Origin of the sequence: Plantibacter sp. CFBP 8798, assembly GCF_014841195.1 — a bacterium.
GTDB classification, from domain to species: Bacteria; Actinomycetota; Actinomycetes; order Actinomycetales; family Microbacteriaceae; genus Plantibacter; species Plantibacter auratus.
This window is the reverse complement of the sequence record NZ_JACYTS010000002.1, coordinates 686,671-743,119: the sequence shown is the minus strand read 5'-3', so window position 1 is coordinate 743,119 and position 56,449 is coordinate 686,671. Positions and strand designations below refer to the sequence as shown.

Sequence of the window (56,449 nt, the reverse complement as noted above, 5' to 3'; positions counted from 1 at the left end):
CTTCGAGCGTGTTCGCGACCTCCTGGACCGTGTCGAACACGGCTGAGCTCCCGGACGCCGGGATCTCGACCTCGTCGATCGTGACGCGCATCGTCGGCTCCCTCCCACACCAGACCGTCCTGGGTGATGCGGTCCATGGTACGACCGCCCCGGCGGGCCGGCACAGCGTGGTGTCCCTCGTCCGTCCGCGGATTCGCTACCGTAGTGCACAGCATCCGCGACGCGGGAGAGGAGGTGCGCGTGTACCTGAAGAGCCTGACGCTCAAAGGGTTCAAGTCCTTCGCGCACCCCACCACCTTCGCGTTCGAGCAGGGCGTCACCTGCGTCGTGGGTCCCAACGGTTCCGGCAAGTCGAACGTCGTCGACGCGCTCGCCTGGGTGATGGGCGAGCAGGGGGCGAAGACCCTCCGCGGCGGCAAGATGGAGGACGTCATCTTCGCCGGCACGTCGACCAGGGGCCCGCTCGGTCGAGCCGAGGTCACGCTCACCATCGACAACAGCGACGGCGCACTGCCCATCGAGTACACCGAGGTGACGATCAGCCGCACCCTGTTCCGCAACGGCGGGAGCGAGTACGCCATCAACGGCGACACGTGCCGGTTGCTCGACGTCCAGGAGCTCCTGAGCGACTCCGGGCTGGGCCGCGAGATGCACGTCATCGTCGGGCAAGGACAGCTCGACGCGGTGCTGCGGGCGACGCCCGAGGAGCGCCGCGGCTTCATCGAGGAGGCGGCCGGCATCCTGAAGCACCGCCGACGCAAGGAGAAGACGCTCCGGAAGCTCGAAGCGATGCAGACCAACCTCACGCGGTTGAGCGACCTCGCCGGCGAGATCCGCCGGCAGCTGAAGCCGCTCGGTCGTCAGGCGGAGATCGCCCGGGAGGCGCAGACGATCGCCGCGGTCGTCCGCGACGCCCGCGCTCGGATCCTCGCAGACGACGTCGTGGGCCTCCGGCGTTCCCTTGATGAGCACAACCGCTCGGAGAGCGAGCGCCACAGCGAGCGCCTCGTCCTCCAGGAGCAGTTGGAACAGGCGGAACTGCGGATCAACCGGATCGAGCAGGCGCAACTCGGCGACGCGGTCGACGACGCCCGCCGGATCACCTTCGAGCTCGAGAGTGTGCAGGAGCGGCTCCGGAACCTGTACACGCTCGCCAACCAGCGGCTCGCGCTCCTCGGATCATCGACGGACACGACGGCCGCCGAACCCCGGATCACGAAGCAGATGGTCGCCGACGCGACCGCGGAGATCGACGGACTGCGGGTGGCGGTCGCCGACGCGGAGCGCGCGTTGCAGGAGGCGCAGGCGGACACCCGCGCGAAGCGTGCCGCACTCGACGCGGTGGACGTCGAGATCGCAGCGCAGAGCGCGCTCGTGTCACGACACGACCTGGAGCTTTCCAAGCTCGCTGGAGCCGTCGACGCCGCCGGGTCCAAACTCGCCGCGGTCCGTGGCGAGGCGTTGCGCCAGCAGAACGCGATCGACGCCGCCGCCCTCCGTCTGGACGCCGCGCGGCTGGAGTACGAGGCGCTCGAGGACGACCCGACCCTGGCGGACGCCGCCGACTCCGGCCTCGACGACGCCTACGAGGCGGCCCAACGCGGCGCGGCGGAGGCCGAGGGGGAGATTGAGGGCCTGCGCGAGCAGCTCCACACCCTCGAACGTGAACGTGATTCGCTCGGCGCCAAGACCAGTGCACTCTCGCGCGCCCTCGACCTCAAGACCGGCTCGGCCGAACTCGCATCGAGCGGTCTCGACGGGATCGACGGGATCGTCGCGGACCGGGTGCAGGTCCGACCCGGCCACGAGTCGGCTGTGGCCGCAGCACTCGGCACGCTCGCGGAGGCCGCCGTCGCCGTCGACCGGCACGCTGCCCGTCGGGCGCTCGATCACGCGGCCGATCAGGATCTCGGCCGGGTCGAGATCGTCATCGCCGACGGTGCGCGAGACGTCCCGGACGCGCCCGCCGGGTTCACCTCGGCTGCCGAGCTGGTGGAGGCCCCTCCTGGCGTGCTGGGGATCCTCGCCTCGGTCCTCGTCGTCGACTCGCTCGACGACGCGATCGCGGCGTACGACCGACTCGGCTCGTCACTCAGCGCGTTCACCCTCGTGACCCGTGACGGCGCGGTCGTCACGGACAGCATCGTCCGCGGGGGGAGCGGCGGAGCGCAGAGCCGCATCGAACTGCTGGCCGAACGCGATGCGGCAGCCGATCGACACGGCGAGGTCGAGTCGCTCATCGAACGGGCGCGCTTCGCACTGGCCGAGCAGCGCACGATCCTGCAGGAGGCGAAGCAGACTGCGCAGGCTGCGCTCAGCGCCCTCCGCGAGTTCGACGCCACCCGTGCCTCACAGGCCGAGCGCGTGAACCGGGTCACGGTCCGATACGAATCCGCCCAGGCCGAACACGACCGCCTGCTCGCCGCTGCCGGGACGGCGGAGGCGGCCGTCGCCGACGCCGCTGCCGCCGTGGAGCGGGCCAAGCTGGACCACGACACCGCTCGCGCGCGTCCACGACCGCTCCTCGACGTGTCGGCACGCGACGGGCTCTCCGCCGAACTTGACGCGGCGCGCGAGGCCGAAGTGCAGCACCGCCTCCTCCTCGAGACCGCGCGCGAACGCGTGCGGGCGGAGGAGCTCGCGGTCGCGAACCTCGAGCGGCAGCGGCAGGCCGACCAGGCGGCAGCTGAGGAAGCGGCTCGGCGTGCCGTCATCCGTGCGCGCCAGGCCGCGGCCGCCACCGCGGTGACGGAGGCGCTCCCGCCCGTCCTCGACTCGGCCGACCGGTCGGTCACCGAGGCCCGCGTCGCCCTCGCGGCAGCCGAGGCGACGCGGTCCAGCCGGAACGCCGAACTCGTGCGACTGCGCGGCGAGGAGCACACGCTCCGGCAGCGGCTGCAGGTCGTCACCGAGAGCGTCCACGGCCTCGAACTCCAGATCTACGAGAAGAAGCTCCACTTGTCCGGTCTGCTCGAGCGCGCCGGGTCGGAGCTGGGACTCGTCGAGGACGTGCTCGTCGCGGAGTACGGGCCTGAGGTTCCGGTGCCCGTCGACCCTCCGACACCCCGCGCGACCGCCCGCTCGGCTGTGCGAACGGCCGACGACACCGGTCCGGAGGTCTCGCCCGAGACGACGACGCCCGACTCGGACGAGGCGCCCGAGGCACTTGCCGACGGACCCGCGACGCCGGACGCCGAGCCGGAGGAGGAACCTACCGAGGAGTCGGACGACGTACCGACGACGCCCTACGTCCGCGCCGAGCAGCAGAAGCGTCTCGCAGCAGCGGAGCGCACCTACGCCCAACTCGGGCGGGTCAACCCGCTCGCGCTCGAGGAGTTCGCGGCACTCGAACAGCGCCACCGCTTCCTGACGGAACAGCTCGCCGATCTCACCAGCACCCGGGCCGACCTGCTGTCGATCATCGAGGACATCGACGGGAAGATGGAGGTCATCTTCGCCTCGGCGTTCGCCGACACCGAAGCCGCCTTCACCGAGGTGTTCCCGATCCTGTTCCCGGGCGGCACGGGCAGCATCTCGCTCACCGACCCCGAACACATGCTCACCACGGGCATCGAGGTGTCGGTCAAGCCCGCCGGCAAGAAGATCGAACGCCTGTCGCTCCTGTCGGGCGGGGAGCGCTCGCTCGCCGCGGTCGCCCTGCTCATCGCCATCTTCAAAGCCCGACCGAGCCCGTTCTACATCATGGACGAGGTGGAGGCGGCCCTGGACGACGCCAACCTCGGGCGGCTCCTCACCATCTTCGAGGACCTCCGTCAGACGAGCCAGCTCATCGTCATCACGCACCAGAAGCGCACCATGGAGATCGCCGATGCCCTTTACGGCGTCTCGATGCGCCAGGACGGGGTGTCGGCCGTCGTCGGTCAGCGCGTGGCTGCGGAACGCGCGAGCTGATCCGGTCTCGTCCCCACGCGACGGGACCGCGTCGCCGACGGCTACGCTGAGACCATGGCTGCACGCACACCCTGGTCACTCTCCGGTGCCCTCAAAGGCATGTTCCAACGTCCGACGATCGACGAGACCACCTGGGAGGACCTCGAGGACGCGCTCATCGGCGCCGACTTCGGCCCCGACGTCACCGAGTCGATCGTCACGGGCCTGCACGCCTCCGTGGACCGCTACCGGACCACCGACCCGCGCGACCTCCAGCGCATGCTGCGCGAGGAGGTCGAGGAGCGGCTGTCGAAGTTCGACACGACGCTGAAGCTCAGCGAGCGTCCGGCGGTCGTCCTCGTCGTCGGCGTCAACGGGGTCGGCAAGACGACCACCATCGGCAAGTTCGCGAAGTTCCTCCGCAACTACGATCGCACCGTCGTCGTGGGGGCAGCGGACACCTTCCGCGCCGCTGCCGTGGAGCAGCTGGCGACCTGGGCCGAGCGGGCGGGCGCACAGATCGTCCGCCCCCAGCAGCAGGGGCAGGACCCGGCCTCCGTCGCCTTCCAGACGATCGAGTACGCCAAGCAGACCGGCACCGAGATCGTCATCATCGACACCGCTGGTCGGCTGCAGACGAAGGGCGGGCTCATGGACGAGCTGTCCAAGATCCGTCGCGTCGTCGAGAAGCAGGCGCCCATCGCCGAGGTCCTCCTCGTCCTCGACGCGACGACCGGTCAGAACGGTCTGTCGCAGGCGCAGGCGTTCATCGAGCACGCCGGGGTGACCGGGCTCGTCCTGACGAAGCTCGACGGCTCCGCGAAGGGCGGGTTCGTCCTCGCCGTGCAGGAGAAGACCGGCATCCCGATCAAGCTCGTCGGCCAGGGTGAGGGCATCGGCGACCTCACCGGCTTCACGCCGCACGTCTTCGCACAGAACCTGGTGGGCAGCTGATGGCGATCGAACACGACTACTTCGGCATCATCGCGACTGAGCCCGGTGGTGGCGTCTACTGGTCCGACAACATCGACGTCGGGGAGCAGTCCGTCTCCATCTCGTTGAGCGCCCCCGACGAGGACGACATCCCGGCCGATGCTCTCGACCTGGCGGCCGCCATGATCCTCGCCCTGGAGGGCTTCGACCTGCGCTCGCGTGAGGCGATGCTGAGCGAGGTCGACGACCGCACCTCCGAGGTGACCGAGTACATCATCCAGGCCGTCGAGGAGCTGGGGGAGTCCCTGCCGGACGTCCTGGTCGACGAGTCCGGAGACCGCGACGTCGACGTCATCCGGTCGATGACGCTGCTGAGCGTCGGGTTCGCGCCGCATCAGCACAACGGCGACGAGGCGTTCGCGATCTTCGAGTACTCGCTCGACGCGGACCAGCTCGACGGCGTGCTCATGGTCGCGTACAGCTCCGACGGCGAGGTCACCGGGGTCACGAGCGAGGACTGAGCCCGGCAGGTCGAGGCGTCGGCCTCATACCGCCTGGGCGAAGCCGAGTGAGGCGTCTGCGAGGTGCTGCAGTCCCTCGGGGACCTCGCGGCCCTTCGCGGTCATCGACTGCGCCCAGAGGCGTCCGGCGCGATAGGACGATCTGACGAGTGGTCCCGCGAGCACACCGAGGAACCCGATCTCCTCGGCCTCCTCCTTGATCTCGAGGAACTCCTGCGGCTTGACCCAGCGGTCGACCGGGAGGTGTCGAGGCGTCGGCCGGAGGTACTGGGTGACGGTGATGATGTCGGTGCCGGCCTCGTGCAGATCCTCGAGCGCCTGACTGATCTCGCTCCGGTCCTCGCCCATCCCGAGGATGAGGTTGGACTTCGTGATGAGGCCGGCGGCACGCGCCTGGGTCAGGACGTCGAGGGAGCGCTCGTAGCGGAAGGCGGGCCTGATCCGCTTGAAGATGCGTGGGACCGTCTCGACGTTGTGCGCGAACACCTCCGGTCGTGAGGCGAACACCTCGCCGAGGAGGTCGGGGTTGCCGGAGAAGTCGGTCGCGAGGATCTCGACCCCCGTCCCCGGGTTCGTCTCGTGGATGCGCCGGACGGTCTCGGCGTGCAGCCACGCTCCCTCGTCGGGGAGGTCGTCGCGCGCCACACCGGTGACGGTCGCGTAGCGCAGCCGCATCCGCTGCACCGAGTCGGCCACCCGCCGTGGCTCGTCGCGGTCGTAGTCAGCCGGCTTGCCGGTGTCGATCTGGCAGAAGTCACAGCGCCTCGTGCACTGCGACCCGCCGATGAGGAAGGTCGCCTCGCGGTCCTCCCAGCACTCGAAGATGTTCGGGCAGCCGGCTTCCTGGCAGACCGTGTGCAGGCCCTCCTCCTGCACGAGCGCCTGGAGCTGTCGGTACTCGGGTCCCATCGTCGCGCGGGTCTTGATCCAGTCGGGCTTCCGCTCGATGGGGGTCTGGGCGTTCCGGACCTCGAGCCGCAGGAGCTTCCGTCCGCCGGTGTCCGCCGCGGGAGCGGGTGCCGGAGCGCCGCAGCCGCTCATGCGGCCGCTCCGATCGTGGTCACGGACGCGGCCGTCCAGCCGGGCCGGAGTGCTTCGAAGATCTCGGAGACGCGCTCCGCGACGTCGCTGGGCGTGACCCGTCGACCGAGCTCGGCGCTGATCGTGGTGACCCCGGCATCGGCGATGCCGCACGCGACGATGTGGCCGAAGGGCTCGAGGGAGTTGTCGCAGTTGAGCGCGAAGCCGTGCAGCGTGACCCCGGCCTGCACCCGGACACCGACGGCGCCGATCTTCGCGGCAGGTCCGCCGGCGACCGGGTCGACCCAGACACCGGACCGTCCGTCGATGCGGCGGCCGATGACGCCGAGTTCCGTGATCGTCTGCAGCATGACCTCCTCGAGCAGTCGGACGTGGGCGACGACGTCGACCGGCTCCGGGAGGCGGACGATCGGGTAGCCGGTGAGCTGTCCGGGTCCGTGCCAGGTGATGCGGCCGCCGCGGTCGACCTCGACGACCGGTGTGCCGTCGTCGGGACGCTCGTGTGGGCGGGTCAGCTTGCCCGCCGTGTACACGGGCTCGTGTTCGCACAGGATGAGGTGCTCGGGCCCCTCCCCGCTGACGACCGCCTCATGGACCCGACGCTGCAGCGCCCAACCCTCGCGGTACGGGACGAACGCGGGCGCGAGCCCGGCGATGAGGAGCTGTGTCATGGCCGCCACGATAGCATTGTTGGACGGCGTCCAAATACTCATCTTCGGACCATGGCGACGTTCGACCGGCTCGCGCCGCGGTCTGCCCTAAACTGGAGGGATCATGGCAACGTTCGGCACACTCTCTGACCGCCTCGCGGATACGTTCAAGAACCTCCGCACCAAGGGCAAGCTCTCCGCGGCCGATGTCGACGGCACCGTCCGCGAGATCCGTCGCGCCCTCCTCGACGCGGACGTCGCACTCGACGTCGTCAAGGACTTCACGGGTCGCGTGCGCGAACGCGCCCTCGGCGACGAGGTGAGCAAGGCGCTGAACCCGGCGCAGCAGGTCGTCCAGATCGTCAACGACGAGCTCGTCACGATCCTCGGCGGACAGCAGCGGCGTCTCGAGTTCGCGAAGAAGCCGCCGACCGTCATCATGCTCGCCGGGCTCCAGGGTGCCGGAAAGACGACGCTCGCCGGCAAGCTCGCCAAGTGGCTCAAAAAGGACGGCCACACGCCGCTCCTCGTCGCGTCCGACCTCCAGCGCCCCAACGCCGTCAACCAGCTCCAGGTCGTCGGAGAGCAGGCGGGCGTCCCCGTCTACGCTCCCGAGCCCGGCAACGGGGTCGGCGACCCGGTCAAGGTCGCCCGCGACGGCGTCCGGTTCGCCGAGCAGAAGCTCTACGACACCGTCATCGTCGACACCGCCGGACGACTCGGCGTCGACGCCGAGCTCATGAAGCAGGCGTCGAACATCCGCAAGGCGGTCGATCCCGACGAGGTCCTCTTCGTCATCGACGCGATGATCGGTCAGGACGCGGTCGCGACGGCCAAGGCCTTCCTCGACGGCGTCGACTTCACCGGCGTGGTGCTCTCGAAGCTCGACGGCGACGCCCGCGGTGGTGCGGCACTCTCGATCGCCTCGGTCACCGGACGCCCCATCATGTTCGCGTCGACCGGTGAGGGTCTCGACGACTTCGAGCCGTTCCACCCCGACCGCATGGCGAGCCGGATCCTCGACCTCGGTGACATCCTCACCCTCATCGAGCAGGCGCAGCAGAACTTCGACGAGGAGGAGGCGCGCAAGGTCGCGGAGAAGTTCGCGACCGACTCCTTCACGCTCGACGACTTCCTCAAGCAGATGCAGCAGCTGCGCGGCATGGGTTCCATCAAGAAGATGATGGGCATGCTCCCCGGCATGGGGCAGATGAAGGAGCAGCTCCAGAACTTCGACGAGCGCGAGATCGTCCGCACCGAGGCCATCATCCAGTCGATGACCACGGCCGAGCGCACGAACCCGAAGATCCTCAACGGATCCCGGCGCCTGCGCATCGCCAAGGGTTCCGGCATGACCGTCACCGAGGTCAACGCCCTCGTCAACCGCTTCGAGCAGGCGGCCAAGATGATGAAGACCGTCGCCAAGGGTGGCGTGCCGAACATCCCCGGGATGGGTCCGGTCCCCGGTGCACGGACGAACCGACCGAAGCCGCAGGCCAAGAAGAAGGGTTCCCGCTCAGGCAACCCGGCCAAGCGCGCGGCGGAGAACGCCGGTGCCGTCGAGACGCAGGCTGCCGCTACGGGCGCTGGATTCGGCCTCGGCGGCGGTTCGTCGTCGGGATCGGCAGCCCCGACCGAGGCGGAGCTCGCCGAGCTGCAGAAGTTCCTGGGTCGCTGAGTCGAGCGGAGGTGGTATGCGCGCGCTGAGGACAGCGGCTTCGGTCGTCGCAGTCGTCCTGGCCGCGGGCATGCTCGCCGGGTGCTCCGCTCCGTCTCCGGGCGAACGCGTCCTGGGCACCTGGGGTGAGGGGACCGGCGCGGCCGACCCGCACCTGGTGTTCACCGACGACGGTCGCGTGAGTGGTTCGGACGGCTGCAACAGCCTCTCCGGCTCCTGGCGCGCCGAGGACGACGCGGTCGTCGTCTCCGACGTCGCGAGCACCCTGATGGCGTGTCCGGGCGTCGACACCTGGCTACGGGGGATCGCACAGGCGACGCTCTCGGATGACGGCGGGCGCCTGACCGTGACCGACGACGCCGGCACGCGGATCGGGACGCTCGACCGCGCTGAGTGACGCCGCCTCGTCAGGCGGAGGGCTGGACCCCGTGTCGCAGCTCCTTCGCGAGCGAGCTCACGACCGCCTGCAGGCTGCCGCCGTTCGCGTGGGCGACGGCGAGCTGTCGCTGGTAGCTCGCGCCGTGCTCGATGATCGTGGCGATGCTCGCCAGTTCGTCCGCACAGCCGAGCCGGCGAGCGACCGGCGCGAGGGTGTCGAGCAGGTCGTGCAGGTCGTCGGTCACGAGGCGCTCGTGGCCCGCGGAGTCGAGGATGATCTCGGCGTCCAGGCCGTACCGTGCCGCACGCCACTTGTTCTCGCGGACGTACCACGGCTGCAGGGTCTGCAGGCGCTCTCCGGCGTCGAGGCGGTCGGACAGGTGTTCGGTGAGGCAGTGGATGAGCGAGGCGAGGGCGCCGAACTCCGCGACGGTCGACGCTCCGTCGCACGCGCGCATCTCCACCGTGCCCCACTGCGGCGACGGTCGAACGTCCCAGCGGACCTCGGTGTGGTCCTCGATGATGCCGGTCACCGTCATGTCGTCGACGTAGGCCTCGAACTGCTCCCAGTCCGAGAGCTGGTAGGGGAGGCCCGCCGTCGGGAGCTGCTGGAACATGAGCGCGCGGTTCGACGCGTACCCGGTGTCGACCCCGCCCCAGTAGGGGCTGGACGCCGACAGCGCCTGGAGGTGGGGCAGATAGGTCAGCAGCCCGTTCATGATCGGGAGGACCTTGTCGACCGTCTCGACGCCGACGTGCGCGTGCACGCCCCAGATCATCATGTTGCGACCCCACCACTGGGTGCGGTCGATGAGCTTGTGGTAGCGGGGCTTGTCGGTGACCTGCTGGTCGTACCACTGGCCGAACGGGTGCGAACCGCTGCAGATGAGTTCGACGCCCATCGGATCCGTGATCGCCCGCACCTCGGCCAGCTGGCCTTCGAGGTCCGCGATCGCCTCGGGGACCGTGTGGTGCACACCCGAGACGAGTTCGACGGTGTTGAGCAGCAGCTCGTTGGTGATCTGCGGATGATCGGAACCGTCGCTCGGGCGGAGTTCCGACAGGACGGTGTCCGCTGCGCCGACGAGATCGCCGGTGTCGCGGTCGACGAGGGCGACCTCCCATTCGAGGCCGACGGTCGAACGCTCGGATCTGGCGAACTCGATGGGCATTGGCGTCGACCTCCCGCAGGGCGCGGCCGGATGCCGCGCGCCAGCCCATCTTCACACGGGGTGGAGGGGTCATCCGGTATCGGTGTCGCCGGATTACCCAGATCGCCCGATGTCTGGCAGAATAGAGAGTTGAGTCTGCGCGGAGTTCGACCCTCTATCCGACGCCCGCAGCAACCACAGTTTTCGCGTCGAGCGTGTGGCCCCACCTTTCGGCAGCGAGCACATCAAACATCACATCATTCAGGAGAATCGTGGCTGTCAAAATCCGTCTCAAGCGTCTCGGCAAGATCCGTGCGCCGTACTACCGCATCGTCGTCGCAGACTCGCGCACGAAGCGCGACGGTCGTGTCATCGAGGAGATCGGCAAGTACCACCCCACCGAGGAGCCCTCGTTCATCGAGGTCGACTCCGAGCGTGCGCAGTACTGGCTCAGCGTCGGCGCCCAGCCGACCGAGCAGGTCGCAGCACTCCTCAAGCTCACCGGTGACTGGGGCAAGTTCAAGGGCGACAAGGACGCCGTGAGCACCGTCCGCGTCAAGGAGCCGAAGGCCGCCTTCGTCGCCGACGAGAAGAAGAAGCCCGTCCTCAAGCCGAAGGCTGAGGCCCCCGCGGCCAAGGCTGCTCCGGCCGAGGCCGAGGCGCCCGCTGCCGACGCCGCTGAAGCAGAGCAGGCGTAGTCTTGCTCGCTCCCGCGCTCGAACATCTCGTCAAGGGGATCGTCGATCACCCGGATGACGTTCGCGTCACGGCACAGAACTCCGCCCGTGGCGAGGTCCTCGAGGTTCGTGTGAACCCCGAGGACCTCGGCCGGGTCATCGGTCGTGCCGGCCGGACGGCCAAAGCCCTGCGCACCCTCGTGGCAGCGCTGGCAGACGGTCGGCGGGTCCGGGTCGACGTGGTCGACACGGACGCCTCCGGCGCCAGCGCGTAGGTGGCGGACGAGACGGAGCCGAAGACCCAGTTGCGGGTCGGTCGGCTCACGAAAGCCCATGGCCTGAAGGGCGCCCTGAAGGTCGAGCTCTACACGGATGAGCCGGAGCACCGGTTCACCCCGGGCGCGACGTTCACGCTCCAGGTCCCCGCAGGATCGAAGTGGCGCGGCAAGACGCTCGAGCTCATCGAGCTGCGCTGGTACAACAGCCAGCCGGTCGCCTTCTTCGTCGGCATCTCCGATCGCAGTGAGGCGGAGACCCTCGTGAAGGCGATCCTCTGGGTCGAGCAGGACCCCACCGAGCTACCGGTCGACGACGACGCGTGGTACGACCACCAGCTCGTCGGGTTGGCCGTGCACCGCGACGGCGTCGCCGTCGGTACCGTCGCTCGCGTCGACCACTTCCCGGCTCAGGACCTCCTGATCGTGAAGACCGGCGACGGCGAGGTCATGGTCCCGTTCGTGAAGGCGATCGTCCCCACGGTCGACATCGCTGCCGGGATCGTCACGGTCACGCCGCCAACCGGTTTGTTCGAGGAACTCCCGGAGGCCGACGACGCCCCCGAGACGACGACGGCCGGCCCCGTCGAGTCCGAGGCCTCCGACGAGGCTCAGGACGACACCGGAGCGTCGCAGCCGGAGCAGTAGATCGCGTTCCGAGTCGGTTCTCCCGGCTCGGAACACCCACGACGGAGGCGTCGGTTGCGTGCAACCGGCGCCTCCGTCGTCGTCTCCGGCAGATCACGCCGGTACCGGCTCGCTCTGACGATCACCGTCTGCGACCCGCTCGAGGACCGCGGCGATCCGGCCGGTGCACCCACCGCAGCCGGTGCCGGCGCGGGTTGCCTTGCCAATGCAGGCGACCGTGGTACTGCCCGATTGCGCGGCATCCATGATCCTGCCGACCGTCACGCCGTTGCACGTGCAGACGGTTGTCGAGGGGGCGAACGCATCGGCGGAGGCACCACCGATCGCGTCCGGCCCGTCGAGCCGGAGGAGGACCGAGCGATCCGCCGGCAGTTCGCCGCCCCCGTCGTACAGGAGCGTCAGCTCGGCCGCAGTTCGCGGCATACCGATGCAGACGAAGGCGGTCAGGACCCCGGCGCGGGTGATCATCTTGACGTAGCGGCCGTGGTCGGGGTCCGCCCACACCGAGACGCTGCGCGGAGCGGCCGGATGCACGCTGCACCCGTCAGCGGTCGTCGACTCGACGTCCCAGGGCTCGGCCTGGACGTCGCCGACCGCGACGACGTCGACCCGCTCGGCCTTGAGTGCGACGGTGCTCGCCCGCTCGACCGGTGGTGGACCCAGCTCGAGCGGTGGTCCGCCGGCCGCGGCCTCGATCAGGAATCGAGCGGCGAGCCACTCGGCCTGCCGCCATCCTGGGCCGATGAGCCCCGGCGGGCCGCCGGGGACGATGCGCTCGCTGCGCAGCTCCGGTGTCGGCGCCAGCACGTGCGCGCAGTCGCCGATGGCGAAGATCCGTTCGTCCGACCAGCTGCTGAGGTCTTCGCCGACGAGCACGCCGGCGCCGACACGGACCCCGGCGAGGATCGCCAGATCGGCGCGTGCGCTCACCCCGCACGACAGGACGAGCAGATCGCCGGTGATCCGTTTCCCGTCAGCGGTGATCAGCGCATCGAAGTGCCTCCCGCCCGCGGGGTCGTCCCGATGACCGATCGCCTCGGCGCGGCTGTGTGCGATGACCTCCACGCCTGCTGCCCGCAGCGCCGCGGCGAGCACGGAGCCGCCGCCGCGGTCGAGGTTCCGCGGCATCGGGGTGGGGCCGTGGTGGACGACGACCACGTCGGCGCCGGCGCGCGCGGCGGAGAGCGCGAGCTCCAGTCCCAGGACACCGGCACCCAGGACGACGATCCGGCCGCCGGATCGGACGACCCCGGCGACGGTGTCGGCGTCCGCGAGGTCACGCAGGGTGCAGACGCCGCGGGGGAGGTCGTGGTCGGACATCAGCAACGACCGTCCATACTTCTCGAGCGCCGGGAGGTCCCGCTTCCGTCGATCGACGCCGTCGAGTGTCGGAACGTTCGCGCGCGCACCCGTCGCCAAGACGAGGCGGTCGTAGGGGAGCGTCTCCCCGGTGTCGAGTTCGACGGTCCGCGTCTCGCGATCGATCTGCATCGCGGTCGTGCCGCGCAGGACACGGATACCGTCCAGGGCGAGGTCCTCGGCACTGACGAGCGTCATGTCGGCGAGTCCGGTCGAGCCGACCGCGTGATCGGCGACCAGCACCCGGTTGTACGCGTCGACCGGTTCCTGCCCGACCACGGTCACGTCGATCGAGCCGTTCCGCACGCCAGGGGCGACCTCCTCGGCGAACCGCGCACCGACCGGGCCGAATCCGACCACGACGATGCGGAGTGCGCGACCTGGTCGCGGACTCATCGGAAGGCTCCGGTCGCTGTGGCTTCCGGCAGCGGTGTGCCAGCGGCCGGGCGCAGCCGCACCGCCGCGCGCTTGAAGTCCGGCATCCCCGAGATCGGATCGACCGCGTCCTGCGTCAGGAGGTTCGCCGACGCGTCGCCCGGGTAGTGGAACGGCAGGAAGACGGTGTCGTGACGGATGTCGCCGTCGACACTGGCTCGAGCCGTCAGCGTGCCCCGACGGTTCGAGACCTCGACCAGTCCGCCTTCGACGATCCCGAGTCGTGCCGCCGTCGCGGGGTGGACCTGGACGAAGACTTCGGGACGGGCGTCGTCGAGCTCGGGGACGCGGCGGGTCTGGGTGCCCGACTGGTAGTGCTCGAGGAGGCGTCCGGTCGTCAGGGTGAGTTCCTCCCCGGTCTCCGGTGACTCCGAGACCGTCGCGGGGCGGACCGGGATGATCCGGGCGAGACCGTCGTCGTGTGCGAACCGTTCCGTGAACAGCCGGGGCGTGCCGCCGCTGCCGACGGGGAACGGCCAGTACGCGGCGAGCCCGGTGTCGAGGAGGGCGTGGCTCAGTCCCGAGTAGTCGGCGAGGCCTCCGGTGGATGCGGCCGCCAACTCGTCGAACACGATCGACGGGTCCAGCTCGAATCGGCCCGGAGCATCGAGACGACGGGCGAGTTCGTGCATGATCCAGAGCTCGCTGCGGACGCCGACCGGAGCATCGAGCGCCCGCCGGCGGCGGATCACGCGCCCCTCCAGCGAGGTCATGGTGCCCTCCTCCTCCGCCCACTGCGTCGTCGGGAGGACGACGTCTGCGAGCGCGGCGGTCTCAGACAGGAAGAAGTCGCAGACGACGAGCAGCTCGAGGCGGCCGAGTCCGTCCCGGACCGTCTGCACGTTCGGAGCGGATACGACGACGTTCGAGCCGTGGACCAGGAGGGCGTGCACACCGTCTGGTTCACCGAGGCGGTTGAGGAGGGCGACGGCCGGCAGCCCGGGACCCGGGATCGACTCGACCGGTACACCCCATACTTCGGCGACGTGACGGCGGGCTTCCGGATCGGTGATCTTGCGGTACCCGGGCAGTTGGTCGCACTTCTGACCGTGTTCGCGACCGCCCTGGCCGTTGCCCTGGCCGGTGAGCGTGCCGTAGCCCGATCCCGGCCGGCCCGGTAGTCCGAGCACGAGTGCGAGGTTGATGGCGGCGGTGGCCGTGTCGGTGCCGTCGACATGCTGCTCGACGCCGCGACCGGTGAGGATGTAGGTGCCGTCCGAGGCGGCGAGCCGACGAGCCACGTCTCGGAGGACCGGCGCCGGCACGCCGGTCACGGATTGGACGCGTTCCGGCCACCACGCGCTCACGCTGCGGCGCAGGCCGTCCAGCCCGGTCGTGCGCTCGGCCAGGTAGGCCTCGTCTGCGAGCCCTTCGGCGAGGACGATGTGTGTGAGCCCCAGGAGCAGGACCAGATCCGTCCCGGGCGCGGGCTGCACGTGGAGTCCACGACCGGTCTCGGTGAGTCGCGCGGTGGCCGAGCGGCGCGGATCGACCACGATGAGGCCACCGGAGGCCTGAGCACCGACGAGATGACCGATGAACGGGGGCATCGTCTCCGCGACGTTGGATCCGAGGAGGAGGACGGTCGACGCACCGTCGAGGTCCTCCAGTGGGAACGGCAGCCCCCGGTCGATCCCGAACGCACGGTTGCCCGCTGCAGCGGCGGAGGACATGCAGAACCGGCCGTTGTAGTCGATCCGGCTCGTCCCGATCGCGATCCTGGCGAACTTGCCCAGCTGGTAGGCCTTCTCGTTCGTGAGGCCACCGCCTCCGAAGACTCCGATCGCGTCCGCCCCGCGCTCACCACGGATGCGGAGGATGGTCGATGCGACGAGGTCGAGGGCCGCATCCCAGCTCGTCTCGACCAGCTCACCGGTGGCGTCGCGCACCAAGGGGGTCGTGAGGCGATCGCCCCGCGCGAGGAGCTCGGCCGACGTCCACCCCTTCTTGCAGAGGCCGCCCCGGTTCGTCGGGAAGTCCCGCCCGGCGACGTCGACCGGGAGCCTCGGAGCGACCCCGTCCACCGCCGTCGTTCGGGTGAGGGACATCGCGCACTGCAACGCGCAGTACGGGCAGTGGGTGTCGGTCACCGGGGCGGTGGGACGAGGCATGCGTGGTCCTTCGGTCAGGAGCGGGTGGAGCGACGGCTCACAGTCGTTGGCCGGCGAGTGACGCGTTCTTGCGGAAGTAGACGAGGAAGGTGACCGCGAACAGGACGACATACGCGCCGATGAAGCCGATGAACGCGGCCGAGTAGCTACCGGTCGCGCCGTGCGAGAGCCCGAGGATCTGTGGGATGACGAAGCCGCCGTAGGCACCGATCGCGGAGATGAGCCCGAGCGCGGCGGCGGCCTTGCGCTGCGTCCCGACGTCGCCGCTGCGGTGGTGGGCGTCGCGCAGGCCGGATCGCGCCGCGAAGACGCTCGGGATCATGCGGTACGTCGAGCCGTTCCCGACACCGGCGGCGACGAACAGGAGCAGGAAGCAGCCGAGGAACAGCCAGAAGTTCGCCAGCGGCAGGGTCCACAGCACCGCGAGCGCTCCCAGGGCCATGACGGCGAACGCACTCATCGTGACGACGGCCCCACCGAAGCGGTCGGCGAGACGCCCACCGAAGGGGCGTGCCAGCGAACCGATCAGGGCTCCGAGGAACGCGAGCGAGATCGACGCGGAACCGACGGCGAAGGAGGAGAAGTCGGGGAACTGGTCCGCGATGAGCTTGGGGAACACACTCGCGAAGCCGATGAACGAGCCGAAGGTGCCGATGTACAGGAGTGCGAGGAGCCAGAGGTGCGGTTCCCGCAGCGCGGCGGCGGATCCGCGGAGGTCCGCCTTCGCTGACGACAGGTTGTCCATGTAGCGGTAGGCACCGAACATCGCGAGGAGGATGAAGGGGACCCAGATCCATCCGGCGAGACTCAGGTTGAGGGTGGCGGCGGCTCCGACGGTGACCGCGATGGGGACGACGAACTGTGCGACCGCTGCTCCGAGGTTGCCGCCCGCCGCGTTCAGCCCGAGCGCCCAGCCCTTCTCCCGCTGCGGGTAGAAGTAGGTGATGTTCGACATGGAGCTGGCGAAGTTGCCACCGCCGAACCCGGCGAGTCCGGCGACGACGAGCATGACGCCGAACGGGGTGTCCGGATTGCCCACACACAGCGCGAGCGCGATGGACGGGATGAGGAGCAGCCCCGCCGAGATGATCGTCCAGTTCCGCCCGCCGAAGCGCGGGACCATGAACGAGTACGGGAACCTGAGGGTCGCACCGACGAGGCTCGGCATCGAGATGAGCCAGAAGGTCTCGGCCGTGGAGAACGAGAACCCGGCCGTCGGGAGCATGACGACGACGATGCTCCAGAGCTGCCAGACCACGAAGCCGAGGAACTCCGCGAAGATCGACCACCGGAGGTTCCGCCCGGCGATGCCGCGGCCCTCCCGGTCCCAGAACGCGCTGTCCTCGGGGTTCCACCCGTCGATCCAACGACCGGGACGGTGGGTCAGTGCGACCGGGGTGACGGTCGGTGTCGCCGTGGTCGGTGGGGCGTCGACTGCTTCGAGGTTCGTGGTCATGGCTGCTCCGAGCGTTCGGTGAAGCGGGACGGGACGTGTGCTGTCTCCGAAGCTACCGACGCCGTGTTTCGGGGCCCCACCCGCGAGGTAACACCTGGATCACCGCCTGCTCACAGGCACTCATCACCCCGGTGAGGCGGATGACCGCCCGCGGTCCAGGAGCCGGACCAGCCGCCGTCAGACGTCGAGGCGATAGCCGCGCTTGACGATCGTGTTGATGAGTCCGGGGACGCCGAGCGTCTGGCGGAGGCGGCTCATCTGTACTTCGAGCGCGTGGTGGTCCGCGGCTGCGGGCAGCGCGTCGCCCAGCGCGGAGCGCGAGAGGACGGCTCCGTTCGCACGGACGAGGGCGCGGAGGAGCGCGAGGGAGTTCGGGGGGAGCCGGACCCGCGAGCCGGGCAGCTCCACGATGGCGCCACGGATGGCGATCGGGCCGTGCAGCGTCTCGGCTCGGAGGATCGCGTGCTGTTCGAGATGCTCGCACAGCAGCCGGATGAGTGCCCCCATGCGGAACCGCTCGGGGACGATGGGCTCGATGTCCTGGGCGAGCAGTGGCGCCGCCGTGACCGGGCCGACGGCCGCGCACAGCACGTCGCGACGGAAGGCGTCGACGACGGCGTCCTCCTGACCGAGTGCCTCCGCGGCCGTGAACAGGGCGACGACCGACGGGGCGCTCGTGAAGGTGACCGCGTCGAGCGAGCCACTGACGATCGCCTCGACGAGTCGCCGCACGCGCTCGTCGGTCGCATCGGGGTCCGTCCACCGGTAGGGGGCGACCGTGTGCACCTCCTGGTGGACGGCACGGAGCCGTTCGAGCTGGCGCTCGTCGGTGTACCCGTGGAGCTGGACGGCGACGCGGAGACCGGCCGGGTAGTCGGCGACGACCTTGTCGACGAGGGAGGCGGTGGTCTCGCGGTCGCTCATGCCCACGTCGTTCAGACCGGCTGCTCGGATGGCACCGCGTGCCTTGGGACCACGGACGAGGATGGCCGTCTCGGCGAGCGCCTCGAGGAGTTCGTCGCCGAGTCCAGCGGCGTCGGCGACCTCGAACCACCGTCGGATGCCGTACGAGGTCGTGGCGAGCAGGACGTCGGGGCGTGCGGCGATGATGTCGCGCGTGTCGTCGATGAGCGGTTCGTCGTGCTGTGCGTGTGCGATCCGCAGCGTCGGTGCGTGCACGACGGTGGCGCCGCGCCGCTCGAAGGCGTCGATGAGGTCCTGCGATCGACGGTCGCTCGTCACGCCGATCCGGAAGCCCTCGAGCTGGTCCGCCCGGAATCCCGGGACCGGGGTCGTGACGTCCGGGCCGGCGTCAGCGGCCGGCGGGGTGGTGTCGGTCACGCCGATGCCCCCAGACGTTCGGCCCGCGCCAGCAGTTCCGAGGCCTCGGCGTCACCGTCGAAGGCGAAGGCGACGACGTGGCCGATCACGATGACGGCCGGTGACCGCACGCCGGCGGCCGCGGCGACGTGGAGGATCGTCCCGAGGTCGGCCACGGTGGTGCGCTGGGTCTCGCTGTAGCCGCGCTCGATGATCGCGACGGGTGTGTCGGCGGCGAGCCCCGAGGTGAGGAGCCCGTGGGAGATGGAGGGCAGCGTGCCGACACCCATGAGGACGACGATCGTCCCACCGAGGCCGGCGAGGTGACGATGTTCCTCGTCGGAGAGCGGCGCATGACCGCTGACCACGGTGAAGAGATGACTCAGGTTCCGGTGCGTGAGGGGGATCCCGGCAGCCGCGGGCACGGCGACGGAACTCGAGACGCCCGGGATCACGCGGACGGGGACGCCCGCGCGGTGGCAGGCCAGGACTTCCTCGCTGCCGCGCCCGAAGACGTACGGGTCGCCTCCCTTGAGGCGGACGACCGCCGCGCCGTCGAGCGCGTGTTGCACCATGACGGTCTCGATACCGTCCTGTCCGATCGGGTGATGGCCGGGGCGCTTGCCGACGTCGACGAGGAGCGCGTTCGGGGCGAGCTCGGGGAGGGTGTCGTGGGGTGCGAGCCGGTCGTAGAGGACCACGTCCGCGTCTCGGAGGGCCTCGATGGCGGCGACGGTCAGCAGCGCGGGATCGCCCGGTCCGCCGCCGACGAGCGTGACCCTGCCTGGACCCGACATCTATGCCCCTTCCCTCACTGGAATGGTAGGCCCTGCGAGATAGACGGCCTCGCCGCGCTCGATCTCCTCCGTCGTCGCGGGCCGGTACTGGCCTCGCTCCGCGACCCGCGCGAGTCGCGGTTCGGCATCGCCCGGCTCGTTGACGAAGGAACGGAACCGGCGGAGGCGCTCCGGGTCGGCGAGGGTCGCCGCCCACTCGTCCTCATACCCGTCCACATGTGCGGCCATGGCCTGTTCGAGTTCGGCGGCGAGTCCGAGCGAGTCCTCGACGACGACCTCCCGCACGTGGTCGAGTCCGCCGTCGAGGTCCTCCATCCACCTGGCGGTGCGCTGCAGTCGGTCCGCCGTCCGGATGTAGTACATGAGGTAACGGTCGATGTACCGGATGAGCGTCTCGTCGTCGAGGTCTCCGGCGAGGAGCTGCGCGTGGGTCGGCTGGAACCCTCCGTTGCCGCCCACATACAGGTTCCAGCCCTGCTCGGTGGCGATGATCCCCACGTCCTTGCCACGTGCTTCAGCGCACTCGCGCGCGCACCCCGACACCCCGAACTTGAACTTGTGCGGTGCCCGGAGGCCGCGGTACCGGAGTTCGAGGTGGACCGCCATGCCCACGGAGTCCTGCACACCGAAGCGGCACCAGCTGGACCCGACGCAGCTCTTCACGTTGCGGAGCGACTTCCCGTACGCCTGTCCGGACTCGAAGCCGGCGTCGACGAGGATGCGCCAGATGTCGGGCAGCTGTTCGAGGCGGGCGCCGAACAGGTCGATCCGTTGACCGCCCGTGATCTTCGTGTAGAGCCCGTAGTCGGTGGCGACCTGTGCGATCACCGCGAGCTTCTGCGGTGTGATCTCGCCACCGGGGATCCGGGGGACCACGGAGTAGGTGCCGTCCTTCTGCATGTTCGCGAGCGCCCGGTCGTTCGTGTCCTGCAGCGTCCCCCGGCCGCCGTCGAGGATGTACCCACCCTGCTGGCTGGCCAGGATGGAACCGATCACCGGCTTGCACACGTCGCAGCCGCGTCCGGTGCCGTAGCGAGCGAGGATCTCGTCGAAGGAGGTGAGACCGAGCACCCGGATGGTCTCGAACAGCTCCTGCCGGGACAGCTCGAAGTGTTCGCAGAGTGCGCGCGAGACGGCGATGCCGGACTTGGTCAGCTCCGTCTCGAGGATCTTCTTCACGAGCGGGACGCAGGAGCCGCACTGGGTACCGGCGCGGGAGCAGGTCTTGAGCGCCCCCAACTCGGTGCACGCCTCGCCGTGCACGCCCGCGATCGCGTCGCGGACGGTCCCCGCGGTGACGGCGTTGCATGCGCAGACGAGCGCTGCGTCGGGGAGCTCGTCCCCGGCCGGTGCCTCGATCCCTGACGCCGACAGGTAGGCGGCCGGCTCACTCGACAGCTCGGCGCCGAGGAGCGGGCGCAGCGAGGCGTAGGGCGAGGCGTCGCCGACGAAGACCCCGCCCAGGAGGGTCTTGGCGTCGTCCGTCATGACGAGCTTCTGGTACAGCCCGCGTGCCGGGTCCGCGTACACGATCTCGAGACTGTGCTCGGTGCGCGCGAGCGCGTCGCCGAAACTCGCGACGTCGACACCGGACAGCTTGAGTTTCGTGGCGTCGTCGACGGTCGTGAACTCCGCCTCGCCACCGAGCAGCCGATCCGCGACGACCTCGGCCATCGCGTTCGCCGGTGCGACGAGACCGGTGCATCGACCGTCGAAGCAGGCGACCTCGCCGATGGCCCAGACACCCGGCGCAGACGTCCTGCAGTCCGTCCCGATCACGACACCGCCGCGGTCACCGAGCTCGATCCCGGCATCGCGGGCCAGCTCGTCCCTGGCGCGGATCCCGATGGCGAACACCACGATGTCGACGTCGACCTGCTGGCCGCTCGAGAACTTCACGCCCGAGACACCGCCCTGCTCGTCCACGAGGATCGACCGGGGCCTCGTCCCCAGGTGCAGACCGATGCCCTGGCCGCCGATGATGCGCCCGAGGGCTCGACCGGCTCCCTCGTCCAGCTGGGCGGACATGAGCCACGACCCGGAGTGCACGACGCTCGCCTCAGCACCGAGCCGTGCCGCACCACCGGCGGCCTCGAGCCCGAGCAACCCGCCGCCGGCGACGATCACCCGGGCGGGACGACCTCGCAGGGAGCCGATGCGCGCGATCTCCGACACCAGCAGGTCCACGTCGTCGATCGTCCGGTAGACGAGGGCGTGTTCCGAACCGTCGATCTCGGGCACCGGGGCCGAGGAGCCGGTCGCCAGGACCAGCTCGTCGTATGAGACGACCCTCCCCAGGGAGGTGTGCACCGTCCGGGCCTCGCGGTCGATCCGTTCGGCGCGTTCGCCCAGCAGGAGCGACACGTGCTGCTCGTCCCAGACGCCCGTCGGCGCGAGCGTGAGGTCGATCGCCGCATCGTCGAGACGCTTGCTCAGTGCCACACGATCGTAGGGACGGTGGAGCTCCTCACAGACGACCGTGATGTGCATGGTGCGCCCGGCGTCGCGACTGTGCAGGGCATCGACCAGACGGTGTGCGGCCGGGCCGCCGCCGACCACGACGACGCGACGCGGCAGATCTCCTGCGGTGGGATCGATCATCATGGGCCCCCTCGGCTCGTGTTCCAGCGAGCGTACTGACGCGGCGTTTCCGGACCGTTGCCCGCATGTGTCCCGAACGCGTCCAGGACCGCACACGACGCCCGGGCGGATGTGAGGTCGGTTTCACCTCACCGAAACGTCACGGGTGATCCGACGAAACACCTCGCCCGTAGCGTCGGTGCTCCGACGCACGACCAGGAGGCCGACGATGAGCATCACGATGCAGGAGCACACCGGGCGGACGGCGCTCGCCGAGTGGCGACGCGTCTGCGCCATCGACGACCTCGAACTCTCCTGGGGCGAGGTGGCGTTGCTCCGCGCCCGGCAGATCGCGGTGTTCCGCATCGGCGCAGATGAGGTCTACGCCGTCGACCATCGGGACCCGCACACCGCCGCGCCGGTGATGGCTCGCGGCATCGTCGGTTCTCGAGGGGAGCGACCGACGATCGCGTCACCGTTGCACAAGCAGGTGTACGACCTCGGCACGGGTGAGTGCTTCACCGACCCGAGCCTCTTCCTCCAGACGTTCCGCACCCGCATCGTGGGCGGGTTCGTGGAGATCGAGCTGGGGGAGGACGCATGACCTTGCTCGAGACCGCGGTGCGCCGCCCGCAGACGCGTCCGCGGACGAGTCCGGCGCTCCTGGCCGTGTCCCACGGGACGAGTTGCCCGATCGGACAGGCCTCCGTCGCCGCGCTCGTCGACGCCGTCGGACGATCGCGTGCCGACCTCCACGTCGCCGGTGGCTTCGTCGACGTCCAGCAGCCCGACGTCCCGGCCACCCTCGGTTCGATCGAGCCCGAGCGGCCCGCGGTGGTCGTGCCGTTGCTCCTGTCCGCGGGGTTCCACGTCCACGTCGACCTCGTCGAGGACCTCGAGGCGACGGATCGGCCGACGGCACTCGGACGGGCGATGGGACCGGACGACCGCCTCGTAGCGGTCCTCGCCAGGCGACTGGAGGCGCTGCACGTGACGCCCGACGATCGGATCGTGCTCGGAGCGGCCGGGTCCACCGACGCCAGGGCCGTCGCCGACTGCGTCGACATGGGACGTCGACTGGAGTCGCGACTGCGGGTGCCGGTCGAGACGGCGTTCGTCTCCGCGGCTCAGCCGTCGGTGCCCGATGCGGTGGTTGCGGCTCGAACGAGTCGACCGCGAGGGCGGGTCATCATCGCCACCTACCTGCTGGCGCCCGGCTACTTCGCGCGGCTGCTCGAGGAGGCGGGAGCGGACCTCGTGACGCCGCCGCTCCTCCACATCGGCGAGGTTCCCGATCCGGGCATCGTCGACCTCGTGGTCGACCGCTACGAGGAGGCCTCGGCCGGACTGTCGGGCTGACCGGCGCGACCGGGACGACGACCGTCGCGCGAATAGACTGCTCCTCATGCGCATCGACATCGTCACGATCTTCCCGACCTTCTTCGATGCCCTGGACCTCTCGCTGCTCGGCAAGGCGAAGCAGAGCGGGCTCATCGAACTGGACGTCCACGACCTGCGGGATTCGACGCACGACCGTCACCGCACCGTCGACGACACCCCGTACGGCGGGGGAGCCGGCATGGTCATGAAGCCGGAGCCTTGGGGTGAGGCGCTCGACGGCATCCTGGGTGACGACACCGAGGAGGAGCCGCTGGTCATCTTCCCGTCTCCTGCGGGTGAGGTGTTCACGCAGGCCATGGCCCGCGAGCTCGCGGCCGAGCCGCACCTCGTCTTCGGCTGCGGCCGGTACGAGGGCATCGACCACCGCGTCTTCGACCACACCGCCAGCCGAGCACGGGTCCGCCTGGTGAGCCTCGGCGACTACGTCCTCAACGGGGGAGAGGTGGCCGTGATGGCGATGATCGAGGCGATCGGTCGGCTCGTCCCGGGCGTTGTCGGCAACCCCGAGAGTCTCGTCGAGGAGTCGCACGAAGACGGGCTCCTCGAGTACCCGAGCTACACGAAGCCTGCCGAGTGGCGAGGACTCCCGGTGCCGCCGGTGCTGCTGAGCGGCAATCACGGTGCGATCGCCACCTGGCGTCGGCAGCAGCAGATCGAGCGGACCCGCGAGGTCCGCCCGGATCTGCTGCCCGCCGACGAGCCGGACGCCTGAGCGCGCCGGGGTCCTGTGCGTGACAGCTGTCAGGGCCGACGTCGCACGGCGGCGGCGATGCCGGCGATGACGAGGACGGCCCCGGTCGCGATGATCGCCCCGGTGATCCACCCCAGGGGGTCGATGCGCACCTCGGTGAGGTTGGTGACGAGCATGGCGCCGGCGAAGACGAGCAGGAGCACGCCCCAGAGGATCGTGCCGAAGCGCGGTGGTCGACCGCCTCGATCCTTCGGGCCGACATCGGTCCTCGGCTCATCGGCCGTCTGGCCTGTGGCCGGCTGCGCAGTGGTCGGCCGCGTGGCGTCCGACTCCGTGGTGGCCGTCTGATCGGTCTCCGACGGAGCCGATCCCGTCTCCGCGTCGGTTGGGGACGACATGTCCGCCGCTCCGGTCCGGTCGTCGTGCTCGCTCATCGTCCCGCCTCCGCTTGCTCGGTCACCACAGCGCTGCCGGCGACCGTCCACACCCGTACCCGCGTCGTGTCTCCTGACGCCGTTCGTCCGTACCGTGCCTCATCCTGGAAGAGGGCTCCGCCGCGTCGGTCCGTCCGGTCCCGACCGTCGCGTCCCGTCTCCAGGGTGCCCGCGATCGCTGAGAACTCGACGATCACCGGCACGTCCTCGGGGATGAGCACGTCGACCTCGCCTGCGAGGATCCACACGTCGATCGTGCCACCGCGCAACGCGTCGTCGTCGGCGAGTTCACCGAGGTCGAGCGTGGGTTGGCCGGCGATCATCACGTAGCCGCGTCGGTCGTCCGCATCCGTCGACGTCACGGTCCAGGTCGTGCGTCCGACCGGCAGGAAGGAGGAGCCGAGTGGGAACACGCCGGTGGCGAGCAAGGAGATCACAGCGGCCCACGTGAAGAGCCCGAGCCAGCCGCTCTCCCGTCCGCTGATGCCCGCGATGATCGTCGCGACGGCGAGCGCACCGAGCGCTGCGGCGAGCCCGATGACCACGACGACCGGGACCGAGAACCCGGCGCTCGCCGCGATGACGGCCGCGCCGGCACCGGCGAGTAGCGCCAGTCCGAGGGTGATCGCCACGAAGGCCGCTCCCGGGTGCTGCGCACGACGCTCTCGAGCCTTCGTCTCGCGCTCGGCCTGCTGCTCGGCTCGCTGGCGGCTCATCTCGTCCCGGAACTCCTGACTCGTCCAGCCGCGCTGCTGGCTCGGAGCCCCGTCCCACGCGGTGGTGGTGGTGGCTCCAGGGAGCGGGACGGTCGCGCCCGCATCACCGGGCGAACCGTCGACCTTCGTGAGCGAAACCGGGTTCGCGGCACCGGGGGAGGCCGGGGCCGAGCCGGCAGGGCCCGAGGGGGAGGCCGTGGGCGATGGTGCCGTCGGCTTCGGGATCGAGGCGTCGCTGGTCCACGGGTCGCGCTGCGGCGGTGTCTCAGGCGGAGTCTCCCGCCCAGGGTCGCGGCGGGAGAACATCACGATCAGCCAGACCGCCGCGGCGACCAAGGCGATCACCCAACCGGCGGTCATGGTCGACTCCAGCCACCCGGGCAGGTTCCACGCATGCGGCACGCCGTCCCACCAGAGGCCGCGCATGAACGGCACAGCGGTGAGGACCGCGAGGATACCGATCGCGACGATCGCCGGGTCGAAGACGCCCCGGATCGCACGCTCGAGGTGGATCCGACCCTGCTGGTCGGGTATGAGCGCCCAGCCCGCGGCGTAGACGAAGAGGACCGGCCCGCCCAGGATCGCGATGACGATGAGGGCTCCGCGCACGATCATCGGATCGAGGCCGAGCCGGACCGCGACACCCCCGGCGACACCGCCGAGCCACGAGTCGCTCGAGCGACGGAGACCGGTGGACCGCCACCAGTCGAAGAAGCGGGTTGTCGGATCCTGCGGGGCGGGTGCCCCCGGTTCTGCTCCGGTGGGCGGCGTGCTGTGGTTCGTCATGATCCGATTCTGGCGAAGCGTCCGGGTCGGGCCCATCCGGCATGACCCTGAGTGCACCCTGATCCTGCCGTCCCAGGGTGCCGACCGCACCCCGAACTGCTTGGATGGCTCCATGGGAACCGAGGTGATGATCCGTCCGAGGCGCCGCCTGCTCGGCGGTGTCTGCGCCGGCTTCGCCGAGCACACCGGTCTCCCCGTCGCCGCGGTGCGGACGGCGACGGTCATCCTCGCGTGCTGCGGCGGAGCGGGCCTGCTCCTCTATGTGTGGCTGTGGGTCATGACGCCGACCCAGGGCGCGGACGCACCACTCGATCCTCGGGAGCACCTGCTCCGGCCGGCCTCGACCGAAGGCGGAGGCGACCTCGACGGCCCCCGTCGCGCGCCGATCACGGAGGTGTTGCTCGGGATCGCCCTGCTCGCGGCCGGAACCGCGCTGATCGCGACCCGGACCGGGCTGGACATCCCACTCGAGGCCGTCATCCCCGTCATCGTCGTCCTCGCGGGAGCCGCACTCGCCTGGCGGCAGTTCGGCGAGCGTGGTCGCGGTGAGGGCTCACGTGCCCTCTTGATCCGCGTGCTCGGAGCGCTCGTCCTCGTCGTCCTCGGCATCCTCCTGTTCTTCGTCACCGGTGACCGCCCGAACATGTGGACGGTCATCGTCGCAGCGATCGCCGTGCTGCTCGGGGTCGCCGTGGTCATCGCCCCCTGGGCGCTCCAGCTCAATCGCGACCTCGCCGACGAGCGTGCCGCGCGGATGCGCGAGGCCGACCGCGCCGAGATCGCCGCGCACCTGCACGACTCCGTGCTCCAGACACTCGCGCTCATCCAGCAGCAGGCCGGTCCGGGGAGTGAGGCGTCCCGTCTCGCGCGGGCGCAGGAGCGCGAGCTGCGGAACTGGCTCTTCTCCGGCGGGACCGCACCGACGGGCGACCTCGCGACCGAGCTGCGGACCATCGCGGCCGCGGTGGAGGCCGACCACGCGGTGCGCGTCGACGTCGTCGCGGTCGGGCGTGCGATCGACGACGCCCCGGAGCCGCTCCTCGCCGCCGCACGGGAGGCCGTGCTCAACGCGGCACGTCACGCCGGCGGCGACGTCTCCGTCTATCTGGAGACGGCACCGCAGCGGATCGAGGTGTCGATCTCCGACCGCGGCCCCGGCTTCGACCTGGAACAGGTCCCGCGGGACCGCCTCGGGGTGCGGGAGTCGATCATCGGCCGCATGCAGCGCATCGGTGGCGAGGCGAGCATCCGATCGGGGCCCGGCGGACGAGGTACCGAGGTCCGTCTCGTCCTGCCCGTCCACGACGCCGCGCCGACTGCGCCGCAGCCCGAGACCGTCCCGACCGTTCCGAGGAGCCGACCATGAGCGACCGACCACTGACCGTCGTGATCGTCGACGACCATTCGATCTTCCGCTCCGGCCTGCGCAGCGAACTCGATCCCGGCATCGAGGTGCTGGGGGAGGCCGGGGACGTGGAGGAGGCGATCCGGGTGATCGGGGAGACGCGTCCGCAGGTCGTGCTGCTCGACGTCCACCTGCCGGGCGGCACTGGTGGCGGTGGTGCGGACGTGATCGCCGGGTCGGTGTCGACCGCGCCCGCCACCCGGTTCCTCGCGCTGAGCGTCTCGGACGCCGCCGAGGACGTGGTCCGGGTGATCAGGGCCGGCGCGCGCGGGTACATCACGAAGAGCTCCTCGGGGGCCGAGGTCGCGGAGGCCGCACGGCGGGTCGACGACGGCGACGCGGTCTTCTCGCCCCGGCTCGCGGGCTTCGTCCTGGACGCCTTCGGTGCCGTGACGGGGGAGACGGCGGAGTCCGTCGACGAGCTCGACCGGCTGTCCGCCCGTGAGCAGGAGGTCATGCGCCTCATCGCCCGCGGTTACGCCTACAAGGAGGTCGCCACGGAGCTGTACATCTCTGTGAAGACCGTGGAGACCCATGTGTCGAGCGTGCTGCGCAAGCTGCAGCTGTCCTCGCGCCACGAACTCGCCGCCTGGGCGCTGCAGCGCAAGCTCCTCTGACCCCTCGGGCCCGGACCGACATCGGCCGACAGCGAACGACCAGTGCGCGCCCAGGAGCCCGGCGGTAGCCTGAGAGGCATGATCATCCGTCGGGCGTTCTACTACTGGCGATTCGCCGCGATCTTCGTGCTGCCCGCCTGGCCGTTCGTCGGATGGGGACTCTTCGGTGAGAGCGGCTGGAGCCTGTTCGGGCTCTTCATCGCCATGCCGATCCTCGCCATCGCGCTCGCCGCGATCGCGTTCCTCATCTCCGCCAGGGCCAGCGTCCGGACGACGAAGCTCGTGTCGTGGACGGACGTCGGCCTGCTCACGCTCTGGCACGTCACGATCATCTGCTTCGGCTCGTTCAGCTCGGGCGTCGCCCTCTGGGCGGTCCTCGGCGTCGTCGCAGGCCTTGCCGCCTTCTGGGGCGTCATCGCGCAACTCATCTCCGAGACGGCACGCCGCGCCCGGGAGACGATGGCCGAATTCGAGCGCATGGCTGCTGCCGCCGGGCCAGGCACGGTCCCCGGATCGGCGATCCCGCCGCAGCCGCGGTTCGATCCCGGTCCGATCGACGGCGGCGAGTTCATCGTGATCGAGGAGTCCAAGCCCGACGAGCGTCGCTGAGCGGCCGTATCCGCCGCTGTCGCCTGCGCCGTATCGGGGCCCGGTTTCCCATCCGAGGCCCTTTCATGACACAATTGCTGTTTGTGCCTCCGCAGTTCTGCCACAGGGGAACGCCGGCATCGGGCACACCCTTCCTTCCGAACGTATTCAGCGGTCGACCTGTGGCGGTCGCAGAGATGGAATCATCATGCACATTCTCGACTCAGTCGATGCAGCATCCCTCAAGTCGGACATCCCCGACTTCCGCGCCGGCGACAACGTCAAGGTGCACGTGAACATCATCGAGGGCAACAAGTCCCGTATCCAGGTCTTCCAGGGTGTCGTCATCGGCCGCTCCAACGAGGGTGTCCGCGAGACCTTCACGGTCCGCAAGGTGAGCTACCAGGTCGGCGTCGAGCGCACCTTCCCGGTCCACTCCCCGAACATCGACCACATCGAGGTCGTCACCCGCGGTGACGTCCGTCGCGCGAAGCTGTACTACCTCCGCGAGCTCCGTGGCAAGAAGGCGAAGATCAAGGAGAAGCGCGACAACTAGTCGTCCTCCCGGTCGCCCTCCGCGATCATTCCTGAGCTCCCCACCGGATAAGCTGGTGGGGAGCTCAGGCGGTTAAATGACAGACAATTCCCTGGCGGCAGACGCGTCGCCCGACCACCAGCAGCGCCCCCGCGGCAAACGCGGAGCGCTGCTCTTCCTTCGCGACCTCCTCATCATCTTCGTGGTCGCGCTGCTGGTCTCCTTCCTCATCAAGACCTTCCTCGTGCGGTCGTTCTACATCCCGTCCGGTTCGATGGAGAACACGCTGCAGATCCAGGACCGCATCCTGGTGAACGAGCTCGTCCCCGACGTGGTCTCGCTGAATCGAGGCGACGTGGTCGTCTTCCAGGATCCGGGCGGCTGGCTCCCGCAGACGGTCGAGGCTCCGCAGCCTCCCGTCACCGCAGCCGTCGAATGGGTGCTGTCGATCTTCGGCCTCGTCGCTCCCGACAGCGACGACCACCTCATCAAACGCGTCATCGGCTTGCCGGGCGACCACGTGTCGTGCTGCAACCCGCTCGGGCAGATGACGGTCAACGGGGTTCCGCTGAACGAACCGTACGTGAAGCTTCCGGCCGGCACCGAGAAGGTGTCCGGAGACCCGTTCGACATCGTCGTCCCGGAGGGCTCGCTCTGGGTCATGGGCGACAACCGGTACAACTCGAAGGACTCCCGGTACAACGGCGACACACCCGGTGGTGGCTTCGTCCCGATCGACAACGTCGTGGGGCGCGCGTTCGTCATCACCTGGCCGTCCAGCAACTGGGCCTGGCTCGACAACTACCCGACCGTCTTCCAGGGCATCCCCGCCCCAGAAGAGGAGTGATGGCCGTCAGCGAACCGACCCTCGAGGTCGAGCACGAACTGTTCGCTGCGGGTGTCCCGTCGGTCATCGGCATGGACGAGGTGGGTCGCGGAGCCATCGCCGGCCCGGTGGCCGTCGGCGCCGCGGTGGTCGTCCCGGCCTGCGGGCCGTTCCCTGAGGGACTCCGCGACTCGAAGCTGTTGAGCGAGCGAGCGAGGACCCGCCTGGAACCGCTGGCTCGCGAGTGGTTGTTGTACGGGGCCGTCGGACTCGCGAGCCCGGCGGAGGTCGACGAGCTCGGCATCACCGCGTGCCTCGGACTCGCCGGCCGTCGGGCACTGCTCGAACTGCACGCCGTCGGCGCGGACGTCACGGGATCGACCGTCCTGCTCGACGGCAACAGCGACTGGCTGAGCCGGGCGCTCCAGCGACCGCTCACCATCGCCACGAGGGTCAAAGCGGATCGGGACTGCGCGTCGGTCGCCGCGGCGTCCGTACTCGCCAAGGTGCACCGTGACCGACTGATGATCGAGTTGCACGAGGCACTGCCGGAGTACGGGTGGGAGGGCAACAAGGGATACGGCTCGGCGCAGCATCTGTCGGCCCTCTCCGAGCACGGTCTGACCCTCCACCACCGGAGCAGCTGGCTGCCCGCCTACACGTAGACTGGAGAGACCATGGACGAAGACGAGTTCGAAGACTACGACCGCGAGGTCGAACTGGCCCTCTACCGCGAGTATCGCGATGTCGTGGGGCAGTTCAAGTACGTGATCGAGACCGAGCGCCGGTTCTACCTCGCCAACGAGGTCGACCTCGTGCGACGCGACACGGCGAACGACTTCTACTTCGAGCTCTCCATGACCGACGTGTGGGTGTGGGACGTCTACCGTTCCGACCGGTTCGTCAAGAGCGTCCGGGTGCTCACGTTCAAGGACGTCAACGTCGAGCAGTTGTCCTCGCGTGACTTCGAGCTCCCGAAGGAACTCACGCTCGACGAGTAGGGCTCGGTTCCCGCGACCGACAGCGCTCCACAGGCACGCCTCGCCGCGCGATCGTCGACGACAGACCCACCTCCGGGTAACGAGCCTCGTCTGCACGCTTGGCTGGATGCCAGGAGGTGCACATGGCACGGAAGGACGAGCTCGGCCGACGCGGCGAGCAGGTGGCGGCGGATCATCTCAAGGCGTGCGGATACCGCATCCTCGACCGCAATTGGCGATGCCCACAGGGCGAACTCGACCTCGTCGCGGACGACGACGGCACGCTGGTCTTCGTCGAGGTGAAGACCCGTTCCGGCGTCGGCTTCGGCGATCCCGCGGAGGCGGTCACGCCGAGCAAGCTGGCCCGGATCGGTCGTCTCGCCGGGGCTTGGTGCGCTGAGCACCGACCGCGCTCGCGGCGGATGCGCGTCGACGTCGTCGGCATCGTGCTGCCGTCCGAAGGGGACATGCGACTCCAGCACCTGCGGGGAGTCTCCTGATGGCCGTCGCACGCACCTGGTCGGTCGCGCTCGCCGGCCTCACGGGCGCGATCGTGGAGATCGAGGCGTCAGCCGCCGCGACCGTACCGGGCATGGCGATCGTCGGCCTTCCCGACAAGTCGCTCGGTGAGGCCGCGCACCGCATCAAGAGTGCGACGGCGAACTCCGGCTGCGAGCTGCCCGGTGGCAAGCTCACGATCAACCTGTCTCCCGCGTCGCTGCCCAAGCAGGGGAGCGCATTCGACCTCTCCATGGCGATCGCCTGCCTCGCCGTGGGCGGCCTCGTCCGCCGGGAGTCCGCCGAGCGGGTCGTCCACCTCGGTGAGCTCGGGCTCGACGGTCGGCTCCGTCCGCTCGTCGGCGTGCTGCCGGCCGTCCTCGCCGTCGCCCGTGCCGGCTACGACGCGGTGATGGTGCCGACCGCAAACGTCGAGGAGGCGCAGCTCGTGCCCGGCGTCACGGTGATCGGGGCGACCTCGCTGCGCGATGCGGCCATCTGGCACGGTGCAGAACTCTCTGCGATCGACCTCGAACCCGTCCGACAGCGGGTCGATCGGTTGCCCACGCCCGACCCACTCGATCTCGCGGACGTGGTCGGACAGCCGGACGCGGTCGACGCGATGGTCGCTGCGGCGGCCGGCGGGCACCACGTCATGATGGTCGGACCTCCCGGTGCCGGCAAGACCATGCTGGCTGCCCGCCTCCCTGAGATCCTTCCCGACCTCGAGCCCGAGGCCGCGGTCGAGGTCAGCTGCCTCCGCTCGCTCATCGGTCTGCCGCCGGACGGCGCGCTCGCACGACGACCACCGTGGGAGAGCCCGCACCACTCGTCATCGGCAGCGGCGATCATCGGTGGCGGTTCGCGCCAGATCCGGCCCGGAGCAGCCGCGCGCGCGGCGCACGGCGTGCTCTTCCTCGACGAAGCACCGGAGTTCCGCGCCGACGTCCTCGACTCGCTGCGGCAGCCACTCGAAGCCGGCGTGATCACCGTGCATCGTGCGCACGGCAGCGCGACGTTCCCGGCCGCCTTCCAACTCGTCCTCGCCGCGAACCCCTGCCCCTGTGGCCAGTACGGCACGGCGGACGGCGTCTGCACCTGCCCTCCGCAGACCCGTCGACGCTATCTCGGGCGGATCTCGGGGCCGCTCCTCGACCGGATCGACATCCGCGTGCGGGTGCACCGGATCACCTCGGCACTGACGAGTCTCTCGCAGGAGCGTGGGGTCTCCACCGCTGAGGCTCGTTCCCGCGTCGAAGCGGTGCGGGCCGCGAGCGCCGAACGGCTGGCCGGCACCGGCTGGACCACGAACGCGCAGGCGAGCGGCACCTGGCTCAGGAGCCCGCGGATGCGGCTGCCCAGATCCGTCACGAGCGCGTTGGACCGCTCCCTCGAGCGGGGAGGCATCACCATGCGTGGCTACGACCGCATCCTCCGACTGAGCTGGACGCTCGCCGACCTCGACGGGGCCGGTAGCCCCACAGCCGAGCACTTGGGGCGCGCCCTCTTCCTGCGGAAGGGCATCTCATGAGCGCATGGTTCGGCTTGGACCGCGAGTTGGTCGAACGCCTCGTCCGCGGACTCGGCGGCCTGGAGCCGGCCGAGGCCGTGGGTAGTCCTCGCGCGGATGGAGGTGCCGAGCACGTCTCGGTGGCCGATGAGAACGTCGGCCCCGCCGGGATTCGGGCGGCGTTCGCTCGGGCGGCCTGGACGATGATCGCCGAACCGGGCGACGGCGTGGCCGGGCTCGTGGTCGGTGCGCTCGGCCCTGCGGGCGCACTGTCAGCGGTTCTGGACCGGGTGGGGCCGACCGAACTGCAGCGCCGCATCCTCGGCAGCGAGTGGTTTAGTGGCTCGGGCTCGACGTCGGCCGATGCCGATGCCGAGTCCGAGGATCCCGCCGCGATTCCCGCCTCCCGCGTGCTCGGAAGTGCGCTGGAACGCTGGCGCCCCCGTCTCGTCTCGGCTGACCTCGTCGCCGCGTGCGAGACCGCGATCGAGGTCGGCGTACGACTACTCCTGCCAGGCGATCCGGGCTGGCAAGCGGGGTTCGACCACCTCGGTGTGCACGCGCCGCACGCCCTCTGGCTACGCGGTTCTCCCGACGTGCCTGCGGGGGAACGCGCCATCGCGTTGGTCGGGGCCCGGGCCGCGTCCGGGTACGGCGAGCACGTCACCCTCGAGGCGGCGGCCGGGCTCGTCGACCGGGGCTTCGCGATCGTGTCGGGTGCCGCGTACGGCATCGACGGCGCGGCGCACCGAGCCGCCCTCGGGAGCGGAGGCGTGACCGTGGCCTACCTCGCAGGTGGGGTCGATCGGCCGTACCCTGCCGGTCACGACGCGCTCATCCGTCGGATCCGCGAGGCCGGTGGGGCCGTCATCAGCGAATCACCATGCGGGTCTACACCGTCCAAATGGCGATTTCTGCAGCGGAACCGACTCATCGCCGCAGCCTCGGCTGCGACGGTGGTCGTGGAGGCCGGCGACCGCTCCGGGTCGATCAACACGGCGGGTCACGCTGCATCCCTCGGGCGTCCGCTCGGAGCCGTGCCCGGCCCGGTCACGAGTCCGTCGTCGGCGGGCTGTCACCGCCTGATCCGTGAGTACGCCGCCACCTGCGTGACGAACGCCGCACAGATGGCGGAGCTCGCCGGGTGGACCGCGGTCGACGCGGACGCGCAGGCGTTCGCCTCGCCAGAGGAACGCCGGGTCCGTGATGTGATGAGTGCGCGCTCGCCACGCACCGTCGAGGCGCTTGCGAAAGCGAGTGGTCTGAGTCCTCGAGAGGTCACCGGTGTGCTCGGTGCGCTCGATCTCGCCGGGGCTGTCGAGGAACGCGAACGAGGGTGGGTGCTCGTCGGCGGACGGGCGTGAGGTGATCAGTCGGCGGGGGAAGGCCACGGCGTCGGATGCGTGGGGCATGCTGTCCACGTGGACATCTGGAGCAGCATCGACGGGTTCTCGGAGCACCTCGCTTCCGAGCGTCGGCTGTCGCCGCAGACCGTTCGCGCCTACGCCTCCGATCTCCGGCAGCTCGCCGACTTCGCCACCGGACGCGATGTCGAGGGCGTCGACGGCGTGACGCTGGACCTCCTCCGCGACTGGCTCTGGGCAGCTTCCGAGGCAGGCTCGTCCAAGGCGACGCTCGCGCGACGCACCGCCACGGCCAAGGCCTGGAGCGCCTGGCTCCTGCGCACCGGCAGGGTCGATTCGGACGTCGCGGCACGTCTCCGGAGTCCGAAGACGGGTCGGACCCTGCCACGCGTCGTCGGTCGGGGCCCGTTCGACGACCTCCTCGCTGGGCTCGAGGACCGCGCCGCATCGGGGGAGCCGAACGCCCTCCGCGACCTCGCCGTCGTCGAACTGCTCTACGCCTCGGCCCTTCGCGTATCCGAGCTGTGCGGACTCGACCGGGACGACCTCGACCTCGATCGACTCACCGTCCGTGTCACGGGCAAGGGCGACAAAGAGCGGGTCGTGCCGTTCGGCGTCCCCGCTCAGTCGGCGATCGTCGACTACCTCACGAGCGCCCGCCCGCAGCTGGTCGTCCGTGCAGCCGCGAACGACCGCGGACCGACGCCCGGAGCAGCCCTCTTCCTCGGCGCACGCGGAGGACGGCTCGGCCCACGCTCCGTCTACACGCTCGTCGCCCGGCTCCTCGACGCCGTGCCCGGTGGTGGTCCGGCAGGGCCGCACGCCCTGCGGCACACCGCCGCGACGCATCTGCTCGACGGGGGAGCGGACCTCCGCGCGGTCCAGGAACTCCTCGGCCACGCGAGTCTCGCGACGACGCAGATCTACACGCACGTCTCCGTCGAACGCATCAAGGAGAGCTACCGCAACGCCCACCCGCGGGCCTGAGCCTCCGCGGTCGCGGTCAGTGGGAGCAGGACGGCCGGAGGCACCTCGCCGAGCAGCAGCATCGGATTGACGTAGACGCCGTCGAGCCGCACCCCGAAGTGCACGCAGCCGTCGGCGCAGTGTCCACCGACGCCGACCGTGCCGATCGGTGCCCCGCGGGTCACGCGGCTACCGACGTCGACCGAACCCACCACCGGCTCGATGCTCGAGACGTGTCCGTCGTCGTGCCGGATCACGACGAGTGGGCGGTCGACCACCGTCCCGCTGAACGTCACGACGCCGGCGGCTGCTGCGGCCACCGGCTGACCGGGCGATGCCGCGATGTCGACACCGCGGTGGCCGGCGCTGTAGGGGTCGGGCGGCGCGACGAACGGCTCGGTGACGACGTGCGGGGGAGCGATCGGCCAGTTCCAGGCCGGCGCCGCCGCAGACGTGCTCACGGGTGCGAGGAGCACCAGGCATGAGACGAGGAACCAACTGGCGATCGAGGTCATCATGATCCGAGCCTGACGGGCTCGGGAAAGCGAGGGCGGGTGGGCACCTCGGAGCGGGGAGACGGAGCTCGTCGGACGGCCTGTGGAGCGCCGTCATCACGGTGGCCTGATGCTATGCTGAACGGAGCACCTCGCTCGTCGGGGTGACTACGCGTGCCATTTCGGCCACCACTTCCAATCGGTCCTCGCTCTCCGGAGCGTGGCGGACGTGCGCCGGGCACCAGGGACGAGGCCATCCGGTCCGTCAGGCAACCGAGGCACTCCCACCCGTCCGCGTCAGCGGTGCGGTGGCGAGCGCAGAACAGGAGAACGGCTCATGGCCGTCGTAACCATCCGCCAGCTGCTCGACAGCGGCGTGCACTTCGGGCACCAGACCCGCCGTTGGAACCCGAAGATGAAGCGCTTCATCTTCACCGAGCGTTCCGGCATCTACATCATCGACCTGCAGCAGTCGCTCGGCTACATCGACCAGGCCTTCGACTTCGTCAAGGAGACGGTCGCCCACGGTGGCACCATCCTCTTCGTCGGCACGAAGAAGCAGGCGCAGGAAGTCATCGCCGAGCAGGCGACGCGCGTCGGCCAGCCCTACGTCAACCAGCGTTGGCTCGGTGGCCTCCTCACCAACTTCCAGACGGTGTCGAAGCGACTCGCCCGCATGAAGGAGCTCGAGGAGCTCGACTTCGAAGACGCCTCCAAGAGCGGCTTCACCAAGAAGGAACTCCTCATCAAGAAGCGCGAGCTGGACAAGCTCCACAAGTCGCTCGGTGGTATCCGCAACCTCTCGAAGACGCCGTCGGCGCTCTGGGTCGTCGACACCAAGAAGGAGCACCTCGCGATCGACGAGGCGCGCAAGCTCGGCATCCCGGTCATCGGCATCCTCGACACCAACTGCGACCCCGACGAGGTCACCTACCCGATCCCGGGTAACGACGACGCGATCCGTTCCGTCGGCCTGCTGACGCGCATCATCGCCGACGCCGCCGCCGAGGGTCTCATCCAGCGCCACCAGAAGCCGACCGAGGGCGACGCCCCGGCCGAGCCGCTCGCCGAGTGGGAGCAGGAGCTGCTCCAGGGCGGCGAGCAGGGTTCCGCCGAGACCGAGAAGGTCGCCGATGAGGCGATCGCCGCAACCGACGCCGTCGAGGCAGCTCCGGCTGTCGAAGACGTCGAGGTCGCTGCAACCGAGTCCGCCGCCGACGCCGAGGGCGCAGCTGCCGCCGTCGTCGCCGACGAGAAGTAATCAAGGAGGACACCAGCAATGGCCAACTTTTCTCTCGCTGACCTGAAGGTGCTGCGCGAGCAGCTCGGCACCGGCATGGTCGACACCAAGAACGCACTCGTCGAAGCCGATGGCGACGTCGAGAAGGCGACCGAGATCCTGCGTCTCAAGGGTGCGAAGGGTAACGCGAAGCGTGCCGACCGCTCCACGAGCGAGGGCCTCGTCGCCGCGAAGGAGAACGGCGACACCGCCACGCTCATCGAGCTCGCCTGCGAGACCGACTTCGTCGCGAAGGGCGAGAAGTTCCTCGCTCTGGCCGACCTCGTCCTCGACGCGGTCGTCGCCGCCGGCGCGACCACCGTCGAAGAGGGGAACGCGGCTCCGGCCGACGGCAAGACCGTCGCCGAGGTCATCGCGGACTCCGCTGCGATCATCGGTGAGAAGTTCGAGCTCCGCCGCCTCGCGGTGGTGCACGGTGAGCACTTCGCCGTCTACCTCCACAAGACCAACAAGGACCTGCCCGCGCAGGTCGGCGTGGTCGTCGGCTACACGGGCGACGACGCGGAGACGGCTCGCAGCATCGCGCAGCACATCTCGTTCGCCAACCCGTCCTACCTCAGCCGCGACGACGTCCCGGCCGACGAGGTCGAGAAGGAGCGCGAGATCGTCACCGAGATCTCGAAGAACGAGGGCAAGCCCGAGGCTGCACTGCCGAAGATCGTCGAGGGCCGCGTGACCTCGTACTTCAAGCAGGTCGCGCTCCTCGAGCAGGACTACGCCAAGGACAACAAGCTGTCCGTGCAGAAGGTGCTCGCTGACGCGGGCCTCACCGTGACCGGGTTCGCCCGCTTCAAGGTCGGCGCGTAGCAGTTGTGACGGGGTCCGGATCGCCATTGGCGATCCGGACCCCTTTGCGTGCGCGGGCATACCCGCGCACGTGGGATCGGTGACGATCCAGCCAGCGAGTCGACGGCTGTCGCGGACAGCGGGCGGCTCCTGACGCTAAGTTGTGTGAGGGACGAGGAAGGACAGGCGGATGCCGGAGAAGAAGCGCAGGGTACTGCTCAAGCTGTCAGGTGAGGCGTTCGGAGGCGGCCAGTTGGGCGTCAATCCCGACGTGGTCGGGTCGATCGCCCGCGAGATCGCTGAAGCGACCGCCGAGGTCGAGGTCGCAGTGGTCGTCGGAGGCGGCAACTTCTTCCGCGGAGCCGAGCTCAGCCAGCGCGGCATGGACCGCGGCCGAGCCGACTACATGGGCATGCTCGGAACGGTCATGAACGCCCTGGCGCTCCAGGACTTCCTGGAACAGGCGGGTGCCGCCACGCGCGTGCAGTCGGCCATCGCCATGACGCAGGTCGCCGAGCCGTACATCCCGCTCCGTGCCGAGCGACACCTCGAGAAGGGCCGCGTCGTCATCTTCGGAGCGGGCGCCGGACTCCCGTACTTCTCGACCGACACCGTCTCGGCACAGCGCGCGCTCGAGATCGGAGCCGTCGAGGTCCTCGTTGCCAAGAACGGCGTCGACGGCGTCTACACCGCCGACCCCCGCGTCGACCCGACGGCGACGAAGATCGACACCATCTCCTATCAGGAGGCGCTCCAGCGCGGCCTCAAGGTCGTCGACTCGACGGCCTTCAGCCTCTGCATGGACAACGGCATGCCGATGCGCGTCTTCGGCATGGAGCCGGCCGGCAACGTCACGGCGGCCATCCGCGGTGCCGCGATCGGCACCCTCGTCACCTCCGCCTAGGCGGCAGGGCGGCCAGGCCGAGGCCCGCCGCCCGACTAGACTGAACCCAGTAATGCAATCAAAGGAGTGCTCGTGATCGCGGATGTCCTCTCGGATGTTGGTACCCGGATGTCGAAGGCCGTCGAGGCCGCGAAGGATGACTTCGCCACGGTGCGTACGGGTCGCGCCAACCCCCAGCTGTTCCAGAAGGTCCTGGTGAGCTACTACGGCACGCCGACGCCGCTGGCGCAGCTCGCCTCCCTGCAGAACCAGGAAGCTCGCACGATCGTCGTGACGCCCTACGACAAGTCCGCACTGCGCGACATCGAGCAGGCGATCCGCGACATCCCGAACCTCGGCGCCAACCCGACGAACGACGGCACCGTCATCCGGGTCACCATGCCCGAACTGACCGCTGAGCGTCGCAAGGAATACGTCAAGATCGTCCGCGGCAAGGGTGAAGACGCGAAGGTGTCGATCCGCAACATCCGTCGCAAGGGCAAGGACGACCTCGAGGCGCTCAAGAGCGAGGTCGGCGATGACGACGTCGCACGCGGCGAGAAGGAGCTCGAGGCCGTCACGAAGTCCCACATCGACGCCGTCGACGCCGCGCTGAAGGCCAAGGAGACCGAGCTGCTCTCCATCTGAGCCGCTGTCCCACCGCTGATTCCGTTCGCCGACCGGTCCCCTCGACCGACGGCACGCCCGCTGGAGGTACCTGTGGAAGACGATGTCGCTCCCGGGCGATCGGGCGATCCGTCGAAGCCCGAACCCGGCCGGTCCGGCAAGTCGGGTTCGCAGGAATTGCGTTCTCAGCTGAAGGACCGCCGTGCGAAGTTCGAGCGGCAGGTCGACGCCAAACGCGCCGATATCGAACGGCAGGTCCAGGCGACGAAGGCGCAGTTCGATGCGACGAACGAACGCATCGAGGCGCGCGTCGGCCGCAACCTGGTGAACGCCATCCTCATCGGGGTGGCCGCGGGCGGCATCATGCTCGTGAGCCTGATCATCTTCAAGGTGATCTTCGTCGTCCTGGCCTCGACTGTGGTGGCCTTCGCCACGCTGGAGCTGCGGAAGGCCCTCGAGCAGACCGGGCGCCGGGTGCCGGCGATCCCGACCGTCATCTCGGCCGTCGCGATGCAGCCGGCGGCGTTCTTCCTCCACGACGTCTGGCGTTGGTCCGTCGTCCTGCTCGGCATCCTGCTCGTCATCGTCTGGCGCGTGGCCGAGCAGACCATCGCTTCGAAGCGGACCGACCTTCCCACGCTCGTCCGCGACCTCGCGTCCGGGACGTTCATCCAGGTCTACGTCCCCTTCCTCGCCTCCTTCGCCGTGTTCCTGGTCGCCCAGCCCGAGGGCGAATGGTGGACGCTGGCGTTCCTGATCCTGGTCATCTGCGTCGACGTCGGCGCTTATGTGAGCGGCCTGTCGTTCGGCAAGCACAAGATGGCGCCGGTGATCAGCCCGAACAAGACCTGGGAGGGCTTCGCCGGGGCGGGGGTCGTCTCGGTCGTGGCCGGCGTGCTGCTCGCGATCCTCATGCTCGGTGTTCCGTGGTGGGTCGGTGTCCTGCTCGGTCTGCTGCTCCTCGGCAGTGCCACGGTCGGCGACCTCGCGGAGTCGCTCATCAAGCGCGACATCGGCGTGAAGGACATGAGCTCGTGGCTTCCCGGGCACGGGGGATTCCTCGACCGCCTGGACTCGATCCTGCCGTCGGCGGTCGTCGCCTACGTGGTCTACCTCCTGTTCGGCGGACTCGCGGTCTGAGTCCCGGCTCGGTCCGATTTCGCCCGATCAGCCCCTCATGGGGGAGAATGGTCCGGTGAGCACGATCTTCCCCACCGCAAAACGTTCGAAGCGTGGCTACGATCCGGCCGAGGTCGACGAGTTCCTCGACCGCGCTCGCGCCGCCTACGGGCAGGACACCGACGCCGACGCCGATGCGATCCTGAGCGCGGAGGACATCCGGCACGTGGCGTTCCGGCTCGTGCGGGGTGGCTACAGCACCGAGCACGTCGACGCGGCGCTCGAGCGACTCGAGGATGCCTTCTCGCTCCGCGAGCGGGAGCGGTCGGTCGAGGAGCGCGGCGCCAAGGAGTGGCTGCGCGACGCCCGCGGCACCGCGCAGGTCATCCTCAACCGGCTGACGAGGCCGGAGGGCCAGCGGTTCCAGCGGGTGAGCCTGCTCGCCCGCGGCTACAGCCGGAAGGACGTGGACGCCCTCGCGGATCGCCTCGTCGCCTACTTCCACGACGGCACACCGCTCAACGTCGACCGCGTCCGCACGGCCGTGTTCCGCAACGAATGGGCCGGTTACCGCGAGTCCCAGGTCGACGCACTGCTCGACAGCGTCGTGGACGTCATGCTGGCGGTTCGCTGAGCGTCGGCCGACCAGGTGGCCTGATCAGGCATTCTCGGCTACCATCGATGCATCGTGCCTCAAGACTCAACTGACGTGACCCCGTGGAAACCATCAGCCCAGCCGAACACCGGTAAGGCGGTTCAGCCCTACCGTCGGCCGCGCTCTCGCGGCAAGAAGGTCCTCGGGATCTTCGCGGCGACGGCTGCGTTCGGCTTCGTCGCCGTGACGATGGTCGACCCGACCTCGAGCGTCGTGGCGTCCTCCTATGCGGAGAAGCAGGCGCAGTTCGGTGGCAACGCCGCGCAGTCGGTCGTCGCAAGCTCGAACTACCAGTACACCTTCGCCCGCGACAGCTACGAGGTCGTCGCTCCGCCCCCGCCGCCTCCCGTGGCGACGCCCGCCGCGACCGGCGGCGGTTCCTCGTCTACGGGCAGCGCTCCCGCGGCAGGCACGCCTGACCCGGGTACGGCTCAGGCCATCGCCTACGACATGGTCATGGCCAACGGCTGGGGCGAGGGCGAGTACAGCTGTCTCGTCTCCCTGTGGAACCGCGAGTCGGGTTGGAACGTGTACGCCTACAACGCCAGCTCCGGCGCCACGGGCATCCCGCAGGCGCTTCCCGGCTCCAAGATGGCCTCGGCCGGAGCCGACTGGGCGACCAACCCCGCGACGCAGATCACCTGGGGTCTCGGATACATCACGAGTCGGTACAGCACGCCGTGTGGTGCGTGGGCCCACTCGGAGTCCAACGGCTGGTACTGACCGGAACCGCCTCCCGACACGGTCGTGGAGGCTGAGCCTAGACTTGACCCATGCCCCGACACCACCGCCACCGGCCACGGCCCGGCGACGACGAGGGTAACGGTCTCGAACGGCTGATGGCGGGGTGGAAACGCACCGAGGACCATCGAGACGGATCCTGGTTCGTCCAGCCCGTCAGCGGTTCCAGTGCGCAGAAGACCTATGTGTGTCCTGGATGCGGACAGTCCATCCCGCCCGGCACCGCCCATGTGGTGACGTGGCGCGCTGACGGGGTCCTGGGCGACCAGGCCGACATCGCTGCCCGACGGCACTGGCACTCCCACTGCTGGCGGATCCGGTGAACGCCCACACGCCGCGTATCGACCCGACCACACTGCCCCGGAGGACCCACTCATGACCGACACCATCGAGATCCGTGGTGGCGCCGAGCTCCCCGCCGTCCGCGAGGAGATCGAGCTGCACACGGCCGACGGCCTGACCCTCGTCGGCGAGCTCGCGGTGCCTGCCGACGGCGAGATCGTCGCGACCCTGGTGACGCTGCACCCGCTGCCGACCGCCGGCGGGTTCATGGACTCCCATGTGCTCCGGAAGGCCGCGGCGCGCCTGCCTGCGCTCGCGGGGATCGCGGTGCTCCGCTTCAACACCCGCGGCACCTCGTCTCCGCGAGGGACGAGCGACGGCGCGTTCGACGGCGGCGTCGGCGAGCGGGCCGATGTCGAGGCTGCGCTGGCGTTCGTGGTCGAGCGCGGGCTTCCGCATCCGTGGATCGTCGGGTGGTCGTTCGGGACCGAGCTGGCCTTGAAGTACGGTCGCGACCCGGCCGTCGACGGCGTGATCCTCCTTTCTCCGCCGCTGCACCGCACGACGGAGGACGAGCTCCGGGCCTGGGCCGGCGACGATCGGCCGATGGTCGTCCTCGTGCCCGAGTTCGACGACTACCTCCGACCAGCGGAAGCGGCGGAACGGTTCGGCGTCCTCCCCGGGGCCACCCTCGTCCCGGTGGACGGTGCCAAGCACCTGTGGGTGGGGGAGAGCCAGACCCGACGCGTGCTCACCGAGATCGTCGCTGCAGTGCGTCCCGAGGCGCTGCCGCTCCCGACGCACTGGCCGGCCCCCGGCCTCTCAGCGGCCGTCTAGCCGCCTCCCAGTCATTTCCGATAGCCTGAACCACCTGCGTCTCCTGCCGGCCCGACCCGCCGGATCCCGTCGGACGCAGGATCACCCGCGTCGCTCCGACGCCAGAGGAGAGTAATCCGTGCGTTTCGTTCTCGCCATCGCCGCGTTCGTCGTGGCAGCCGTCATGATCGTGACGGGAATCGCGCAACGGACCGTGTTCCTCTCGCCCGGCACCTTCAGCCTGTCCACGACGGTCGACAGCGGTGATCGGTTCATCGTCATCCCCGGGAGCGTGCTGCAGTCGCAGCCGGGAGCGCAGTCCATCGTGGCGGGCGCGGGCGGCGACACCCAGGTGTTCATGAGCTACGGGCGATCCGACGACATCACGGCCTGGCTCGGCGACGAGCCCTACAGCCGCGTCGGCGTCAACAGTGCCGGCACCGCCCTGACGACCACCACCGTCACCGCCGAGGCGGACGCGACCGACGACGGGGCGACCCCGAGTCCGGAGCCGTCGGCGACGCCGGCCCCCGAGGCCACCGACGACACCACCACCTCCGAGAAGGGCCCGGACCCGCGCGGATCCGACCTCTGGCTCGGCGAGTACGACGAGGCGGGCGCGGTCATCGCGACGATGAACCTGCCGAAGGACATCGACGTGCTCATCGCGACCGACGGTACGGCCGCCGCTCCGGATTCCCTCCGCCTCTCCTGGCCACTCGACAACGCCACCCCGTGGGCCGGCCCGCTGATCGCCGGTGGCATCCTCGTGCTCCTCGCCGGCATCGTGCTCTACCTCTCGGGGATCCAGCGCATGCGTCGCTCGCGAGGCCCGCGTCGCAAGGGTCCGGGACAAGGACAGAAGGGCATCACCAAGATGTCGAGACAACCGAAGCCGCGCCGCCCCCGTGAACTCGGAGCCGGCAAGACGAAGCGCTCCCCGCTCCGCCGCTCCCTCGTCGTGGGCGTACCGCTCGTCCTCATCGGCACGCTCGGCCTGAGCGGTTGCTCCCAGGACTACTGGCCGACCATCGGAGCGCCGTCACCGACGCCCACCGTCACCGCGACGGACCTGCCGGCCGACAGCCAGGACCAGGACTTCGCGGCGCCCGTCGTCACCGTGCCACAGGTCGAACGGATCGTGTCGCGGATCTCCACGGCGGCGTCCGAGGCCGATGCTGCGCTCGACGGCACCGCTGCGGCCGTCCGGTTCTCCGGGCCGGCGCTCGAGGAGCGCACCGCGAACTACGCCCTCCGCTCGAAGGTGGCCGACGCCGCCGGAGCGACCCCCATCCCCGCCTCGCCCGTCACGCTCACCCTGCCTCAGGCGACGGACGCCTGGCCACGGACGGTCATGACCGCGATTCAGGACAAGGCCGACGAGACGGTGTCACCGACGGTCCTCGTGATGACCCAGCAGGACCCGCGGTCGAACTACCAGGTCGTCTACGCGGAGAAACTCCTCGAGGGCGCCCGACTCGAGAACGTCGCGCCCGCGACCATCGGTGCCGCGAGCGTCCCGCCGGACTCGAAGCTGCTCGTCATGCCGCCGGAGGAGATCGCCGCGGCCTACGCCGACATCATCACGAACGGCGACGCGAGCACCTTCGCCGGCTTGTTCAACGCCGATGGCGACGTCTTCCGCACGCAGGTCGCCGCGGACCGCGCGACGAAGGCCGCCAACCTGCCGACGACGGCGAGCATCGCCTTCTCGGCGGCCGCCGGTACCGGCCCGAACGTCGCGCTGGCGACCAACGACTCCGGCGCGATCGTCGCCGTCAACGTGCAGGAGGGCGAGGTGGTCTCCGTCGTCACAGCCGGTGCTACCGTGAAACCTTCGGGTGCGGTAGCCGCGCTCTCCGGGATCACCGAGAGCGCAAAGGGGACGCAGGCCACCTACGGCGACCAGCTCCTGTTCTACGTGCCAGCCGTCAACTCCGGAGAGAAGATCACCTTGCTCGGATTCACCCAGACCCTCATCGCCGCATCGGAGCTCCCGTGAGTGCCGCGGAGCCGAGCGCGGCACACCTGCGCGGCGCCGTCGACCTCTCCGGCCTCGCGCGTCGCCACCAGACGCCGCCCGCCGGCGCGCCGACGCAAGCAGGCGCGCCTGCAGAAGCGCCCGGCGCGACGACCGACCAGACCGTCCAGGTCCCGTCCCTCGTCTTCGACGCGACGGACGACGGGTTCGGACAGGTCGTCGAGCTGTCCTCCGTGGTCCCCGTCGTCATCGACCTCTGGGCCGAATGGTGCGGACCGTGCAAGCAGCTCTCGCCGGTGCTCGAGCGCCTCGCCGCGGAATACGCCGGTCGCTTCGTGCTCGCCAAGGTGGACGTCGACGCGAACCCGCAGCTCTCCCAGGCCTTCCAGGCGCAGTCGATCCCCATGGTCGTCGCCGTCGTGGGTGGACGCCCGGTGCCGATGTTCAACGGCGCGATCCCGGAGTCGCAGGTGCGTGACGTGATCGAGCAGTTGCTGCAGCTGGCCGAGCAGAACGGGGTCTCCGGTCGGGCTGTCGTCGCCGATGGCGACGCTGCAGCCCCCGCCGAGCCCGTGGAAGAGCCGCTGCCGCCCCTCCACGCCGAGGCGTACGAGGCCATCGAGCGCGCCGACTACCCGACGGCCATCGCCGCGTATGAGAAGGCCATCGCGCAGAACCCGAAGGACGACATGGCTGTGGCCGGCCTCGCCCAGGTCCGTCTGCTGCACCGCCTCACGGGGAAGACCCTCGATGAGATCCGCGGACGAGCGGCCGCCGCTCCCGACGATCTCGACGCCCAGCTGACCGTCGCCGACCTCGACCTCTCCGGAGGGCACCTCGAGGACGCCTTCGACCGGCTGCTGACGCTGTTCCCCGACCTCGACCAGTCGGGCAAGGACACCGTCCGGACGCGCCTGCTCGAGCTGTTCCAGGTCGCCGGCGTCACCGATCCGCGCGTCATGAAGGCCAGGGCCCGGTTGACCGGTCTCCTGTACTGACCGACCGCTGCACGACGAAGGCCCGCCTCCCTCAGGAGGCGGGCCTTCGTGGTGCATCCGGGTGCTGCGGAAGCCTGGTCAGCCGACGTGCTTGAGCCAGATCATGCCGAGCGGAGGGAGCGTGAGCTCGGCGGAAGCCGGGCGTCCCGCCCACGGTGACGCCGACGCCTCGATCGATCCGTAGTTGCCCACGCCGGATCCGCCGTACTCCACGGCGTCGGTGTTGAGGAGTTCCTCCCACCGACCCGCGCGAGGCAGACCGACCCGGTACGGCCCGACGGGGGCACCGGAGAAGTTCACGAGCGCGGCGATCACGTTGCCGTCGTCGTCCCAGCGCAGGAAGGAGAGCACGCTGTTCTGCGCGTCCCCGGCGTCGAGCCATTCGAAGCCGGCGGCGTCGTGGTCGAGGGCCCAGAGAGCCGGGTGCTCCGTGTACACGGCGTTGAGTCGGGACACGAGGCCGAGCAGTGCCCGGTGGCTCGGCTGGTCCAGGATCCACCAGTCCAGACCGCGTTCCTCCGACCATTCGGAGGGCTGACCGAACTCCTGGCCCATGAAGAGCAACTGCTTGCCGGGGTGGGCCCACATGAAGGCGAGGTAGGCCCGCATGTTCGCGAGTTGCTGCCAGTGGTCACCGGGCATCTTCGCGAGGAGGGATCCCTTGCCGTGGACGACCTCGTCGTGGCTGATCGGCAGGAGGAAGCTCTCGCTGAAGGCGTAGACCATCGAGAAGGTGATCTCGCCGTGATGGTGTGACCGGTAGAGCGGGTCGTGCTCGATGTACTGGAGCGAATCGTGCATCCAGCCCATGTTCCACTTCAGGCCGAAACCGAGTCCGCCCTCGCTCGTCGGCGCGGTGACGCCGGGCCAACTCGTCGACTCCTCGGCGATCATCACGATGCCGGGGTTCCGTCGATAGGCCGTCGCGTTCGCCTCCTGGAGGAGACTGATCGCTTCGAGGTTCTCGCGCCCGCCGTGGACGTTCGGCAGCCACTCGCCGTCCTTCCGCGAGTAGTCGAGGTACAGCATCGAGGCGACGGCGTCGACCCGCAGGCCGTCGACGTGGAACTCCTCGAGCCAGTAGAGGGCGTTGGCCACCAGGAAGTTCTTGACCTGGGGCTGGCCGAAGTCGAAGACGAGGGTGCCCCAGTCCGGCTGTTCGCCACGTCGCGGGTCGGGGTGCTCGTAGAGCGGCTGACCGTCGAAGTTCGCGAGGGCCCACTCGTCCTTGGGGAAGTGGCCGGGCACCCAGTCCATGAGGACGCCGATCCCCGCGCCGTGGAGACGGTCGATCAGGTACTTGAGGTCGTCGCTCGAACCGAAGCGGCTGGTCGGCGCGTAGTAGCCGGTGACCTGGTAGCCCCAGGACCCGCCGAAGGGGTGCTCGGCGAGCGGCATGAACTCCACGTGCGTGTAGCCGAGCTCAGCGATGTACTCGATGAGCTGGTCCGCGAGGTCCCGGTAGCCGAGCCCGGGACGCCAGGAGCCGACGTGCAGCTCGTAGACGCTCATGGGTCCGTTGTGGGGATCGCTCGCGGCCCGCCGATCGAGCCACGCCTCGTCGGTCCAGCGGTAGTCGCTGACACCGGTCACGGATGCGGTGGCGGGGGAGCGCTCGGTGAACCGGGCCATCGGGTCGGACCGGCGGACCCAGTCGCCGTGCTGGGTCAGGATCTCGAAGCGGTACAGCTCGCCGGCGCCGATGGTGGGGATGAACAGCTCCCAGACACCCGTCGCACCCATGTTGCGCATAGCGTGCGCCGTGCCGTCCCAGGAGTTGAGGTCGCCGATGACCCGGACCGCGCGCGCGTGGGGTGCCCAGACTGCGAACGCGGTGCCGGCGACCGACTCGGTGACCCCACGCAGCTCGGTGACGTGTGCGCCCAGGGCGTCCCAGAGCCGTTCGTGACGACCCTCGCCGATGAGGTGCAGGTCGAGTTCGCCGATCGACGGCGCGAACCGGTACGGGTCGTCGGCGTTCCAGATCGATCCGTCGCCGTAGCGGGCGTCGAGCGTGTAGTCGATGATTCCGTCGACGTGGAAGCCCTGCCAGATGCCGGCGCGGACGTGCGCGAGCTCCACGCGCGCACCGTTGGCGAGCACCGCCGTCACCTGCTCGGCCAGCGGGCGTCTGGCGCGGACGACCACGAGAGGGTCGCTCACCCCGCCGAGGTCGACGAGGTGCTGGCCGAGGATCTGGTGCGGATCGTGATAGCGGCCCTCCGCGACGGCGTCGAGGATCCAGTCCTCGACGGAGGGGAGCGGGAGCTCCCGGGGCGCCGGTGTGGCGTCGACAGGCATCGGTGCGGCTCGACGGCCGGAGCGCTTCGGTGCAGCGGCTCCGTCTGGGGTCACAGGGCTGGTGGTCATGGTCGGATCCTCACGCTCAGGATGTGCACGGGCTCGGTGAAGGCGTCGAGGCGCACGAAGTTGCTGTCGGACCAGATCCACTCGGCTCCCGTGACGAGGTCCGTGACGTCGAAGCTGCCGCCCGGGACGCCGCCGAACACGGTCTGGTCGAGGTGCACCATGGTCTGTCGGACCGAGTGCGGATCGAGGTTGGCGACGACGAGCAGGGTGTCGTGCTCACCGGTGCCGGTGAACCGCTGGTCGAGATGCTTGCTGAAGACGAGGATCTGGTCGTCGTCGCTCCAGTGGAAGCTGATGTTGCGCAACTGCCGGAGGGCGGGATGCGCACGCCGGATCTGGTTGAGCAGGGTGAGGTACGGCGACAGCGAGGTGCCGGCGGCTTCCGCAGCGGCCCAGTCCCGCGGACGATACTCGAACTTCTCGCTGTCGATGTTCTCCTCGGCACCGGGACGGGCGACGTTCTCGATGAGCTCGTACCCGGCGTAGACCCCCCACGTCGGCGCGGCGGTCGCAGCGATCGCCGCACGCACCTTGTACGCCGCCCGGCCACCGAACTGGAGGTACTCGGTGAGGATGTCGGGGGTGTTCACGAACAGGTTGGGCCGGAGGAAGTCCGCGGTCTCGGTCGCTGCCGCGCCGAGGAACTCCTCGAGCTCCTCCTTCGTGTTGCGCCACGTGAAGTAGGTGTAGCTCTGCTGGAACCCGACCTTCGCCAGACCCTGCAGCAGGGCCGGACGGGTGAAGGCCTCCGCGAGGAACACGACGTCGGGGTCCGTCCGGTTGACGGTCGCGAGCAACCACTCCCAGAAGTCGAGCGGCTTGGTGTGGGGGTTGTCGACGCGGAAGATGCGGACACCGAGCGAGATCCAGTGCCGGACGATGCGCAGCACCTCGGCCCGGATGCCCTCGGGGTCGTTGTCGAAGTTGACCGGATAGATGTCCTGGTACTTCTTCGGCGGGTTCTCGGCGTATGCGATCGTGCCGTCGGGGAGGGTCGTGAACCACTCGGGGTGCTCGGTCACCCAGGGATGGTCCGGCGACGCTTGCAGCGCGAGATCGAGGGCGACCTCCAGGCCGACCTTCTTCGCCTGGCGGACGAAGGCGACGAAGTCCTTCTCCGTGCCGAGGTCGGGATGGATCGCGTCATGACCGCCCGCGGCACCACCGATCGCCCAGGGGGAACCCGGGTCGTGCTCGCCGGGCGTGAGGGTGTTGTTCGGCCCCTTGCGGAACGTCACGCCGATGGGGTGGATGGGCGGCAGGTAGAGGACGTCGAACCCCATCGCGGCGACGGCCGGCAACCGACCGGCTGCGCTGCGGAAGGTGCCCGACGTCCAGGAGCCGTCCGGGTTCCGCTCGGCACCCTCCGACCGAGGGAAGAACTCATACCAGGAACCGACGCCGGCCCGGGTTCGCTCGACGCGGACCACGCGCTCGTCGCTCGTGCTCGCGAGACCGGCGAACGGCCGGCGGTCGGCGATGGCCAGGAGTTCGGGGTCGTCGAGCACCGCGAACCGCGCTGCCGGCTCGGCGTCGGTGTCGCGGAGGAGCTTGGCGGCGGCGGTGAGGAAGCGGCGGTCCTTCGCCGGGCGGAGCTTGTCCGTCGCGGCGCGCTCGAGGAGTTCCGCGCCGATGAGGTACATGAGCTCGACGTCGACGCCGGCCTCGATCTTGACCCGGGCGTTGTGCTCCCAGGTCGAGAACTCGTCGGCGAAGGCGCGGACCTGGTACCGCCAGGTACCCTCCGTCGCGAGTTGGACCTCGACCTCGAAGCGGTCCGTGCCCGGGGCGCCCGGAGCCATCCGATGCGCGACCGTCTTCCCGCGCGGATCGGTGAGCAGGAGCTCGACCCCGATGAGGTCGTGTCCCTCGCGGAACGCGGTCGCACCGAACGGCACCACCTCGCCCGCGAACGCCTTGGCCGGCCAGCGGCCACCTTCGACCGAGGGGGTCGGATCCAGGATCGGGATGCGCCCGATGCTCGGGGACAGCGTGAGCGACACCGGAACGGCGTCGTCGACGGTGGAGGACTGCGGTACTGACTTCGGCATAGTGCGTTCCATCTCCTTCGGTGCCACTGGTCCGACCGTACCGCGAAACGACCACCGATGAAGGGGCGCGCGGGGTGTCGCGCGTCATGCTAAGGCCTTGGGCGCTGCCGTGTCCCGGGTGGCCGCCCGATGAGCGTTCGGGTGCGTTCCGCGGTTGCCATAGAGTGAGCGCGTGAAGGCTATCCGCAGGTTTACCGTCCGCGCGCTCATCCCCGAGTCCCTGACCTCGCTCACCGCCCTCGCTGCGAACCTGCGGTGGTCGTGGCACGAGCCGACGCAGCGCCTGTTCGACGAGATCGCACCGGACGTCTGGCGCGAGTCCGACCACGATCCGATCAGCGGCCTCGGACTCGTGACACCGGAGCGACTGGCGGAACTCGCCGCCGATGCGGACTTCGTCGGCCGGGCCGACGCCTTGCACGCCGACCTCCGCCGGTACCTGCAGGAGCCGCGGTGGTACCAGGGCCTCCCGGACCCGAAGCCACAGACGATCGCCTATTTCTCGCCCGAATTCGGAATCGCCGCGGCCCTGCCGCAGTACTCGGGCGGACTCGGCATCCTCGCCGGCGACCACCTCAAGAGCGCCTCCGACCTGGGGGTGCCGCTCGTCGGCGTGGGTCTCCTGTACCGCTCCGGATACTTCGCGCAGTCGATCACGAACGACGGCTGGCAGCAGGAGTCCTATCCCGTGCAGGACCCCGACGGACTCCCGGTCACCGTGCTCCGGGAACCGGACGGGACACCGGTCACCGTCACCCTGGCGCTCCCCGACGACCGGAGCCTGTCGGCACGGGTCTGGATCGCCGAGGTCGGTCGGGTGCCACTGCTGCTGCTCGACACGGACATCCCGGAGAACGTCGCCGACCTGCGCGGCGTGACGGACCGGTTGTACGGCGGGGGTGGCGAGCATCGACTCCTGCAGGAACTCCTCCTCGGCATCGGCGGCGTCCGAGCGATCAAGCAGTGGAGCGAGCTCACGGACCACGCGCTGCCGCAGGTCTACCACTCCAACGAAGGCCACGCCGGTTTCCTGGGGCTCGAGCGGATCAGCGACCTCGTCGGGAACGGACTCTCCTTCGACGAGGCGCTGCAGCTCGTGCGCGGCGGGACCGTCTTCACGACGCACACCCCCGTTCCAGCCGGGATCGACCGGTTCGACCGCGAGGTGATCACGCGCTACTTCAGCGGTGACCTGCTCCCGGGCGTCGCCGCACCGGACGTCCTCGCACTCGGCGACGAGACGGCGAACGGCGGCTCGGCCGACGTGTTCAACCTGGCGATCATGGGCCTGCGTCTGGCGCAGCGCGCGAACGGCGTCAGTCGGCTGCACGGCGAGGTGAGCCGGGCGATGTTCCGAGGGCTCTGGCCCGGCTTCGACGTCTCGGACGTGCCGATCACGTCGATCACGAACGGTGTCCACGCCCCGAGCTGGACGGATCCGTCGCTCGTCGACCTCGCCGTGGACCGGTGGGGGACGACCGACACGAGTCGGGCGGACTGGTCCGATCCCTCGCTCTCGGACGCCGAGCTCTGGTCGCGGAAGCACGGTATGCGGGAGCGCCTCGTCGCCGACGTGCGGCGCCGGATCGCCGATGGGTATCGGACCCAGAACCCGCAAGCGGTGCTCCCGTCCTGGATCGACGAACTGCTCGACCCCGAGGTGTTGACGATCGGGTTCGCCCGGCGTGTGCCGAGCTACAAGCGGCTCACCCTCATGCTGCGCGATCCCGACCGACTGCGCGCGATCCTGCTCCACCCCGAACGGCCCGTCCAGATCGTCGTCGCGGGCAAGGCACACCCGGCGGACGACGACGGCAAGCGGCTCATCCAGCGCCTCGTGCAGTTCGCCCAGGATCCCGAGCTCCGATCGCGCATCGTCTTCCTGCCGGACTACGGCATCGGGATGGCCAAGACGCTCTACCCCGGCTGTGACGTGTGGTTGAACAACCCGTTGCGTCCGCTCGAGGCCTGCGGGACGTCCGGCATGAAGGTCGCACTCAACGGAGCACTGAACCTGTCGATCCTCGACGGATGGTGGAACGAGTACGCGGACGGCGAGAACGGTTGGGTCATCCCGTCGGCGGACGGGGCGGCGGACGACGAGGAACGCGACGCCCTCGAGGCCACCGCGCTGTACGAGATCCTCGAGCACCAGCTGGTACCGCGGTTCTACGAGCGCGAGGACGACGGGCTGCCGCAGCGCTGGATGCAGATGGTGCGACACACGATCTCGACGCTGTCCGAACCGCTCAGCGCCGACCGCATGGTCCGCGAGTACACGGAGCGCATGTACCTCCCGGCGGCGGCGATGGAGCGCGAGCTGAACGCGTCCGATCAGCAGCGGGCGCGCGAGCTGGCGGCCTACAAGCAGCGGGTGCGCGAGGCCTGGCCGCAGCTGGCGGTCGCCCATGTCGAGAGCGGCGGTGTCGACGCGGTCCCGCAGGTCGGTGACGTGCTGCGGCTGCGCGCCTACGTCCAGCTGGGATCGCTGTCACCCGAGGACGTGACCGTCGAGGTGGTCTGCGGGGTTCCCGGTGCCGGAGGTGAACTGCTCGACATCCGGACGCAGCCGCTCGAGCAGCAGCAGTCCCCGTCGACGAGTCGGCCGGAGCACACGCTCGAGTACGCCGGGACGCTTCCCCTCGATCGGGCCGGCGGGTTCGGGTACACGGTGCGCATCGTGCCGAGACACGAGCTGCTCCTCACCCCCGCGGAACTCGGGCTCGTCGCCGTGGCGGACCAGTAGGGCGATCTCCTCCGACGCGCCGGTGCGACCCTGAGACCGGTGCGTCGAGGGATCCGACTATCTGGCGATCCGCGCGACGACGGCGGCGACGGCCGATCCGAGGTCGGACGGGGCGAGTTCGAGGTCGAACCCGCGCCGACCACCCGAGACCAACACCGTCTCGTGCTCGAAGGCGCTCTCGTCGAGCACCGTCGGGAGCGTGGTGCGCTGCCCGATCGGGCTGATGCCGCCGACCACGTAGCCCGTCTTCCGCTCGGCGACGGCAGGGTCCGCCATCGTCGCCCGCTTCCCGTCGAGGGCCGCCGCGAGCGCCTTGAGGTCGAGTTGGTCGGCGACCGGGACGATCGCGACGACGAGCGACCCGTCCACCTCCGCCAGCAGGGTCTTGAACACCCTGGGCGGGTCGACTCCGAGCGCCGCGGCGGCTTCGAGACCGAAGGCCGTCACCGACGGGTCGTGACGGTAGGAGCGCGGGGTGAAGGGGATGCCCAGCGAGGTCAACGTCACCGTCGCCGGGGTGACGCCTCCCTCGGCCCTGCGTTTCGCCATCGTCAGACGGCTCGGAAGAGCTGCATCGACGTCGCCGAGACCGGGACCGTCTGGCCGGGGACGAACTGCTCCTCCTCGGACGTCGGTGCATCGTCCGCGGAGTTCCAGATGCGCACGAACGCGGTCACGCCCTCGTGCTCGGGCAGGGTGACGTCGACCGGCTGCTCGACGCCGTGCACGATGAGCAGCACGCGGTCGAGCTCCTCGGACTCCGGCGTGCTGGTCGAGAAGAACTGCAGTGTCCGGTTCCGGGGACTCGTCCAGTCCTCGGTGCTCATGGTCGCGCCCGAGGCGTCGAACCAGTCCATGACGCTCGCGCCGGGCACCGTCGTCCCGGCGGCGGCGAAGTGCTCCGGTCGGAGGGCGGGGTGTTCGCGCCGGAGTTCGAGGAGCCGGCGGCTGTGCGCGAGCAACTGGTCCTGCCAGGGCTCCCTCGTCCATCCGACCCACGTCAGCTCGGAGTCGTGACAGTAGGCGTTGTTGTTGCCGCGCTGACTCCGCCCGAACTCGTCGCCCGCCGTGAGCATCGGGACACCCGCCGACAGCAGGAGCGTGCCGAGCAGGTTCCGCATCGCCTTGCGACGAGCGGCGCGGATCGCGGGGTCGTCCGTCGGGCCCTCGGCACCGTGGTTGAAGGAACGGTTGTTGTCCGTGCCGTCGCGGTTGGACTCGCCGTTCCCGACGTTGTGCTTGACGTCGTACGAGACGAGGTCGGCCAGGGTGAACCCGTCGTGGGCCGTGATGAAGTTGACGGAGGCCAGCGGACCGCGCTCAGCGGAGAAGGTGTTGCTCGATCCGGCCAGACGGGTCGCGAACCCACCGATCCCGACCGGGGCGTCCGCCCGTCTCGCGTAGTCGATGTCGGAGAGCCAGAAGTTGCGGACGCGATCCCGGTACCGGTCGTTCCACTCGTGCCAACCGGCGGGGAAGTTCCCCGTCTGCCAGCCGCCCATCCCGACGTCCCAGGGCTCGGCGATCATCTTCGCGTCGACGAGCGACGGCTCGTGGACGATCGCCTCGAGCAGGGGGTGGTCGGGCGTGAACTCGACCGCCTCGTTCCGACCGAGCGTCGCAGCGAGGTCGAACCGGAAGCCGTCGATCTGCACCTCGTCAGCCCAGTACCGCAACGAGTCGAGCACGAGCTGTTGGGGGACCGGGTGGCCGAAGTCCACGGTGTTGCCGCAGCCCGTCACGTCGATGTAGGCGCCGGTGGCGTCCTGACGGTAGTAGGTCGCGTTGTCGATGCCGCGGAAGCTCGTGCGGGGGCCGCCGGGCCCCTCCTCGGCGGTGTGGTTGTAGACGACGTCGAGGATGACCTCGAGGCCGGCCTCGTGCAGCAGCTTCACCATGCCCTTGAACTCGCGGAGAACTTCGTCCGCGCCACCCGCCTGAGCCGTCTTCGTCGCGTAGGAGGCCTGTGGACTGAAGAAGTTCAGGGTGTTGTAGCCCCAGTAGTTGACGAGGCCCTGCTTGATGAGACGCTGCTCAGAGGTGAACGCGTGCACCGGCAGCAGTTCGACGCTCGTCACCCCGAGATCGCGCAGATGCGCGATCATCGCGGGGTGGGCGAGGCCCGCGTACGTGCCCCGCAGCTCCTCCGGCACGTCGGGGTGCAGCTTGCTCAGCCCCTTGACGTGCGCCTCGTACACGACGGTCCGGTCGAGCGGGACACGGGGTTTCTGCACACCGCCCCAGTCGAACGCGTCGTCGACGACGACGGAACGCCACTGCTCGGCCGACACCCGGGCGAGGCCGCGGGCGTAGGGGTCGAGCAGCAGGAGGCTCGGGTCGAAGGCGTTGTTCGGCGAGGACGGCCCGGAGGCGCGGACCGCATAGCGTCGGCCGAGCACCAGCTCCTCGGAACTCCCACTCCAGACCCCGTCGTCGCCGCGGGTCATCTCGACCGAGTGGGTGATCCAGTTCAGATCCTTGTCGTCGAAGATCACGAGTTCGAGGGCATCCGCATGCTCGGACCACACACGGAGCTCACCACCGGACGGGCCGAGGCGGACGCCGAGATCGTGGAAGGGGTCACCAGCGTTCATGGGTTCTACAGTAGTGAGTGCGGGAGTGCGCGAAGATCCGCGGACACCGCGGCGAGGGGAGGAGCGGCATGGTGGTGTACCTGGACCACGCCGCGACGACCCCGGTGCGATCCGAGGTGATCGAGGCCTACGCGTCCGCGATGGCGACCGTCGGCAACCCGGCCTCCATCCACGGCCCCGGGCAACAGGCCCGCCGCCTCCTCGAAGAGGCACGTGAGCGGGTCGCTGCGACCCTCGGGTGCGACCCCATCGAACTCGTCTTCACCTCCGGCGGCACCGAATCCATCAACCTCGCCCTCAAGGGGCTCTACTGGCACCGCCAGCAGGATCGACGCCGCGCCGCCGTGCTCGCACCCGCGGGGGAGCACCACGCCACGCTCGACACCGTCGAATGGCTCGAGCGCCACGAGGGTGCATCCCCGCTCTGGATCCCGCTCGATGACCTCGGCCGGGTCTCACTCGACACGGCGGCCGAGCGCTTCGCCGACCACGGCCCCGACATCGCCGTGGCGACGGCGCTTTGGGCGAACAACGAGGTCGGCACCATCCAGCCCGTCGTCCGGCTGGCGGCGCTCGCCGCAGCGGCCGCGGTGCCGTTCCACCTGGACGCGGTCTCGGCCTACGGACACCTCCCCATCGACCTCGCCGACCTTCGCGCCGCATCCGGATCGGTCGGTGCCAGTGGTCTCGTCGCGCTCAGCGTCTCCGCGCACAAGATCGGTGGTCCCGTGGGGATCGGAGCGCTGGTCGTGAGCCGCGCAGCCGTGGTGGAGCCGTTGCAGCACGGT

Annotated in this window: 52 protein-coding genes (2 of these 52 running past the window's edge); 35 read left to right on the top strand and 17 right to left on the bottom strand. The window is 69.8% G+C overall.

Annotated features, from left to right (window positions below; translation table 11 throughout):
• Positions 1–91, bottom strand: partial view of a GNAT family N-acetyltransferase gene (locus tag IFU30_RS10490; RefSeq protein WP_192005131.1) — the 5' end (the start) only. 992 nt of this gene lie to the left of the window's left edge; only the first 91 of its 1,083 coding nucleotides appear in the window; it begins with the start codon at positions 89–91; its stop codon lies beyond the left edge, outside the window.
• A 149-nt stretch (positions 92–240) separates the two neighbouring features.
• On the opposite strand from IFU30_RS10490, the gene IFU30_RS10485 reads away from it, so the two are divergent.
• The 3 genes from IFU30_RS10485 to IFU30_RS10475 are packed head-to-tail and all read left to right on the top strand — an operon-like array spanning position 241 to position 5,345.
• The gene (locus IFU30_RS10485) at positions 241–3,912 is read left to right on the top strand and encodes an AAA family ATPase (protein ID WP_192005130.1); all 3,672 of its coding nucleotides are present in this window, start codon (positions 241–243) and stop codon (positions 3,910–3,912) included.
• Positions 3,913–3,966: 54 nt separating this feature from the next.
• Entirely contained in the window at positions 3,967–4,845 is an 879-nt protein-coding gene (ftsY, locus tag IFU30_RS10480; RefSeq protein WP_064296361.1) for a signal recognition particle-docking protein FtsY, read from the top strand.
• Entirely contained in the window at positions 4,845–5,345 is a 501-nt protein-coding gene (locus tag IFU30_RS10475; RefSeq protein ID WP_192005129.1) for a DUF2004 domain-containing protein, read from the top strand. The genes ftsY and IFU30_RS10475 overlap by 1 nt, the downstream gene beginning before the upstream one ends.
• Before the next feature lie 24 nt (positions 5,346–5,369).
• On the opposite strand, the gene lipA is transcribed toward IFU30_RS10475, so the two are convergent.
• Positions 5,370–6,386, bottom strand: coding sequence for a lipoyl synthase (gene lipA / locus IFU30_RS10470; protein ID WP_064296306.1), 1,017 nt, complete (start codon positions 6,384–6,386; stop codon positions 5,370–5,372).
• Positions 6,383–7,057 (bottom strand): lipoyl(octanoyl) transferase LipB, encoded by a 675-nt coding sequence (gene lipB / locus IFU30_RS10465; protein ID WP_192005128.1) that lies wholly within the window; start codon positions 7,055–7,057, stop codon positions 6,383–6,385. The genes lipA and lipB overlap by 4 nt, the downstream gene beginning before the upstream one ends.
• 103 nt (positions 7,058–7,160) lie before the next feature.
• Between lipB and ffh the strand changes: the two genes are divergently transcribed.
• Positions 7,161–8,714: a signal recognition particle protein gene (ffh, locus tag IFU30_RS10460; protein WP_064296308.1), complete on the top strand. Its 1,554-nt coding sequence runs from the start codon at positions 7,161–7,163 to the stop codon at positions 8,712–8,714.
• A gap of 16 nt (positions 8,715–8,730) precedes the next feature.
• Positions 8,731–9,111 (top strand): META domain-containing protein, encoded by a 381-nt coding sequence (locus IFU30_RS10455; protein ID WP_079705647.1) that lies wholly within the window; start codon positions 8,731–8,733, stop codon positions 9,109–9,111.
• Between the two features lie 10 nt (positions 9,112–9,121).
• Here the strand turns inward: IFU30_RS10455 and IFU30_RS10450 are convergent, their stop codons facing one another.
• Positions 9,122–10,264, bottom strand: coding sequence for a glutamate--cysteine ligase (locus IFU30_RS10450; RefSeq protein ID WP_192005127.1), 1,143 nt, complete (start codon positions 10,262–10,264; stop codon positions 9,122–9,124).
• Positions 10,265–10,515: 251 nt separating this feature from the next.
• Between IFU30_RS10450 and rpsP the strand changes: the two genes are divergently transcribed.
• The 3 genes from rpsP to rimM are packed head-to-tail and all read left to right on the top strand — an operon-like array spanning position 10,516 to position 11,843.
• Positions 10,516–10,941: a 30S ribosomal protein S16 gene (gene rpsP / locus IFU30_RS10445; protein ID WP_064296311.1), complete on the top strand. Its 426-nt coding sequence runs from the start codon at positions 10,516–10,518 to the stop codon at positions 10,939–10,941.
• 2 nt (positions 10,942–10,943) lie between these two features.
• Positions 10,944–11,195 carry an RNA-binding protein gene (locus tag IFU30_RS10440; RefSeq protein ID WP_064296312.1) on the top strand — a complete coding sequence of 84 codons (252 nt, stop codon included), beginning with the start codon at positions 10,944–10,946 and terminating at the stop codon, positions 11,193–11,195.
• Complete coding sequence (gene rimM / locus IFU30_RS10435; protein WP_240043911.1) at positions 11,196–11,843, top strand: ribosome maturation factor RimM; 648 nt, start codon at positions 11,196–11,198, stop codon at positions 11,841–11,843.
• Positions 11,844–11,936: 93 nt separating this feature from the next.
• Here rimM and IFU30_RS10430 read toward each other — a convergent pair whose 3' ends face one another.
• The 6 genes from IFU30_RS10430 to nirB form a co-directional block, all read right to left on the bottom strand.
• Positions 11,937–13,598 (bottom strand): FAD-dependent oxidoreductase, encoded by a 1,662-nt coding sequence (locus tag IFU30_RS10430; RefSeq protein WP_192005126.1) that lies wholly within the window; start codon positions 13,596–13,598, stop codon positions 11,937–11,939.
• Positions 13,595–15,748: a molybdopterin oxidoreductase family protein gene (locus tag IFU30_RS10425; RefSeq protein WP_192005125.1), complete on the bottom strand. Its 2,154-nt coding sequence runs from the start codon at positions 15,746–15,748 to the stop codon at positions 13,595–13,597. Before IFU30_RS10425 ends, IFU30_RS10430 begins: the two co-directional genes overlap by 4 nt.
• Positions 15,749–15,785: 37 nt before the next feature.
• Positions 15,786–17,204 carry an MFS transporter gene (locus IFU30_RS10420; RefSeq protein ID WP_124769098.1) on the bottom strand — a complete coding sequence of 473 codons (1,419 nt, stop codon included), beginning with the start codon at positions 17,202–17,204 and terminating at the stop codon, positions 15,786–15,788.
• Between the two features lie 177 nt (positions 17,205–17,381).
• Positions 17,382–18,545, bottom strand: a complete 1,164-nt coding sequence (locus tag IFU30_RS10415) for a uroporphyrinogen-III synthase (protein WP_192005124.1) — start codon at positions 18,543–18,545, stop codon at positions 17,382–17,384.
• Entirely contained in the window at positions 18,542–19,321 is a 780-nt protein-coding gene (gene cobA, locus IFU30_RS10410; protein ID WP_192005123.1) for a uroporphyrinogen-III C-methyltransferase, read from the bottom strand. The genes IFU30_RS10415 and cobA overlap by 4 nt, the downstream gene beginning before the upstream one ends.
• The gene (gene nirB, locus IFU30_RS10405; RefSeq protein WP_441005549.1) at positions 19,322–21,925 is read right to left on the bottom strand and encodes a nitrite reductase large subunit NirB; all 2,604 of its coding nucleotides are present in this window, start codon (positions 21,923–21,925) and stop codon (positions 19,322–19,324) included. It abuts the gene before it with no gap.
• A 205-nt stretch (positions 21,926–22,130) separates the two neighbouring features.
• Between nirB and nirD the strand changes: the two genes are divergently transcribed.
• The 3 genes from nirD to trmD are packed head-to-tail and all read left to right on the top strand — an operon-like array spanning position 22,131 to position 24,014.
• On the top strand, positions 22,131–22,505 hold the full coding sequence (nirD, locus tag IFU30_RS10400; protein WP_124769100.1) for a nitrite reductase small subunit NirD: 375 nt from the start codon (positions 22,131–22,133) through the stop codon (positions 22,503–22,505).
• A complete protein-coding gene (locus tag IFU30_RS10395; protein WP_192005121.1) occupies positions 22,502–23,260 on the top strand; it encodes a sirohydrochlorin chelatase in 759 nt (252 codons plus the stop codon). The genes nirD and IFU30_RS10395 overlap by 4 nt, the downstream gene beginning before the upstream one ends.
• Before the next feature lie 46 nt (positions 23,261–23,306).
• A complete protein-coding gene (trmD, locus tag IFU30_RS10390; RefSeq protein ID WP_085510627.1) occupies positions 23,307–24,014 on the top strand; it encodes a tRNA (guanosine(37)-N1)-methyltransferase TrmD in 708 nt (235 codons plus the stop codon).
• Between the two features lie 29 nt (positions 24,015–24,043).
• On the opposite strand, the gene IFU30_RS10385 is transcribed toward trmD, so the two are convergent.
• Entirely contained in the window at positions 24,044–24,427 is a 384-nt protein-coding gene (locus tag IFU30_RS10385; protein ID WP_192005120.1) for a hypothetical protein, read from the bottom strand.
• Positions 24,424–25,929, bottom strand: coding sequence for a PspC domain-containing protein (locus tag IFU30_RS10380; RefSeq protein WP_192005119.1), 1,506 nt, complete (start codon positions 25,927–25,929; stop codon positions 24,424–24,426). Before IFU30_RS10380 ends, IFU30_RS10385 begins: the two co-directional genes overlap by 4 nt.
• Before the next feature lie 112 nt (positions 25,930–26,041).
• Here IFU30_RS10380 and IFU30_RS10375 point away from each other — a divergent pair, with 112 nt between their 5' ends.
• From IFU30_RS10375 to IFU30_RS10325, 11 genes are all read left to right on the top strand, one after another.
• Complete coding sequence (locus tag IFU30_RS10375; RefSeq protein ID WP_192005118.1) at positions 26,042–27,295, top strand: ATP-binding protein; 1,254 nt, start codon at positions 26,042–26,044, stop codon at positions 27,293–27,295.
• Positions 27,292–27,951 carry a LuxR C-terminal-related transcriptional regulator gene (locus IFU30_RS10370; protein WP_191940883.1) on the top strand — a complete coding sequence of 220 codons (660 nt, stop codon included), beginning with the start codon at positions 27,292–27,294 and terminating at the stop codon, positions 27,949–27,951. The genes IFU30_RS10375 and IFU30_RS10370 overlap by 4 nt, the downstream gene beginning before the upstream one ends.
• A 78-nt stretch (positions 27,952–28,029) precedes the next feature.
• Positions 28,030–28,560: a hypothetical protein gene (locus IFU30_RS10365; RefSeq protein ID WP_137241868.1), complete on the top strand. Its 531-nt coding sequence runs from the start codon at positions 28,030–28,032 to the stop codon at positions 28,558–28,560.
• Between the two features lie 187 nt (positions 28,561–28,747).
• Positions 28,748–29,095: a 50S ribosomal protein L19 gene (gene rplS / locus IFU30_RS10360; protein WP_056006851.1), complete on the top strand. Its 348-nt coding sequence runs from the start codon at positions 28,748–28,750 to the stop codon at positions 29,093–29,095.
• A 76-nt stretch (positions 29,096–29,171) separates the two neighbouring features.
• On the top strand, positions 29,172–29,921 hold the full coding sequence (lepB, locus tag IFU30_RS10355) for a signal peptidase I (protein WP_124769107.1): 750 nt from the start codon (positions 29,172–29,174) through the stop codon (positions 29,919–29,921).
• Positions 29,921–30,565, top strand: a complete 645-nt coding sequence (locus IFU30_RS10350; RefSeq protein WP_192005117.1) for a ribonuclease HII — start codon at positions 29,921–29,923, stop codon at positions 30,563–30,565. The genes lepB and IFU30_RS10350 overlap by 1 nt, the downstream gene beginning before the upstream one ends.
• A 12-nt stretch (positions 30,566–30,577) precedes the next feature.
• On the top strand, positions 30,578–30,901 hold the full coding sequence (locus IFU30_RS10345; protein ID WP_071260887.1) for a DUF2469 domain-containing protein: 324 nt from the start codon (positions 30,578–30,580) through the stop codon (positions 30,899–30,901).
• A 122-nt stretch (positions 30,902–31,023) separates the two neighbouring features.
• Positions 31,024–31,380 carry a YraN family protein gene (locus IFU30_RS10340; RefSeq protein ID WP_192005116.1) on the top strand — a complete coding sequence of 119 codons (357 nt, stop codon included), beginning with the start codon at positions 31,024–31,026 and terminating at the stop codon, positions 31,378–31,380.
• On the top strand, positions 31,380–32,909 hold the full coding sequence (locus IFU30_RS10335; protein ID WP_192005115.1) for a YifB family Mg chelatase-like AAA ATPase: 1,530 nt from the start codon (positions 31,380–31,382) through the stop codon (positions 32,907–32,909). The genes IFU30_RS10340 and IFU30_RS10335 overlap by 1 nt, the downstream gene beginning before the upstream one ends.
• The gene (gene dprA / locus IFU30_RS10330) at positions 32,906–34,252 is read left to right on the top strand and encodes a DNA-processing protein DprA (RefSeq protein ID WP_192005114.1); all 1,347 of its coding nucleotides are present in this window, start codon (positions 32,906–32,908) and stop codon (positions 34,250–34,252) included. The genes IFU30_RS10335 and dprA overlap by 4 nt, the downstream gene beginning before the upstream one ends.
• Positions 34,253–34,309: 57 nt before the next feature.
• Positions 34,310–35,239: a tyrosine recombinase XerC gene (locus IFU30_RS10325; protein WP_159878405.1), complete on the top strand. Its 930-nt coding sequence runs from the start codon at positions 34,310–34,312 to the stop codon at positions 35,237–35,239.
• Here the strand turns inward: IFU30_RS10325 and IFU30_RS10320 are convergent.
• Positions 35,212–35,736 (bottom strand): murein hydrolase activator EnvC family protein, encoded by a 525-nt coding sequence (locus IFU30_RS10320; protein ID WP_192005113.1) that lies wholly within the window; start codon positions 35,734–35,736, stop codon positions 35,212–35,214. The two genes, IFU30_RS10325 and IFU30_RS10320, sit on opposite strands and share 28 nt — an antisense overlap.
• Before the next feature lie 313 nt (positions 35,737–36,049).
• Between IFU30_RS10320 and rpsB the strand changes: the two genes are divergently transcribed.
• The 11 genes from rpsB (at position 36,050) to IFU30_RS10265 (ending at position 45,900) form a co-directional block, all read left to right on the top strand.
• Positions 36,050–36,973, top strand: a complete 924-nt coding sequence (rpsB, locus tag IFU30_RS10315) for a 30S ribosomal protein S2 (RefSeq protein ID WP_064295105.1) — start codon at positions 36,050–36,052, stop codon at positions 36,971–36,973.
• 18 nt (positions 36,974–36,991) lie between these two features.
• On the top strand, positions 36,992–37,819 hold the full coding sequence (tsf, locus tag IFU30_RS10310; RefSeq protein ID WP_064295106.1) for a translation elongation factor Ts: 828 nt from the start codon (positions 36,992–36,994) through the stop codon (positions 37,817–37,819).
• A 169-nt stretch (positions 37,820–37,988) separates the two neighbouring features.
• Complete coding sequence (gene pyrH, locus IFU30_RS10305; protein WP_056006822.1) at positions 37,989–38,702, top strand: UMP kinase; 714 nt, start codon at positions 37,989–37,991, stop codon at positions 38,700–38,702.
• Positions 38,703–38,774: 72 nt separating this feature from the next.
• Positions 38,775–39,329, top strand: coding sequence for a ribosome recycling factor (gene frr, locus IFU30_RS10300; RefSeq protein WP_064295107.1), 555 nt, complete (start codon positions 38,775–38,777; stop codon positions 39,327–39,329).
• Positions 39,330–39,401: 72 nt separating this feature from the next.
• Complete coding sequence (locus tag IFU30_RS10295) at positions 39,402–40,448, top strand: phosphatidate cytidylyltransferase (protein ID WP_342450848.1); 1,047 nt, start codon at positions 39,402–39,404, stop codon at positions 40,446–40,448.
• A 55-nt stretch (positions 40,449–40,503) separates the two neighbouring features.
• Positions 40,504–41,061 carry a DivIVA domain-containing protein gene (locus IFU30_RS10290; protein ID WP_236555416.1) on the top strand — a complete coding sequence of 186 codons (558 nt, stop codon included), beginning with the start codon at positions 40,504–40,506 and terminating at the stop codon, positions 41,059–41,061.
• 75 nt (positions 41,062–41,136) lie between these two features.
• A complete protein-coding gene (locus IFU30_RS20090; RefSeq protein WP_079705666.1) occupies positions 41,137–41,805 on the top strand; it encodes a hypothetical protein in 669 nt (222 codons plus the stop codon).
• Between the two features lie 50 nt (positions 41,806–41,855).
• On the top strand, positions 41,856–42,146 hold the full coding sequence (locus tag IFU30_RS10280) for a hypothetical protein (RefSeq protein WP_071260877.1): 291 nt from the start codon (positions 41,856–41,858) through the stop codon (positions 42,144–42,146).
• A gap of 52 nt (positions 42,147–42,198) precedes the next feature.
• Positions 42,199–42,942 carry an alpha/beta hydrolase gene (locus IFU30_RS10275; protein WP_192005112.1) on the top strand — a complete coding sequence of 248 codons (744 nt, stop codon included), beginning with the start codon at positions 42,199–42,201 and terminating at the stop codon, positions 42,940–42,942.
• 118 nt (positions 42,943–43,060) lie between these two features.
• Positions 43,061–44,923, top strand: coding sequence for a hypothetical protein (locus IFU30_RS10270; RefSeq protein WP_138946842.1), 1,863 nt, complete (start codon positions 43,061–43,063; stop codon positions 44,921–44,923).
• Positions 44,920–45,900, top strand: a complete 981-nt coding sequence (locus tag IFU30_RS10265; RefSeq protein ID WP_192005111.1) for a tetratricopeptide repeat protein — start codon at positions 44,920–44,922, stop codon at positions 45,898–45,900. Before IFU30_RS10270 ends, IFU30_RS10265 begins: the two co-directional genes overlap by 4 nt.
• Before the next feature lie 78 nt (positions 45,901–45,978).
• Here the strand turns inward: IFU30_RS10265 and glgB are convergent, their stop codons facing one another.
• Positions 45,979–48,201 carry a 1,4-alpha-glucan branching protein GlgB gene (gene glgB / locus IFU30_RS10260; RefSeq protein WP_192005461.1) on the bottom strand — a complete coding sequence of 741 codons (2,223 nt, stop codon included), beginning with the start codon at positions 48,199–48,201 and terminating at the stop codon, positions 45,979–45,981.
• 65 nt (positions 48,202–48,266) lie between these two features.
• Positions 48,267–50,321, bottom strand: coding sequence for an alpha-1,4-glucan--maltose-1-phosphate maltosyltransferase (locus tag IFU30_RS10255; RefSeq protein WP_192005110.1), 2,055 nt, complete (start codon positions 50,319–50,321; stop codon positions 48,267–48,269).
• Between the two features lie 172 nt (positions 50,322–50,493).
• Here IFU30_RS10255 and glgP point away from each other — a divergent pair, with 172 nt between their 5' ends.
• Entirely contained in the window at positions 50,494–53,067 is a 2,574-nt protein-coding gene (gene glgP, locus IFU30_RS10250; RefSeq protein WP_192005109.1) for an alpha-glucan family phosphorylase, read from the top strand.
• A gap of 57 nt (positions 53,068–53,124) precedes the next feature.
• On the opposite strand, the gene ybaK is transcribed toward glgP, so the two are convergent.
• On the bottom strand, positions 53,125–53,616 hold the full coding sequence (gene ybaK, locus IFU30_RS10245; protein ID WP_192005108.1) for a Cys-tRNA(Pro) deacylase: 492 nt from the start codon (positions 53,614–53,616) through the stop codon (positions 53,125–53,127).
• A gap of 2 nt (positions 53,617–53,618) precedes the next feature.
• Complete coding sequence (glgX, locus tag IFU30_RS10240; RefSeq protein ID WP_192005107.1) at positions 53,619–55,661, bottom strand: glycogen debranching protein GlgX; 2,043 nt, start codon at positions 55,659–55,661, stop codon at positions 53,619–53,621.
• Between the two features lie 68 nt (positions 55,662–55,729).
• On the opposite strand from glgX, the gene IFU30_RS10235 reads away from it, so the two are divergent.
• Positions 55,730–56,449: the 5' portion of a cysteine desulfurase family protein gene (locus IFU30_RS10235; protein ID WP_159878423.1), read on the top strand. It continues 504 nt past the right edge of the window; 720 of the gene's 1,224 nt are visible here — the first part of the coding sequence; it begins with the start codon at positions 55,730–55,732; the stop codon falls past the right edge of the window.

Excerpts from the sequence above, each read along its gene's own strand:
- ftsY (WP_064296361.1), top strand. The coding sequence starts at position 3,967 with ATGGCTGCACGCACACCCTGGTCACTCTCCGGTGCCCTCAAAGGCATG.
- IFU30_RS10475 (WP_192005129.1), top strand. The coding sequence starts at position 4,845 with ATGGCGATCGAACACGACTACTTCGGCATCATCGCGACTGAGCCCGGT.
- lipA (WP_064296306.1), bottom strand. The coding sequence starts at position 6,386 with ATGAGCGGCTGCGGCGCTCCGGCACCCGCTCCCGCGGCGGACACCGGC.
- lipB (WP_192005128.1), bottom strand. The coding sequence starts at position 7,057 with ATGACACAGCTCCTCATCGCCGGGCTCGCGCCCGCGTTCGTCCCGTAC.
- ffh (WP_064296308.1), top strand. The coding sequence starts at position 7,161 with ATGGCAACGTTCGGCACACTCTCTGACCGCCTCGCGGATACGTTCAAG.
- IFU30_RS10455 (WP_079705647.1), top strand. The coding sequence starts at position 8,731 with ATGCGCGCGCTGAGGACAGCGGCTTCGGTCGTCGCAGTCGTCCTGGCC.
- IFU30_RS10450 (WP_192005127.1), bottom strand. The coding sequence starts at position 10,264 with ATGCCCATCGAGTTCGCCAGATCCGAGCGTTCGACCGTCGGCCTCGAA.
- IFU30_RS10430 (WP_192005126.1), bottom strand. The coding sequence starts at position 13,598 with ATGAGTCCGCGACCAGGTCGCGCACTCCGCATCGTCGTGGTCGGATTC.
- IFU30_RS10425 (WP_192005125.1), bottom strand. The coding sequence starts at position 15,748 with ATGCCTCGTCCCACCGCCCCGGTGACCGACACCCACTGCCCGTACTGC.
- IFU30_RS10420 (WP_124769098.1), bottom strand. The coding sequence starts at position 17,204 with ATGACCACGAACCTCGAAGCAGTCGACGCCCCACCGACCACGGCGACA.
- cobA (WP_192005123.1), bottom strand. The coding sequence starts at position 19,321 with ATGTCGGGTCCAGGCAGGGTCACGCTCGTCGGCGGCGGACCGGGCGAT.
- nirB (WP_441005549.1), bottom strand. The coding sequence starts at position 21,925 with ATGATGATCGATCCCACCGCAGGAGATCTGCCGCGTCGCGTCGTCGTG.
- nirD (WP_124769100.1), top strand. The coding sequence starts at position 22,131 with ATGAGCATCACGATGCAGGAGCACACCGGGCGGACGGCGCTCGCCGAG.
- IFU30_RS10395 (WP_192005121.1), top strand. The coding sequence starts at position 22,502 with ATGACCTTGCTCGAGACCGCGGTGCGCCGCCCGCAGACGCGTCCGCGG.
- trmD (WP_085510627.1), top strand. The coding sequence starts at position 23,307 with ATGCGCATCGACATCGTCACGATCTTCCCGACCTTCTTCGATGCCCTG.
- IFU30_RS10385 (WP_192005120.1), bottom strand. The coding sequence starts at position 24,427 with ATGAGCGAGCACGACGACCGGACCGGAGCGGCGGACATGTCGTCCCCA.
- IFU30_RS10380 (WP_192005119.1), bottom strand. The coding sequence starts at position 25,929 with ATGACGAACCACAGCACGCCGCCCACCGGAGCAGAACCGGGGGCACCC.
- IFU30_RS10375 (WP_192005118.1), top strand. The coding sequence starts at position 26,042 with ATGGGAACCGAGGTGATGATCCGTCCGAGGCGCCGCCTGCTCGGCGGT.
- IFU30_RS10370 (WP_191940883.1), top strand. The coding sequence starts at position 27,292 with ATGAGCGACCGACCACTGACCGTCGTGATCGTCGACGACCATTCGATC.
- IFU30_RS10365 (WP_137241868.1), top strand. The coding sequence starts at position 28,030 with ATGATCATCCGTCGGGCGTTCTACTACTGGCGATTCGCCGCGATCTTC.
- rplS (WP_056006851.1), top strand. The coding sequence starts at position 28,748 with ATGCACATTCTCGACTCAGTCGATGCAGCATCCCTCAAGTCGGACATC.
- lepB (WP_124769107.1), top strand. The coding sequence starts at position 29,172 with ATGACAGACAATTCCCTGGCGGCAGACGCGTCGCCCGACCACCAGCAG.
- IFU30_RS10350 (WP_192005117.1), top strand. The coding sequence starts at position 29,921 with ATGGCCGTCAGCGAACCGACCCTCGAGGTCGAGCACGAACTGTTCGCT.
- IFU30_RS10345 (WP_071260887.1), top strand. The coding sequence starts at position 30,578 with ATGGACGAAGACGAGTTCGAAGACTACGACCGCGAGGTCGAACTGGCC.
- IFU30_RS10340 (WP_192005116.1), top strand. The coding sequence starts at position 31,024 with ATGGCACGGAAGGACGAGCTCGGCCGACGCGGCGAGCAGGTGGCGGCG.
- IFU30_RS10335 (WP_192005115.1), top strand. The coding sequence starts at position 31,380 with ATGGCCGTCGCACGCACCTGGTCGGTCGCGCTCGCCGGCCTCACGGGC.
- dprA (WP_192005114.1), top strand. The coding sequence starts at position 32,906 with ATGAGCGCATGGTTCGGCTTGGACCGCGAGTTGGTCGAACGCCTCGTC.
- IFU30_RS10320 (WP_192005113.1), bottom strand. The coding sequence starts at position 35,736 with ATGATGACCTCGATCGCCAGTTGGTTCCTCGTCTCATGCCTGGTGCTC.
- rpsB (WP_064295105.1), top strand. The coding sequence starts at position 36,050 with ATGGCCGTCGTAACCATCCGCCAGCTGCTCGACAGCGGCGTGCACTTC.
- tsf (WP_064295106.1), top strand. The coding sequence starts at position 36,992 with ATGGCCAACTTTTCTCTCGCTGACCTGAAGGTGCTGCGCGAGCAGCTC.
- pyrH (WP_056006822.1), top strand. The coding sequence starts at position 37,989 with ATGCCGGAGAAGAAGCGCAGGGTACTGCTCAAGCTGTCAGGTGAGGCG.
- IFU30_RS10280 (WP_071260877.1), top strand. The coding sequence starts at position 41,856 with ATGCCCCGACACCACCGCCACCGGCCACGGCCCGGCGACGACGAGGGT.
- IFU30_RS10275 (WP_192005112.1), top strand. The coding sequence starts at position 42,199 with ATGACCGACACCATCGAGATCCGTGGTGGCGCCGAGCTCCCCGCCGTC.
- glgB (WP_192005461.1), bottom strand. The coding sequence starts at position 48,201 with ATGCCTGTCGACGCCACACCGGCGCCCCGGGAGCTCCCGCTCCCCTCC.
- IFU30_RS10255 (WP_192005110.1), bottom strand. The coding sequence starts at position 50,321 with ATGCCGAAGTCAGTACCGCAGTCCTCCACCGTCGACGACGCCGTTCCG.
- ybaK (WP_192005108.1), bottom strand. The coding sequence starts at position 53,616 with ATGGCGAAACGCAGGGCCGAGGGAGGCGTCACCCCGGCGACGGTGACG.
- glgX (WP_192005107.1), bottom strand. The coding sequence starts at position 55,661 with ATGAACGCTGGTGACCCCTTCCACGATCTCGGCGTCCGCCTCGGCCCG.